Below are 57,671 nucleotides of genomic sequence, written 5' to 3' on the forward strand. Positions count from 1 at the left end.
CGTGGTCCTCCGTTTCCTAAACATAACGGTGGACCAGTTCAGTGGGGGAGGCTCACAGGCTTTGTTTCAGCTGCTTATCTCAATACCGCCAGAAAACAGGAATTCATTGATCGCACGCCCCCATTCATGAGGGTCAAGGTTACAGAAAGAGACTCTCGTATCTCCCTCACGGTCACGTAAGCCATCAACTTTACTGGCTATCACGTTCCGCTGTGCTGCAAGCGCTTCGTCCAGCACAAGCCCATACGCCTCCCACCGCGACGGGATCGCGACGATATCGACTGCTTGATAGGCCTCTGCTGGGTCATCCACGTAGCCCCGAAATTCAATGCGCGGATCACCCTCTGCCAGCTCTTCAAGGTATGATCGCTGACTGCCTTCACCAAAGATCAACAAACGCGCCTCTGGCGAGCAGGTTGATCGGAAACCCTGAATCAGGATGTCAAAGCCTTTCTGCCGCTCCAGACGCCCGATGGCACCGATTTTGGTCGTGGATCTGGGGGGCGTCGTATTGCGAGCCAACTGCTCAAGATCAACGGTAGGAGGAACAACGGCCAGCTTTTCCGGCTCTGTCAGACGACGTTCCTTGATCCATTCCGACTGCGTATGGCTGACCGCGACAACCTTATCAAATAAGGAATAGATCACGCGAAGCATCGCAAAAAACCGACGTTTATGCGGGACGTTTAGGGTGGTGAACGCCCGGGTATAGCTGTGCTCGACATGGACCAGTTCTGTGTCGACATGCAAGGCACGAAGGGCTGAGAACGCTGGCAGGCTTCTCCAGCTTGGCACGACATGGGATACAATGACATCCGCCTTCAGTTTGCCCCAAGAAAACGCGGTACGTTTGACCTTCAAAACTTTTTGCTCAACCGCCTCGGACAGATCGGGTTGCGTCATAAGATGGTCGAGCATCCGCATAACTCCGCCCGCCGTCGTGTCGTCAACCAGATGGAGAATCTTTTTCTTTTTCATGATGATGCCCTTCTTAGATCGACAGAAGCTTGGATTTCATTTGCCCAACTCGATTGATCGGGCCGGGTCCAAACGTTTTCAAAACAATGGCTGCGGCGAAAGTACTGAACGACTTCAAAGGTTCTTCCAGCACGGGGCGGAGGCTTTCGTTGAAGCTGCGCTCAGACAACTCCCAAGCTATGTCGCGGTCGAGGTTGGTGATGGCCCGCCGTGCCAGATAGCGCAGCTGATAAGCACGGGCCGAGTGTTCGTGCCGGGCGAAGAATTCAGGGTCAAGCGGACGTAGTTTCGCGACCATCCTCTCCCACGCCTCCAGTTGACGATCCAAAGCCGCCGACAGCCCGCCCGCGCTGATCCGGTAGTGGGTCATAAGCCCCGGAACGCCTTCGATCTGCCAGTCGGTCGTCAACATCAGCCGCATCCAGCATTCGATGTCTTCGGACTGCCTGAAGGTCTCATCGAAGACCCAATCCCGCTCGGTCTCAAAAGTCGGGCGATAGGCCAGAGCCTCAAGCACAGTCTTACGAATAACGGCCGCCGATCCATTGCCAATCGGGTTACGGTTCAGAACATGGGCTGCGGTCACATTCTTCAGGCGGGGTGTTTGTTTGATCCCTATCATACACCCCGCCTCGTCGATCAAGGCACTGCCGGAGTAACTTATCCCCACGTCCGGCTCTTTCTTGAGATGGTGAATATGAGCCGCAAGCTTCTCGGGCATCCACAGATCGTCGGCATCGCAAAAGCCGATGAACGTTCCGCACGCGGCAGCGATGCCGGTGTTTCTGGCGCCCGCCAGCCCTCGATTGGCCTGCTGAACAAGTCGTACGCGCGGGTCGCTTTGATGCGCGCGAGCAATCGTCGGGGTTGTATCCTGGGATCCGTCGTCGACGATGATAATTTCAAAATCGTCATGGGTCTGCGCCTGCAGCGAGGCGAGTGTTTCGGCCAAAGTAGTTTCGGCATTGTAGGCAGGTACGACGATAGATGCGGTGGGCATGGTGATCTCCTTCAGAATTCTCATGAAAACAACGTGCGTTTGATCACTTGCGGCAGGATCGGGGCCAGTGTTGCCCCTGCCGCGGTGGGCAGACCCCGGCGCAGAGGCAGCAGGAAACTACGCGCATGCAAACCCAGGCCGTTGCGTGTATAGGACAGAGCCTGGCTCTGATGCCCCAATCGCAATGCCCGGCGCGCGAGATATCGCAAATAGACGGCTTCGGACGACCGCGACGGGAAAACGCCATATGACGCAGCCGTTTTTACCGCGTAGGCCCGCCCAGCGCGCATTGCATTAAGGTTCGAGGACAATCCACCGGCATTGGTGCGATACCAGACCTGAAACCGGTCGACGCCTTTGATGGTAAAGCCCTCACCTGCGAGGCGGATCAACAGCTCCAAGTCTTCGTTATGCACCGTTCTTGCGTCCAAGCCGCCGATCGCGTTGAAGACTTCGCGGCGGATCGAAAGATTGGACATGGTGCAGACCGGGTTCTCGGCCAACAGGTCCTGAATGGTCAGTGGTGCGTCAGGAACGGTCGAGCACGTCTGAGAATCTCCGGGCTGATCGGCGAAGAACCGGATCTGCCCAAAGACTGCATCCGTAGAGGCGGGTTGGAAGGCCTCGTTTAGCTGCGCCAGCTTGTACTTGTGCCACAGATCGTCTGCATCACAGAACGCCAGTATGTCACCTTTGGCCAACTCGGCCCCATAGTTGCGGGCCGCACTTGGGCCATCAAGCGGGCTGCCAGCGACCCGGATGCGTGGGTCTTGCGCGATGTGATCCAACACCACAGACAAACATGCCTTCGAGGGGCGGTCGCCGACGCAGATCGCCTCCCAATTCGGAAAGCTTTGCGTGCGAATGCTGGTCAGCGTGTCGGCGATTGTGTCCGCATCGCTGTGAAACGGAATGATGATGGTAAAGCGGGTCATTGGAAGCCGAACCTTTCTGTTGTTTTGTGATCCCGAGGCAGCAGCACCCAAGAAGCCGTCAGCATCAGGACAGTACTGGTCAGCAGGTATCCGATCGCCACCGGCATCAGCCCGAAAGGAGCCATGACCGCGGTGTTGAGGATCAGTGCAAAAGCAAGTGCAGCGCTTACCCGCAGCTCTGTGATCGCGCGGTTCTCGGACCGCAGCCAACCCGCTACAGCGGACCAGATGACACTGGGCAAAGCCGCAAGGCAAAGAACAGTGACCACCGGTGAAATCTGCTGCCACTCTGCGCCCAGCAGCAGTGGCACATAGACCGGCGCAAGAGCAGCTTGCAGCAGAACAAGCGGGCTCAGCACCAGGAGGGACGTGCCGAGCCCGTGACGCAGCGCCTTGGTCTTGTCCTCAGCCGCGCAAAGGTGTGGGAACAGAACAACCGAGAAAGCCTGCGTGAAAGAAGTCGCCAAACCGAGCCCGGCGTTGAAGGCCATGAAGTAGATGCCAAGGCTTTCAGCCCCAAGCATCGCACCGACGACAAGTTTGTCGGCCTGTAGACGCAGAACTTTGACAATCTCGACCCCCAGAACGGCCCAGCCGAAACCAACAAAGGGACGCAGGGCGGCAAACCCGTGTTTCGCGTCCGACGCCCAGGGGCGCAGGCGGCGCATCAAGACCAGCCAGATCGGGGCGGCCAGCAACCGGGGCAGCACCAAGGCCAGCGGCGAGGCCCAGAGCAGCGCCAGAAGAGCCGCCATGACATTCGCACCAACCACTTGACCTCCGGCAATGGCGGCAGTCTGTTGCAGCTTGCCTTCGCGCATCGCAAGCGCAGCCTGCACCAAACCTGCAGGCATAAACAGATATTCTCCGGCCAGAATGGCGAGAAGCAGCGCCAAAGTCTGATGCCCCATCGCGTAGAGGACCGCAGCGATAGTCACCTGCAGCAGAAATAGTCCTCCACACCAGCCCCAGAAAATACGATTTGCGGAGTTGCAACGCTGTTCCAGCTCGACCCGCGGGGCTTGGATGATCCTTTGACCCACACCGTTCTCGGTGAGCGCCTTGAGGATATCCCCCGCCGCAAGGGCAGCAGCAGCCAGACCGATCGCCTCGGGGCTGAGATTGCGGGCCACTACGACGACCACAACAAGACGCGAGGCTTTTGCCGCAACTTCAGACGCCGCGTAAGCCAGCAGGTGCTGCAAGAAACCGGAATGTGCCAATCGCTGAGTCATCTCACCAGATGTCCAAAAACAGTGTTGAGCTCAGTTTTAATTGGCGGCGAAGTCTCTGTCCCAGACGCGGGTGGACAGCCGAACGAACCATCCGGTGAGCGACCTATCCGAATGGGATAGGCGGCAATCCCGATGCCGGTCTGACACATAGGAAAGCACTGCTGTAGCTGTGGATGCAGTTCAGGAGAGTTGAAAATGATACGACATTTCAAAGTTTTGGTTTTAGGAACCGTCAGCGCAATTGCTCTGTCGGGCTGTAGTAGCATGAAGACCCCGCGCAACATCGAATCCGTCGCGAAGGGCGAAAGCTATCAAGCCCAGTACCGGTCCCCATCGCGGCGCCTTGCAAACGCGCCTTTGCTGCAATCGGAGCATATGAACGGGCGCGCATGTCGGTCTCAGGCCGGGGATCAAGGCGCAAGCGCCTTTGCCAAATGGTCACAGCCTGCTCTTAGTCCGCTGTTGGGCGAAAAGCTTTCGCGCAATGACATGGTGCAGATCACAATCGACGGTGACGAACTTCTCAGCGACACCTACGTTGTGTCTCGCGATGGCGACCTGAAGCTGCCCTACCTGCCACCGGTGCGCGCGCAGGGTCGAACAACCGAACAGGTGGAGCGGGATGTGGCCCGTGTTCTGGTGGAGGCGCAGTTCTATGACAGCACGCCGCGCGTAACGGCGCGCATTAGCGACTTCGCCTCGGTTACTGTCGGCGTGCAAGGTGCAGTGTTTGAACCCCACTCGGTTGAGATCGGAGGCATCCCCGGCGACGCGCTGGATCGAGGACGTCAGGGTGTGTTGGGAGCCTCGACCGAGGCGCGCAACCTGTCGGTTGCCATTCGTTCCGCTGGAGGCGTACGCCCGGATGCTGATCTGTCAGCGGTCGAGCTGCACCGTCACGGCACGATCTATCGTATGGATCTGCGCGGTGTGTTCGAAGGCACCGACCCGACCGACATTATGCTGCTGACCGGGGACAAGATCGTGGTCAACAGCCGAGGATGTTTCCAGGATGACTTGATGCGTCCCAGTCCGATCAGCCCGCCCGGTGTAACGCTGTACATGTCAAACCTCACTCAACCAGCCACCGGAAACGCTGAATCGGCCATCGGACGCGACGTGCGCGAAGTTCCCTATGGCACGCGCTATCTTCAGGCGGTTGTCGACACCAACTGTGTCGGCGGAGCCAAGACCACCAATGCCAATCGCAGCGCGGTCCTGTTCACCCGCAACCCGATGACAGGCAACTCGATCGTCATTGAACGCAATATCGAAAAACTGCTGCGGCGCGGGGATCGGGATGACTATGACCCCTATGTTCTGCCGGGTGATGCCATTGCTTGCTACGACAGCAAGGTGACCGGCCTGACCGAGGTTGCCCGTGCGGTTGGTATCGTCGGTGCTGCGGCGCTGCTGGCCCCGTAAATCAATCCCGAGCGGGCGATGATTTCGCCCGCTCCCAAGCGGTGGAGACTGCAGCGAGCTTGTCAGTGATGTCTTTGTGTTCTTTTGCTGCAATCTCTACCGCAACTAACGCCTCTCGAAACTCTTCTGCCCCGAAGGTCGCCGCACTACCGGCCAGTTTGTGGCAGGCCCGTGCGAGCTCATTCGAATCTGACCGATCAAATGCTCGGGTTTCGAGCCATCCAATGAACTCATCCCCTTCGGCAATAAACTTGGCATGAAGGCGGGCAAAGACCTCAGGCCCGACGCTGTCTTTCAACTCTGCCAATGGATCAGGCTGCACACTCTGCGAAACCTGCATCTCGGGTTGCGTGACCATCGAAAGCGCCCTGCGCAGGGCGTCTATCGAAATTGGCTTGCCGATGAAAGCCGTCATTCCAGCGGCGCGAAAGGCCTCAACTGCGTCTGGAAGAACGTTGGCCGACACCGCAATAATCGGCACATCTGCCGATTGCCCCTGACCGTTACGAATATGATGCGCAGCGGTTGGCCCATCCATCACTGGCATACTGATATCCATCAGGATCGCGTCAAAGCGCTGTCCCTTGGCCTTATCGACGCCGACCTGCCCGTTTTTTGCTGTCGTCACACGGTGACCGTCCAGCGCCAGCATGTTGCAGATAACCTCGAGGTTGATCTCGTTGTCTTCGACAACCAACAGGTTCAGGGGGCGAACGGTCTTGGTACTGATTTGAGCAGCGTCAAGCAACTGGTCGGGCGCCGACGACTGCAATGGCAACCGCAACCAGAAAACGCTGCCGGCGCCCAATGTGCTTTCTGCCCCAAGCTCGCCACCCATCGCCTGCGCGAACCGACGGGCGATCCCCAGGCCAAGCCCGGTCCCTCCGGCCGTGCGACCGATTGAGGGGTCGCTGGTGTAGAAGTCATCAAAAATGGTGTCGATTTCATCCTCAGCGATGCCAACCCCGGTATCGATCACACGCACTTCGTAGATATGTGCATTTCCCTGATCCGCAGCTTCACATCTTTCAACCTCAATCGATATTCGGCCGTTTTCGGTGAACTTGATCGCATTGCCTACTAAGTTCAGCAAAATTTGCCGTAGCCTCTGTGCGTCAGTTGCGACATTCGGAAACGCTCCGCCCACCCATTGCCACGAAATCGAGTTGCCGCGCGAGGCCGCATTGCCGCTTTGGCCATCCACCAAGTCCTGCAGCATCGCATTCAGGTCAGTCGGTTCACGCGCAATAGACAGCTTACCGGCCTCAAACCGAGCGATATCCAGCACCGCATCCACATGATTTTGCAGAATCTGTCCCGAGATCTCCATGTTGCGGACAAACTGGGATTGCTGCCTGGTCGTGCGTGTGTTTTTGAGCAGGGTCAGATTGCCCAGCAACCCGTTCAACGGTGTCCTGATCTCATGGCTCATGACGGTCAGGAAATCCGACTTGGCCTTTTCCCCGGCAAGGGCGCGGTCGCGGGCCGAGACAAGCTCTTTCTGATCCGCCACGCTTTGCGAGATATCGCGGACAAAGCCGATAACAATTTCTTCGTCGCCAGCCTGGGCGGATTGCAGGGCGAGTTCGACAGGAAAGACATCACCATTTTTGCGCATCGCCTCAAGCTGAACACGGCCCTTGCCAACGACGTGGCGATCACCTCCGCGCTGCATACGTTCCATTCCGGCGGTATGAGCGTCGCGAAGATGCGCAGGCACGATCAGATCACCGATCAAATGCCCTTTGGCCTCATCCTCGGAATGTCCAAAAATCGCTTGTGCAGCAGCGTTGAACTCCAGCACTTTACCGGCGGCATCCACCACGATGACTGCATCCAATGAGGTCGAGAGGATCGTATTCATACGTTGGTTGGCCTGCCGGATCGCCCGCCCGCGCCTTTCGGCCTTGCGGTTGACCGCCAAAAGATAGGCGCTGACTGCAGCGAGAGTCAGGAACAACCCACCGGACAAAATGGCCAGTTGAAACAGGCTTAGCGCGGTTTCCTCACGGCGCTGATCTGACTGGCTTGCAAAGTAAGAGATCGCAGAGACCGAAAGCTCACGCACCTGCGGAGATATTTCTCGGGCGCCTTGATAGAGATCAGGCAACCCGGTTTTCAGTTTCGCATCTGCCGCATCGATTGTGGGAACCGATGCTTCAAGATAATCAGAAACCTGCGCCAGAGGCTCGGCGAATTTCGGATCAGCACGCAGCGTTTCAAACAGACGCGAAGTGCTCAGAATATCGATGCGGCTGTAAAAAAGGTCGAAACGGCGGCGGACAATGTCCAGGGTTTCTTGCTTTGACTCCGCATCCGATACACCTGCCTCAAGCGCGTTGAGATAGGACAGGAACTCAACCTCAACCTGCGTCAGCGTCCATTGGACGTTGTCGGTTCGGGCAGACTGCCGGTCGCGCAGGTCGGACATCACCTTGACCGACAGCAAGACGACCAAAACAAGGGCGCATAAAACGGCGATACCGATGAGCCAGAAGGCCCACCGGCGTCGCGAGTGGTTTTGGAATTCTCTTGTCAATGTTTCGCCTGCAACAACCACTTCATACTTTATTGTAACCCCACGCTATTTAACGATCTCCAACCTGTCGAGTTGCCAAATACTGCGAGAGTAGATCACCTCGGTCTGGTACTTGGTGTCACTGTCATACGGATAAACAATCCAAAGCGGCCCCTTCTGCCGTCGGGACATCGCCGCGCCGTCCATCTCATAGGCTACTATCGGATCCTGCGCCGAGATTGAGTCCGCAGGGATCTCAACCGCATAATCGTTGATCGCCGTTGCCCGGATCGCAGAGCCCTCTGCCCCGACCCGTTTCATCAAGACCGACAGAGGGACGCCGACAAAACTGGCCTTGCCTTCGGTCCAGATCGTCGAGGTTTCAAAGCTGCGCTGCGGCAGTGCTTGCAACATTTCCATATCAAACTGCGCAGTTCCATCGGGTCCGGCTTGCCCGATGTTGCCGGAAATGGTCAAGACGACCTCCCCTGTCGGGGTCACCAGTTCCTTGGCCTGAGCAGACGTAAGGCAAAAGGTGAAAGCCGCTGCAATGATCGCAAAAAACAGACGCATCTTAATCTCCATCTCTTTGACCCCAAGAAACCAGAAAGAGGTCGGCGGCGACAGATGGGCATGGGGATAAGCACCTATCCGAACGGATAGGTGCCTGGATTTCATGCGGCGACAGGAAGGAGGTTCATGCGCTGACGCAACATGGACTGGAAACCGTCTCGCAGTTCGGCACGCTCCAACGCAAAGACAGTGGTTGCTTCAAGGTATCCAGCGACCGAACCACAATCGAAGCGCTCTCCGTGAAAGGCAAAGCCATTGCATCCCACCCCCCCGATATCCGCAGCTATCGCATCCGTTAGTTGGATTTCGTTGCCCGCGCCGGGTGCCAGGCCATCCAGACGATCAAAGATCGTAGGTTGCAGCAGATACCGCCCGACAATACCAAACTCTGACGGAGCCTGATCGGCGGAAGGCTTTTCAACCAAACCCCGCAAGTGCTGTACCTGCCCTGATTTCTGCGCGATATCGACTACGCCATAGGCACTGATCCGATCGGATGAAACGGCTTGGGTCGCAATCATGTGGCTGCCTTCAAAGTTCTTTACCATTTGCGCCAGGACCGAGCGCTGCGCGTGGATCACATCATCCGGCAGGATCACCGCAAAGGGCTCATTACCGACGACGTCGCGCGCCAGAGATACAGCATGACCCAATCCGCGGGGGCTGTCTTGTTGGATAAAGCTGTATGTCTCATCCTCAAGGTTCGTGCTGCGCAGACGGTTCAGCAGGGTGGTTTTGCCGCCATCCTTCAGTTTGCGCTCAAGCCCCGAGTTCCGCCCGAAATACGTCTCCAGCGCGGATTGGCCGGTTGAGGTGATGAAGATGAATTCATCAATCCCGGCGGCACGGGCCTCGTCCACTGCATATTGGATCAAAGGGCGGTCGATCAGCGGCAACATCTCCTTGGTCACCGATTTGGTGGCGGGCAGAAACCTTGTGCCCAGACCTGCGACCGGGAAAACAGCTTTGCGAATACGTGTCATATTAATGCTCCTAGGGTTGATTAGTAAGCGCCGCGCCCCGACACGACGGCCCGTGCGGTCAATGCGATGAGGAAGAGGTTCAGAAGGGGCGAGCGGGAGCGAACATAGGCTGTATCCAGTGCGATCATGCGGTCGAAGCCGATGCCCGCGCGGCCCGAAACCTGCCACAGGCCAGTGATACCGGGACGAACCTGCAGGCGCTCCAGCGCTTGGTCAGGATATGCGGCAACCTCTTCGGGCAAAGCCGGGCGCGGTCCGACCAGCGACATATCCCCTTTCAGCACGTTGAAGATTTGCGGCAGTTCATCCAGAGAGAACCGACGCAGAACCTTCCCAACGCGAGTGATGCGTGGATCATTTTTGACTTTGAAGCACACGCCCTCACGATCCGAATGGTTGAGCAGATCCGCACGCCGCGCTTCTGCGTCTTGCGTCATCGAGCGGAACTTGTACATCACGAAGGGCACCCCGTTTCGGCCGATACGTGTCTGCCGAAAAAAGGCGGGGCCGCGACTGTCCAATCGCACCAATGCGGCGATTGCGGCCATGGGCAGGGCCAGAAGAGACAGCGCGACCACCGCCAAAGTGAGGTCCAGCAGGCGACATGCTGAGACCTTAGGGACAGAATTCTGCGCGGCACGCCCGAGGAATTCGAAATTGCCCATTAGATATCTGCGGGCCATGCGGCGGGGCTCCATCGCCAACCGCCATGCCCACTCCATTCGGGCGTGCCGAACGATGCGCGGTGCCCGACGTACATTGCCGGCCAGGAAGTCGAACAAAGCCCCCACGCCCAGCACGATGCGAGGGTCAAGCCGGTGGCGGTTCCGCGTTATCCACAGCTCCTGCAGTGGGACGCCCATTGCGACCATCAGAATGTCTGCGCCAGATTGGTTGATATCGTCGATCGCCTCATCAACCCGCGCGGCCTCTTCAAATCCATCGCGCGTGCCAGCCACGGCCAAATCGGGGATCATGTGCTGCAACCGCGCCGCCGCTGCCTGAGCTGTTCCGGGACGTCCCCCCAACAGGTAGACCGACTGCCCAAGACGCGCGGCCCGTTTCAGCAGCTTGGGCACAAAATCAGTGCCGTTCAGATTCTCAGCCAGCTGGACACCTTGCAACTTTGCCGCGACCTCCACCCCAATTCCGTCAGGTAGGACCATATCTGCCCGGGCCAAAGCTGTTCGATATGTATGGTTGCGGGCCCTTATATTTGCGCAATGTGCATTCAGGAAAAACACAGTCCGGCGGGTCCCATCCAGCAGTTTTGAGATCACCTGTCCGGATCGGGCGTTCACAACTGGCAGACCCAAAATCTCAGGCTTTTCCAAAGTTGGTATGGGTGTTGGCTGCGCGCCTTTATGCATATCTTGGACTGACAGGAACTGCATGGAACTCTCCGATCAACGATGACAATCTGTGGCTTCAGACTGCCAATGAGACCCTGCAACCGATAGGCGAGCATCCGGAGAGGGATCGGAGAATAGGTCTATTCAAACGACCCCGCAGCACATAGCGTGGTGAAAACGGCCCACTGACCTATCCGATTGGATATTCACCTGTCCGTCAGGAAGGCTTCATGCCATGGGTTCAATGTTTTACTAACGCATTTGGGTGTGTTTGGGGGCAGACGGAGATTTGAGATGAAAGTTCTTATTGCTGACGACCACGACCTTATTTTGGATACGCTCGTTGCCTTCATAGATGCAGCAGGCGGGATCGAGGTGGAGACCGCGCCGGATTTCCCAGCCGCGAAAACTTTGATTGAGAACGACGGAGCCTTTGATCTGGTTCTTCTGGACCTGAACATGCCCGGCATGAACGGGTTGGCCGGACTTGAAACCTGCATCGCTTTGGACGGTGCCCAGCATGTGGCCCTGTTTACCGGCGATACTTCGCGCGATCTAGCGCAACGCGCGCTGGAACTTGGGGCTGCTGGTTTCGTCCCAAAAACTCTGCCGGCAAAATCCCTGGTGAATGCGATCCGCTTTATGGCAATGGGGGAACAGTACCTTCCTGCGGGGTTCATGAACGCAGAGCAGCCGGAAGACTCACATCCCATGGCCCAAAAGCTGACCGAGCGCGAACGGCAGGTTCTGAAAGGGCTGACTGAGGGCAAATCCAACAAGGAAATCGCCCGTGATCTGGACCTGTCCGAGCCGACGATCAAACTGCATATGAAAACGCTCTATCGTAAAGTCGGTGTCAGCAACCGAACACAGGCCGCCCTGGCGGCGCGCGAAGCTGGATTGTTCTAAACCTCGTTATCCGAAGGGATAGGGTGCGCTCCCAATCCCCTCACCCCCTAGCCCGCTGGGCAACTGAACAGCGATGGGATGCGGTGTATCACCCTTTCAAGAAAGGGTTTTTCTATGCCGCAACAGATTTCGAACACCTCTGAATCCACGCACGACACGCAATTTCTGAATTGGGCACGCATATCCCGATCCAACTTCAGATCGCCCGGGTGGCGTCGCATCGTAAAAGGCGGTCGTCTCAGCGATGCGGGCCGCCTCCCGCGCTATGTGGCGCTGTTCCTTTTGGGGGCAAGTTGCATCTGGGCCCCGATCAGCGGATATCTGGCAACCGCGCCTGTCAAATACACCTCCCACGCCTCACTTATCCTGCCCGGATCCGGCGCATCGGCATCGGTCAATCTGGCCAATATCGGTCAGGCGTCCTCTTACGCGAATTCAGCCTTTGCCAATGGGTCGATCAGCCCAACCGAGACGTACAAACGTCTGTTGTCGGCAGATCGCATCCTCGATGCGGCTGCAAAGGCTGTGGATGCTGATCGGGATGCGTTCGGCAAGCCGCGGGTACAACTGGTTGATCAGACCAGCCTGATTCATATCGAGCTTCAAGCGGCCTCTCCTGCTGATGCACAGCAATATGGTGACGCCTTGGTGGCCGCCTTTTTCGCTGAGATTGACGCCCTGCGCGCCGACGAAATAGCCACGCGCGAGGCCAGCAATACGGGCGCGATTGAGGACTACACCCGTGCAATTCAGACGACGCGACGCGAGATCAAGCAACTGCAGTCGCAAAGCGGTCTGATATCGGTCGCGCAATACCAAGAGCAAGTCGCGGCAAATGACCGTGCAAAGCAGCAATTGCGTGCGCAGGAGAGCGAACTCGCACGTCAATCTGAACGTGTCGCCGCGCTTCAGGTCGCGTTGGATCTGCCGTCTGATGCAGCGGCGGCAACGCTTAAGCTCTATGCCGATGCTCAGTACCTATCCTTGCTTGAGGACGTGTCGGTGGGGGCTGCAAAGCTGGCACAAGCCGATGCGACCTACGGAGCACGCCACCCGATCTATGTGAATGCTCAGAACGACTATGAAGGCGCGCGATCAGTAGCTTTGCAACGAGCGTCGCAAGTGACTGGTCTGGCGGTCGAGCAACTCGGCGGGTTGGATCGTGCGCCGGAAGGGCAAAGAGCCCAATTGCTAAGTGAATTGGTGCGCGAAGACGCCTTGCGTGCCGGGTTGGAGAAGCATGTTGCGACGCTGCGCGAACAAGCCCGTCTGGAAACTCTGCGCTTGTCAGACCTCGCACCCATCGCCGCCGAATTGGAAGACCGGCAAAGAGATTTCGCGGTGGCGGAAGCCGTGTTCGCCTCTGCCATAGCCCGATCCGAGTCGAAAAAGACCGATGTCTATGCCTCCTACCCCTTGATCCAAGTGCTCGAGAATCCTTCGCTGCCGACACACCCATCTTCACCGAACAAGAAAATATCGATTGCCGCCGGAATCGCTGCGAGCCTTATGCTGCTGATGGGTTTGACGCTGGCCTGGATCCGAAACCCATTGATCTCAAAGCTGCTGAAGGACCAGAAAGAGGCCGCTGCGTAATGCAGGTGTCCCCTCAAACCCCAGCCGAAAAAATCGTCTGGTATACACTGATCTGGACATGGCCACTCTACGGGCTTGGCGCGCTTTATGTCGTCGGCCCGGTTCTGGGCTGGACACTGGCTGCGATGGCCGGGTTGTCGCTCTATCTCGGTCCGGTGATCCGCTCGGATATGCAAGCAACGGGCCCTGTGCCTGCCGTGGTGTGGGTCTGGAGCGCAGGCATGTTGGTGATGCTGGTCTCACTTTGGGCAGGCCATGCGGATTGGAACCTAGGCACAACCAAAACGATCAAATCGAGCATCGGATGGGCCAAAGGCTGGGCGTTGATACCGTTGTTCATCCTTGCCGGAGCAGTGTTGCCAATCCGACGCGAGCTTCTGGTCAGAGGGCAATGCGTTCTGGGCCTTTGGACCTTGTGCCTTTTGCCGTTGCTCGCTGTCGCCCCCTATGTGGGCCTACCGCACCTTTTGTTTACGTCCCCGCTGAAAGCCGTAGGCGGTCCGGGGCCCGAATATTTCTCGGTCTACCTTTATACAATTGACCCAGCCAGCGGCACGCCGCGTTGGCAGTTCTTTGCGCCCTGGTCTCCTTTCGCCGCCCTGCTGGGTGTCTGCTTGGTCTTGTTTGCGTTGGAGGAAAAACACCCCAGGTGGAAGATCATCGGATTGGCTGCGGGTGTTCTGATGATCCTGATGTCCAAGTCCCGCATGGGTTTAGTCGGATTGGTGTTCTGCTCAATGTCACCCCGCCTCTTGCCCCTTGTCGCCCGCAGCTTGGGGTGGGTCTTATTGTCTTCAGTCACAACAGCCGTTGCCGTTTGGGGTGTCGCCTTTGTCGAGTTCGGGAACAGAGCCCTCTACAGCTTCAAATCCGCGCGCGCCGACAGTACCCGCGTGCGCGAAACTCTGCAGCGCATTGCCTATGAACGGTGGCAATCGGATGCAATGGTTTTCGGGCATGGCACAGTCAGACCCGGAGCGCATCTTGTTGAATACATGCCGATCGGCAGTCACCACACTTGGTACGGGCTTTTATTCGTCAAAGGGCTGACAGGATTTACAGCTTTCCTTGTGCCTTTGTCAGTCCATTTCTGGGTCGTCACGCTGGACGCAATAAAGTGTGAACGTGGCAAGCTTCCGCTGGGACTACTGCTTACCATTGTCCTCCTAACTTTTGGAGAAAACGTTGAGATTCAGACCTATTTGCTCTGGCCAAGCCTCCTAATGCTCGGATGCCATCTAAGAGAGGTTAAATCGGTAAATCGGGGAAACTGACATGTAGGCTGGTTTGTTGAAACGCAAGCGCGGTGTTTGCCGTTGCTTTTCAAGGGCGGATCCTTCGCCGCTTTTTTCGGGATATTTTGCCTCTGAAAGGTGCGCGCTTCTGAACCCTGGAACCAGTGACCTGACCGTGCAACGCCCTTCACTCCGGCCTTGAGCGGCGCTAGTCTATGCCCTGAACAACGCTGAAAGGAGCCACCCGATGTCCCTCTTCTCAAAACTCTTCGGCGGCGTTGAGAAGTCCAAGCCGGATCCGGTTTCTTACAAAGGGTTCGAGATCTTCCCCGACCTGATGGCCGAGGGCAGCAAATTTCGCCTGATGGCCCGTATCGAAAAGACCATCGACGGAGATCGAAAGACACATACGGTGATCAGGGCGGATGTCTTCGACAGTCGGGAACAGGCCGAAAGCTTTAGTATAGCAAAGGCGAAACAGGTCATTGATGAGCAAGGCGACAGCATTTTCAGCTAGGGAAGTCGTAGCTTGAAGCCTGATCTACGAGCGGAACCGATGAGCATGCTTATGCGTACAATTCTGAACGCACTCCAAAGGTTATCATTGGTCAAACTTCGTTCGGCGAAAAAGTCTTCGTGCAGCAGTTTATCTGCCCTGTTGTTGTGTTAGCTGCCATCGCAAAGCGCATAAAGCAGGCAATCGCGTAAAACACTGGAACGCAGGTTTTTCCCCAGAGCGGGTGATCGGTCATATTTGTCGGGCTTTAGCTTCGAACCCATAGCCGATGCGTTGGGTGTCACTTTCCAGGAAAAATCGCTTTACCGGAAATCCGCGCGGCACTTACTCGGGCAAGCCGGCCAGACGCAGAGACGCGCAGTCTTTCTCCAATCGTTCTGCATCAGAGAAAAGCTGAGTTTTTGCCCAGTCCGATATGGAAAACTGAGGACGGTATTTCATCACATTCCGCGCCTCATCGCGAGCGGCCTCAACGTTATCCGTTTCCATATGTACGATAACGAGGTCGAGATGCCCAAAGCCTTCAACTCTTTGACCATATTCGGTGAATGCCTTCTTGGCTTCCTCGTATTGACCGTCGAGCCGAAGTGCCAAACCCAGAACGCCAGCATACCAGCCCGGATAGTGAGGGTTGAGAGTAATGGCTTGCCGCGCCACGCGGATCGCTTCTTTTGCCTGCCCTTTGAATGCCAATGTAATCGACAGCCTTGCAGCCACATCAGCGTGGTTTGGATTTAGCTGCAGTGCCTTGTTGAACTTCCCGATAGCAGATTCCAGTTTACCATCGATTGCATCCGCGAAACCCGCAATTGCGTGAGCCTCTGGGTTGTAGCTGTCTATCTCCAGAGCACGTCGAGCGCAGTCGCGTGCCTCTGCCAGCGCCGCATTTCGGTCTGCTACAAAACCGTGCCTTGCTTCGACAGTACAAATGAACCCCAAAGTGCAATATGGCGCGGAGTAGCCAGGATCCAGGGAAATTGCCTGTCGAGCAAACCGACGAGCGTCAGCCTGTGCTTCCTTAGTTATTCTGCGCGAGGCTTCCACAGCTTGCAACTGAGCAGTCCAGGCATCCAGATGTTTAGTACCCGAACCTCTGAAACGGGCCATCTCGCCCGCCAGTAATTCGACTTGAAGTTCAGTCGCAATTCTCAGGGCAATTTCATCCTGAACCTCGAATACGTCTTCTATCAGGCGATCAAAACGGTCTGCCCAAATGTGCATTCCGGACTTCGCATCGATGAGCTGCGCGGTAATTCGCACACGGCTACCGCTTTGGCGGACACTTCCCTCGAGAACAAGATCGACGCCCTGTTCCAGTCCAACTTGTTTTACGTCTACCGAGCGCCCCTTATAGACGAACGTAGAGTTGCGCGCGACGACCAGTAAGTTCGGGAGTTTTGACAGAGTGGTAATTATCTCTTCGGTAATGCCATCTGCAAAGAATTCCTGATCGGGGTCAGAAGAAAGATTGTCAAAGGGTAGAACGCCGATCAGCAATGACTTCGAGTGACTGGCTGGAGTCACTCGCGGTGGTGCGGAACCGGGTGGCGACCATTGGAATACTTCGACAGGTGACAGGGCATTCTTGAACTGCCGTTCGCCAGCGCGGTGAAATTGCTCGGCGAGCCTCTCATCAAGGCTGCGATGGACGACATCGGAAATCAACACAGCCTCTTCGTCGGAAGCCTCTTGTAGCCGCGCGGCTATGTTGATCCCATCGCCGAAGATGTCATCTTCGTCAAATACGACATCTCCCAGATGAACGCCCACGCGCAGTTTAAGCGAGGACTGGGCTGACACTTGGCTTTGAAGATCGAGGGCGCACCGCACTGCGTCCGAGACCGCGCTGAACTCGACCAGCCATCCATCGCCCATTCTCTTTACGATATTGCCGCGATGATCACTTACCAATGGATCGAACAACTCTCGACGCAGGACACGGAGTTCGCTGAGAGTCCTGTTCTCATCCGCCTTTATCTGACCCGAGTAGTTTACTACATCGGCCGAGAGTACTGCGGAAAGTCTGCGGTTCCCGTTCATGTCTATTCGTAACGCACAACGCGTTGCTTGGAAAAGACATCTTATTTCTTAGAGACGCTGCACAAACGCCGACCGGCCACTTTTTGGGCAAACCTGTTCCAATCAAAAGTTTTCTAAAAGACCGTGGTTTGCAAGAGTCTGTCGTAGTTGACTGAGCCTACCCAACTGATCTGGTCCATGGGAGTATTGAGGAATCTGGGGCATGGCATGTCCCGTCTTGATGCAATCAGGCAGATTGTCGGCGCTTAACAGCCCCACCAACGCTGAATTAACAAGAACAGTGGAATGGGTGTTGATCAATAGAAAGAACCGGAGCCGCTTAAGAATGAAAGCGAACGGCTGAAACGCGCAGTTTCAAATCAGACCTTGGACAAACTGATCCTGACGGTGACGGCCATCCGTTGCTCGACGACCGAAGAGAGTGGCTCCTGCAAAAACAATGGGAAGGTTTGCATCGACAAGATCGGGCGCGCCTTGCCAGGGGAACGAGGAAAAGAGTTGTCAAAGCCAACCTGCATCGATGGGTTCATCCGCGCCTGCAATCGAGAACGTCGCGAACTCAACACATTTGGCAAGCCGGTCGGGAAGGAGTTTGAATTCGCAGCAGCAGAAGCCACCAAGGTGTTCAAGCGGCGTAGTGGAGGACTCATCAATCATTTTTTAGGTGTTTGAAGGACATTCAAATCTGGAGTTAAACGGATTTTCGTTTCTCTGGCTCGAAGAACCGCAAACAGTTTGAAACCGCAGCAAAAGCCTGCCTCTAATTCCTGCTCCTTGGATCCGGATCGTACAGAAAATACCTTTGTCACGCTCCACGCGTTGTGCCTGCTACAAAGGCCTGTCTTTCGGGAAGTTTTCGTTTTGGCTTATTTTTCATTGCGTTAAACTTGCCAAACAAACGAATTATACCTGCAAGTACATTTCTCGACCAACCAGATTCGTCTCTTTTTTGGTTTTCGTGCTAGAGTAATTTTCTGAACAAGTTCTACTCAACACTAACCTCCTCAGGTGGCCGCATGTCTGCGCATTGTCAAAGTATTCGGGATGAAATTGAGACGCTTGAGCAAAGTATTGAACTTCTCGATATTCAGATTCAAAACACTGTTGACCCAATACAAAAGTCTGCGCTTTTTCGATTTAGAAAGCAGTCGCTGTCACTGCTTCAGCGAAAAAGGGGGGCTCTTAAGGCGTGTGAGGAGAGCGGGCCCCCATTGCCGCAAGTTCCGGCGGATATGTCAGATTTCGGTTCTGAGGTGACTCAAGGTATCCCCGGTTACGAGCTTGTCGCGGGTAAAGATACTCTTGCAAGAATATTTGTTGGTCGCCGCCCACCCGTAGTTGTTATGGCATCAGAACTTTTGGATGACGCGGATTCTGACTATTCGTCTAAAGCCCTCGGATTTGATCTGAATTCCCTTCCAATCCATTCGTTGCCCTTCAATCCAGCCCGGATTGATTATGCCGAACTTGAGATTTCCGGCCCATCTGGGACAACAGTTATTCCAGGTGATATTGGTGATGGCGTATTCTCAAATGATACCAAGAGTTTCTCCGAAGACGACAATATCAACTTCTATATCCGCGGTCGGGAAATCTCAAAGCCAGGACGGTATCGTTTTACTGCACGGCTTTATCGCAACGGTACTCTTGTCGGCGAAAAGTCTCTTGGGCAACCACAGTTTCATCCGACGAAGGATCTGCGAATTCTTGTTGTCGTTGAGATCTTTCCCTTTCCAGCAGAGAAATGGGAAATTCTTTTTCAGGCTCTGGAGGACTTGTCTCGAATTTTTCCTATTCGATCAGGTTTGGCGCCTCTGGATGGGGATCAGGAAGCCGGGCTGCGCTACCGAATTGAGCCGATACCAATTGATTTCGCGTGGCCTGATCGGACTCCCGTTGCGCAGCGCCTAGCTGCATTTAACCAGGAGCAGGCTGCTGCTGGCAGGCCGGATCGGGCCGAGCATGTCCTGACAATACGCACTCAACAACCCGGAGAAATGCCGCTTGGCGGAAGTGCCCAATCTGGACCAAACGGGAGCATTGCGGGTGTTACTCTGAACGTGGACCCTCCAATGGACAATTCGTTCGGCACCTTAGTTTCCCACGAAATTGCGCACAACTTCTTGACTGTGCCTCACGTTGGTGACGAGGGCGTAGCGCTCAATGAACCAGCTGCATTCGATTTAGTCGCTCGCAAATCAGTAGGGAATCCCAGGGCGTTAATGTACCGGATTTACAATTTAACTCCCAACGGAACTGCGTTTCTTGTTCCAGACTCTTGGCGCACCATCCGAGAACGCCTGCTTACTAGGTCCAGCACAGGCAATGACGAGTGATTTGACTTCGGGTATTTGGCGACCGTGAGTTTGATGTGATTTCCTTGTGTGCTGGTGGTTTGCCAAAGGATGAACTGCGTAATTCTGCTGTTCAAAACTGGGGTCTTTCGCTTTGAACCGAAAACCGGCCAAGAGATTTGGAGACTGCTTAACCGAAATCGAGAAAATCTGGGTCACGCCGGAGGTATACCAGACCCAGAGAGTTTGGGCGATAGAGACCTTGGTGATTAATGGGGAGGGCCTAAGCGACAGGCTGGCTGTCTAAACAATTCTATACTTCAAGTTCACATCACGCCTGAAATAGACCCGCGCTGCAAGCAAGCTAGAGGGGACAAGAGCAACGCGGGCCCCCCGAAGGGTTGTAGTAAAATGGATGTAGCGTTGTGGCCTGAACCGGCCCCGTGTCGTAGCGCCGCAGGCAAGAAAAAACCCGCGCTGCTGAGGGATAGGAGCAAGCGCGGGGCAAGTGTTCGGGGTGACAGGTTTACGCCGCTGCTGGCTGATCGGATCAATCTTGCAAACACTTTGCGCGGCACGACAGACCGGATCATCGGCATAGTACTTCCGTTTGCAAAGAACTGGAGCAACTTAGATGCAGGATTTGCTTGATGTTTTTTGGGTGGCCGCGTTTTTTTGTCTGCTCGCATTCGCCTTCATCGCGGCTTTTAGTTCAGCTGTCCCTGAAACGCACAGGTTGCGAGCAATTGGTTGTGTTGGGTGTTGTTGGCTATGCTGCTGCACCGGTTCTTTCGAAAAGACTAACGGAGCGGAACGGCTTGAGATTTATGGTTGAAACAGGTCGCAGTTGTTAACGTTGTTTGGATTCACGGTAACGTTGATAGCGGCAGGTAGAGCTGCTTATTCGCTGTACATGCAGCGACCGAAGACAACGCAGATAGATTAGTGTCGAACGATAAGGCGGACTGGAAAACACTAGGAAGGCGCAAAACGATGTCTAGGAGTATGCAACAGCGATGGATGGATTGCCTTGGTCGCAGTCAGCACCTTTCTTCAAGCTATCCCTACAGCGTTAGCGCTGCTTTAATAAGTTCATAATAAGGAGCAAAACATGATCGAGTTTAGCATTATTGCGTTGTCGGGACTTTGCCTTCTTTGTGCGGCTCGTCAACTTGGTCTCGCAGAAGGCAAATGTGAAGCCGCACGCCGCCTTCGCTATACTTTAGTTGTCTTGATACTCTGGCCACCCGCGGCCACCCTGGCCCAATCACAGGAAGAAATCAGCGTAGCGAAAGCGACACTGTCTAGCCTACAGGGTATTTCTTTCAACAATAACACAGAGTATTGCGGCTACCTTGCATATGACCCAGCCGGGAAACTTGTTGCTACTCCTGCTCAACGTGGCGACAACAAAAGCTGCGTTTGGGATCAAGCAGAAAATGGTTTGGTGCTTGTTTTATCTTACCACACGCACGGGAGGTTCGACCCGGAATATAGTTCGGAAGTTCCAAGCGTTGCAGACATTGAGGCCGATGAAGACGAGGGCATCGACGGCTTTGTGTCAACTCCGGGTGGACGTTTGTGGTACGTCGATACGGAGCGAATGGAAGTGAGACAAATCTGCGATATCGGGTGTTTGCCAAAAGACCCTGGTTTCGTTCCGGGTTTGGAAGGGGAAATCTCATCGGTTTACTCTTATGAAGATCTTCTCGAATACGAGAGTGACTAGTTGGGGCAAAGAGCCCACGAAACCGTTACCTTGCTATGTTACTGAAGACTACAAGTAAGAGGATCCGAGGAAGAGAGCGGTTGACACTCGCGTGAACGGTTCTTTTCCCCTCGGATTTTCCTGTGCTGATAACACTCAGTCTTCTTGCTCTTGCGAAGACTGAAGGCCAATCACCATCGTTGTGGAAACAGAAACTATGTTGGCGTCCCACCCATCCGAAGTGCTGTGTGCAAGGCGGGATGAGCCACTAGCTGCCTTTGCGACATTTTCTTCGATCCTCGCGCAGCAAGTCGCAGACGGCACAGTTCGGACGTTCAGTTCCGCTGGGTGAAAAGGGAAAGCGCCGACAAAGTGAAATTTCGCAGCGGCTGGGTCAATCTCAGCAATGGTAATCTTCACAAAGTCTTGCCGCACGGATAATGGGCCGACAAAACTTGTGCTCATTCATAGATCGCCGCGAGTTATCCTTGGCTCTGTCCGGGCTCTTTCTTCTATCCGTTCTTCACCAGTTGTGGACGTTCATCAGTTGTCATTGCCCAATAGATTGCCAGATCGAAAGATCATATCTGGTCGAGGAGCACGTCCGTGGATCTGTACAACGCTTTTTCTATGCCGTCCGAGGCCTCTAAAGCTTGGAGGTGTACGTCTTGCAGCTTGCAGTTGTCGAGGAAAATCGCGTTGTCCAGCGCTACCGCCAAACCAGCAGCTTGATAATCCACACCGAGCACTACGCTACTGGATTCCTTAAGTGATCCATTTTGAATCATTTTTCCTTCCAATTGGTTTTGAAAACCCAAGTGGTGGTAATGATGGCAGGGCAACCTAAAGACAGAACATGAATTGCTTCTGAAATCAGATGTTGGACTTGAGAGATTTGGTAGCGGAGGAGGGACTTGAACCCCCGACACGCGGATTATGATTCCGCTGCTCTAACCAACTGAGCTACTCCGCCTTGAGTGAGAGGCGATTTAAGCGAGGGGCCCGGGAGGGTCAAGAGGGAAATCAACCAACCTCAAGATTTCTTTCACGCCTGCTCTGATGGCTTGTCCTGCAAGGATGTCTGGGGGGATGTGGTCGCTTCGGTCATCCTGCGGATGAAGGCGGCACAGATTTCGGGCTCTGTGATCGGAATCATGTGGCCGAACCCGTCCAGCTCTTCGTAACTCAACCCGAATTCGGTCATTGTCGGCCCGTGCAGCGGCGGCGACAGTATCGCGTCTTGGCGGCCATACAAGATGCCCCCTGGGACGGTCAGATTCGGATAGCGCGCGACCTGCGCGTTGATACTGGCATCGACGCCGGCAACGTCCTGAGAGGCCGTGACAAAGGCGGAAGGCCGCAGGCCAAGCGCGCCACCTGCCCGGTCCAGAAAGTCATCAGGCGGGGTTTCCGGGTCAAACGCGGCACTTAACGTGTGCGGCGCGGTTTTGGACGCAAGGGGAACGGCAAGCGTGTTGCCGATCAGGCTGCGCATCCATTCGGAGCGGATCTCAAGCGGTTTGAAGATCGCCGGGGTTTCGGGCAGTTTATGCGTCAGCGGCGCCAGCAGCGCCATACCGGCGACCCGAGCCGGATGATTCAGTGCCATCGCCAGTGAAACCGCGCCCCCCAGTGAATGGCCGACCAGAACGGCGCGGTCCACGCCTTTTTTGTCCAGAAACTCGGCAATCATGCCAGCCTGGTGGGGCAATTGCGCCAGCTCGGCCGTATCGCGCGTTGAATACCCGCATCCCGGCCGGTCCAGCGCGATAACGTGGTAATCGTCGGCCAGAAGATCCACCAGCGCATAGGTAAAGTGCTGTAACTGCCCGGCCAAGCCGTGGATCATAACGATGGTCTGCGCCTCGGGGTTTCCCTTTTCCACATAGTGGATGCTGCCGCCGCGAACGGGTGTGATCTTACCTAGCTGCGGCACGGTTTCAAGACCGCGGCGGGTAATCTTCCGTGTCCACAGGTTCATGACAAACAGGAAGGCAACAAAAACGGCGATTACGATCAGAACGGTTGTCATTCAGTTTTCTCCATTGCCAAGGGCGGCGGGTCTGTATTGCTCCAACCCTGATTGTGCCATGCGTTTCTGAAACTCGGCAACGGTGCCTGGCCACAGGGTCGTGTTTCGGCCTCCCGCATCCATGTACCAGGATGTACAACCCCCGGCCTGCCAGACGCCGTCCGCGTGGCGGCTGTGCATTTCCCGCGTGAACGCCGCCTGTTTTGCGGCGTCAGGAGTGATTGCGGACAACCCTTCGCGCTGCATCTCGCTCAGGACCCGGCCGATGTGGCCAACCTGGGCCTCGATCATCAGCACGACCGAGTTGTGCCCCAGCCCGGTATGCGGCCCCAGAAGCAGGAAGAAATTGGGAAAACCCGAAACTGCGGTACCCAGATGCGCGCACATGCCATCCGACCAGGCAGAGCGCAGCGTCAGCCCGTCCGTACCGGTAATGTCCAGACGCTCGACCACGTCGGTTACGTGAAACCCGGTGCCCCAGATCAAAACATCCGCCTTGGTCCGGGTGCCATCCGCCGCGATGACCGTGTCACCTTCGATTCGAGCGACGCCCTTCGGAACAACGCTGACTTTGTCGCGGGCCAGGGTCGGGTACCAATCGTTCGAACTCAGGATACGTTTGCAGCCGATCCGGTAGTCGGGGGTCAGAATCCGCCGTTCGGCCGGATCGGTGATGGCGCGCTCCAATGCCTTTCTCCACATTTTCAAGGCAAAATTCACCGCGCGTTCCTCACCACGAAATACGCGGTGGCGAAATTCGAAGATCATGAATATCAGCTTGCGCCGAATGCGGGGTAAAATGGGAAACCGGGCGTAAAGGCTGCGCACCCAGGGCGCAATCGGACCGTCCGGGCGCGGCATCACGTAAGGCGCACTGCGCTGAAAGATCGTGACATGGCCTGCAATCTTGGCGATCTCGGGTACAAACTGAACGGCGGATGCGCCGGTTCCAACGACCGCCACGCGCTTGCCGGTCAGATCGACATCGTGGTTCCATTCGGCCGAGTGGAAACTGGGCCCCGAAAAACTGTCGGCACCGGGGATATCCGGAATGCTGGGATAATGAAGTGCGCCAATGGCCGAGACCAGAAACCGCGCCGACCAGTGCTGGCCATCCATCGTTTTCACTTGCCAGCGCGTTCCATCCCACCTGGCCGATTTCAGCTCCTGCCGGAAATGGCACAGGTCATACAACCCTTCCTGACGCGCGACATTTTGCAGATAAGCTTGGATTTCCGCGCCACCGGCATAGGCGCGGCTCCAATGCGGGTTGAGATGGGTCGCCATGGAATACAGATGCGACGGCACATCACAGGCGACACCGGGATAGGTATTTTCGCGCCATGTCCCCCCGATATCATCGGCCTTTTCCAGAATCGCGATATCCTTGATACCGCGCTTGCGTGCCTCAAGCGCCATCGTCAGCCCGGCAAACCCGGCCCCGACGATCAGCATCTCTGTTTTGTGGTGCATGAGTGAGTGCCTTCTGAAACAACCCTGCGTTTATCTGTTGCAGATGTATGCACTTGCCTGGCTGTGAAGTAGGTCACACAGATAACAATGACCCGGCGTCTTTTCGTTACGCAGGGACAAAATTATTTGGAATGACCCGTGTCGCTTATTGCAAGCACATATCGCAATCAGAGAGGTGGTTGCGCCGCGAATCCGCCAGTTTGTTTCAAAATTGGAGGATTGCCCCTTGACCACTCGCACTGCCACGCGTTCCGGCGGACGTTCTGCCCGCCGCGCCAAACGCACCGCTCCGAATTTTGACATGCTGCCGGGCCTGACCCGAGGCATCCCGTTGTGCGAGGTCATGGACGAAACCCAGGTTGAGCGCATCGACAATGCGGCGATGGACATTCTGGAAAATGTCGGCGTTCAGTTCCGTGACCCCATCGCGCTGGAAGACTGGAAAAAAGCCGGTGCCAAGGTTGACGGCGAACTAGTCTATCTGGACCGCAATATGGTGCGCGAGCTGATCTCGACCATTCCGGCGCAGTTCACCTATCACGCGCGCGATCCGAAAAAGAACCTGGCGCTGGGGGGCAAGCACGCGATCTTCGTGCCGATGACCGGCGCGCCGTTCTTGCGCGATCTGGACGATGTACGCCGCAACCCGACGCTGGATGATCTGGCGATGTTCCACAAGCTGTCGCACATGATGCCGGCGCTGCACAGCTCGGCCCATCACATTGTCGAGCCCTACGACCACCCGATCAGCCAGCGGCACCTGCGCATCACCTATTCGTCGATGAAATACTCGGACAAGACCTTCATGGGCATGACCACCTCGCCCAGGAATGCCGAGGATGTGATGGATATGTGCGATATCCTGTTCGGCGAAGGGTTCATTGACGATCATCCGGTCACCACCGGCAACTGCAACGGCAACAGCCCTCTGGTGTGGGACGAAACCATGCTGGGTGCGATGCGGGCCTTCTGCCGCCGCAATCAGCCGGTTCTGTGCTCGCCCTTCGTTCTGGGCGGTGCAAACACCCCGGCATCGGTGCCCGCGACCGTGGCGCAACTGACCGCCGAGGCGCTCTCGGCGCTGGCCTACACGCAGGTGATCCGCAAGGGCTGTCCTGCGATCTGGGGGCATTACCTGTCGACCGTTTCGATGAAATCCGGAGCACCCATGGCCGGCACGCCCGAGATCAGCCTGATGAACTTCATGATCGGCCAGATGGCGCGCTTTTACGATGTTCCGTGGCGCACCTCGAACACGCTGGGCGGGGCCAAGACCTTTGATGCACAGGCCGGGTACGAATCCGCAACGACACTCAGCGCGGTCATTCACGCCGGGGCCAATTATATCTGGCATTCGGCAGGATGGAACGAGGCGGGCATGCATTGTTCGGTCGCCAAGTTCATCGTCGACGCCGAACAATGCGCGATGGCTTACCGGATGACGGAAGGCCCAAAGTGGCACGATTTCGATCAGGCCCTGGCAGCGGTTCCCGATGTGGGGCCCGGCGGGCATTATCTGGGTCATCCGCACACGCAGGACAACTTTCAGACCGCGTTCTTCATGCCGGAGCTGTTCGACAACAACTCGATCGAACAATGGGTCGCCGAAGGCGAAGTTGAGATCACCGAACGCGCCCTGAAACATGCGCGGAAACTATTGGCCGAATATGAAGAACCAAAGCTGGACGAGGCCAAGAACGAGGCCCTTCTGGACTATATCGCGCGTCGCGAAAGGGAAATCCCGGCGGCGGACGAGTTGAACCAAACATACTGATCCACACTCCCCGTACTTGCCCACCCGTCATCCGGGTGGGCCCTTTTTTTCCGGTCAGGACACGTAAACCAAGATGAAGATCGCCGAACTGCATATCTACAGCCACGACCTGCCGGTCAAAAACGGGCCCTATACCATGGCCAACGCTCGGGTCTGGGCGCTGGACACCACGCTGGTCAAAATCGTGTCGGACAACGGTCTGATCGGCTGGGGCGAGACCTGCCCGGTTGGCCCGACCTATGCCGAGGCGCACGCCGCCGGGGCGCGCGCCGCTCTGGTCGAAATGGCCCCGGGCCTGATCGGAACAGAGGTCCTGCCTCTGGCCTTGCATCGCCGGATGGATGGGCTGTTGAACGGTCATGGTTATGCCAAGGCCGCCATCGACATTGCGGTGCACGACCTGCTTGGCAAACATTTGGGCGTTCCGGTTTCCGATTTACTGGGCGGAGCGGTTTCGGACAAGGTGCCGTCCTATTTTGCCACGGGCGTCGGTGCACCCGACGACATCGCGAAACTGGCTGCCGAGAAAATGGCCGAAGGCTACCCGCGTCTGCAAATCAAGGTCGGAGGCCGCCCGGTCGAGATCGACATCGAAACCATTCGAAAGGTTTGGGACGTGGTCAAAGGATCGGGTATGCGTCTGGCCGTTGACGGCAACCGGGGCTGGACCACACGAGACGCCCTGCGGGTCAGCCGCGAGTGCCCCGAAATCCCCTTCATCATGGAACAGCCCTGCAACACAATCGAAGATCTCAGGAAGATCCGGCCTCAGGTCACGCATGGCATCTATATGGATGAAAACAGCACCAGCCTGAACACCGTGATCTCGGCTGCGGGCACCGGTCTGGTCGACGGGTTCGGCATGAAGGTCACCCGCATCGGCGGCCTGCATCCGATGCGCGCCTTCCGCGACATCTGCGAGGCGCGCAACCTGCCCCATACCTGCGATGACAGCTGGGGCGGGGATATCATCGCCGCTGCATGCACCCATATCGGTGCAACCGTTCGGCCCGACCTGCTGGAAGGCGTCTGGCTGGCTGCGCCATATATCGAAGGCAACTACGATCCCGAAAACGGCATCCGGATCGAGGCCGGGCACATCGCGCTGCCAACCGGGCCGGGGCTGGGCGTGGTTCCTGATGAAAGCCTGCTCGGCACACCTGTCGCATCATTCTAAGAAATGGATGACGTTATGAATCTGAAAGGAAAATCGGCCCTGGTCACTGGCGCGGCTGGCGGCATCGGGGCGTCAATCGTTCAACGCCTGCGGAACGCCGGGGCGCGGGTCGCCGTCGCCGACCGGGCTGTCGATGCCATCGAGGCCGAGGCATATCTGCCCGGTGATCTGCTTGTTCCCGAATATGCAGACCAGCTGCCCGGCGCAGCCGCGTCCGCATTGGGCGGGCTTGACATCGTGATCAACAATGCGGGCGTCATCACGCGCGGGTCGGTCACGGATTCGACTGATGCGGATTGGTCTCTGTCATTGGGTGTCAATGTCGAAGCCCCGTTCCGCATTTGCCGTGCGGCAATTCCGATCATGGCGGACGCTGGCGGCGGTGCCATCGTCAACACCGCGTCCTGCTGGGGGCTGCGCCCCGGCCCCAATCATGCGGTCTATTGCATGACCAAGGCGGCCATCGCGTCCCTGACCCAGTGCATGGGCATGGATCACGCCCATCAGGGTATCCGCATCAACGCCGTTTGCCCGAACGAGGTGAATACCCCGATGCTGCGATCAGGCTTTGAAAAGCGCGGCTTTGACCCCGATACGGCCGTGGCCGAACTGGGCCAGACCGTGCCGCTGGGCCGGATCGCCGAGCCCGAGGATATCGCCGACGTCATCATGTTCCTTGTCTCGGACGCGTCGCGCTATGTTTGCGGCACGCTGGTTGAGGTGAACGGAGGAAAACCGGTATCATGAAGCGGCTCGATGGAAAGGTGGCACTGGTCACCGGCGGGCGCAGCGGCATCGGCAAGGCCATTGCCCGGCGTTTGCACGACGAAGGCGCACGGGTCTTTACCGCCCAACGTGGTGAGGACACCGAATTTCACGGCATCGCTGCGGATTTCACCCGTCCCGACAGCCCCGCGCAGGTGGTCGGCGAAGTGATCGCGAAAACCGGGCGTCTGGACGTGCTGGTCAACAACGCGGGCATGATGCAGGAAGCCTCGGTCGAGGGAATGAGCATTGAGGGCTGGCATCTCAACCTGACGGTGAACCTGACCGCCCCGTTCCTGATGATCAAAGCCGCGCTGCCGCATCTGCGTCAGACCAAGGGAAGCATCGTCAACACCGGATCCATCGAAGGCCTGGGCAGCAATCCGGGTCACGCCGCCTATTGCGCATCAAAGGCAGGGTTGCACGGCCTGACCCGCGCCGTTGCCGTGGATCACGGGGGCGAAGGTATCCGCTGCAACGCCGTCGCGCCCGGTTGGATCGATACGGAATTGAACGAAGATTTCATCGAATCGATGCCAGACCCGTCCGCATTCCGTCGCGACATTGCCAAGATCCACCCGGTGGCCCGAACGGGGCGGCCTGAAGAAGTTGCCGCGCTCGTCGCGTTTCTGGCGTCCGGGGATGCGGGTTTCATCACCGGGCAGGTCTATACGGTGGACGGTGGGCGCATGGCCAAGTTGAGCTTGCCCTGATGCCCACGCGTCATTCCTTGCCGGACCGCCATTCTTTCCAGATCAGATAGCTGTTCGCCCCAAGCGAGGCGAAAGGCTCGGGCGGCAATCGCGGAAGGTCCGGCTGCGCCAGAAAGTGATCCGCGATCTCTGATCCGCCTTGCAGCGCCAGCTCTGCGATGCCCATGCCTTGCAGTGTGCCACGGGCGATGCCCAGGCCATTCTGACAGCAGGCCGAGAACACGCCATCCTCCAATTCGCCGAACGCTGCGGATCCGTTGCGGCTGAGGCACAGCATCCCGGCCCAGCGATGCTCCATCCGGACATCCGACAGATGCGGAAAGCGTTCCCGGAACTTCCGGTCATGCACCCAGCCGGCATTGCGCAACCGCATCCGGCTGGTTTCGATCGTCGGGTGAAAACTGGATCCGGTGCGGATCAGAATGCGATCCCCGTAGCTGCCCGAAATACGCCGGACCGAGGTGCCCATCGGATCCGCCGGGGTGACCGACCAGCGCGGTTGCCCGCCCAGTGTCTTGATCTGTGCCTCGGTCAGCGAGGTCGTGATCGAGGCGTAGAGGCAGATATGCATCAATTGCCGTTGGTAAAATCCGAAGCTTTCCAGATGGCCATTGTTGGCCAGAACGATCCGCCCGGTGCTGACTTTGGCCTTGGCGGTGTTGACCACCCAGCCCGCGCCCTGCTTTTCAAAGCTGACGACTGGCGCGTTCTCGAATACGTTAACTTGGCCAGCCAGTTGACCCGACAACGCCCGTACATAGGCTGCGGGCTGGATCATCACCGTCCCCGGCGCAAACAGCCCCGAAACATAATGCGGGCTGCCCGTGATCTCTTGCATCTGCTTTTGGTCATACAGCGTGTACGGCTCACCCAGTTTGGTCAGATGCTCAGCGAAGGCGCGGTTATGGGCGTCTCCTGCCCGTGTGGCGGCAGCATTGTATTTTCCGCAAGGGTCGAACATTTCCTGCGGCAGGTCGCAATCGGCGGCGACCTCGGTCGCGAAAGCGATGGCCTTGCGGTTCAGGGCAATGGCGGCGCGATCCGCTTCCAGCCCATCGCCTGCGTAATTGTCCGAGGCCAGATCATGCGGCAGGTCGATCATGAACCCCGAATTCCGCCCCGCCGAACCATCGGCAAATCGGCCCGCTTCCAACAGGGCGATCTTCAGCGAAGGGTCCAGTTGGTGCAACCGCCGCGCCGCCGTCAGCCCGGCAAACCCTCCGCCGACGATGGTGATGTCGGCGGTCAGATCCTGTTCGAGCACCGGCAGAGGGTCCTGGGGCGGCAGGATGGCATTCCACCCTGCCGGACCGGTCTGCCGCGGTAGTCTTTTGGCCTCGTATCGTGTCAATCCACGGCCTCGTCGGCATCGTCTGCAAGATCGATCCAGATAGTTTTCAGCTGGGTGTACTGATCATGCGCATGGATCGAGTTGTCGCGCCCGCCAAAGCCCGATTGCTTGAACCCGCCAAACGGCGTGGTGATGTCGCCTTCGCCAAAGCTGTTTACGGTCACGGTGCCCGCCCGGATGGCCCGCGCGCCGCGAATGGCCCGTTTGGCGTTGGCGGTGAAGATCGAGGCACACAAGCCATAGTCGGTGTCATTGGCGATCTTGATGGCCTCGTCAAAGCCCGACACTTCGATCACCGACAGGACCGGGCCGAAGATCTCCTCACGCGCCAAAGTCGAGTCGTTGCCGGGCACTTCGACGACGGTGGCCTCGACAAAGCCTTTATCGGCCTTGCCGCCGATCACCACGTTCTCGGCCTGATCGAGATATCCGCAGACCTTGTCGTAATGCCCTTCGCTGACCAGCGCGCCCATGCGGGTTTCAGGATCCAGCGGGTCGCCGATGTTCCACTGTTTGGCGTGATGCGCGATACGGTCCAGCAGTTCGGCTTTCACGTCTTTGTGCACGATCAGGCGCGACGAGGCCGAGCAGTTCTCGCCCATGTTCCAGAACGCACCGTTCACCACATGCGCCGCCACCCGGTCGAGGTTTTCGGCGTCGTCCATGACGATGGCAGGGTTCTTGCCGCCCATCTCAAGCACCACGTCCTTGGCGTTGCTTTCCGCCGAATAGGTCAGGAACCGCTTGCCCGTCACCGTCGAGCCGGTGAAGGACACCATGTCGATATCCATGTGCCGCCCGATGGGTTCGCCCACGTCGGCACCGCCACCCGGTACGATGTTCAGCACGCCGCGGGGAAGGCCAGCCTCCATCGCCAGTTCGGCCATACGCAGCGCGGTCAGTGTGGTTTCAGCCGCGGGTTTCACAACCACTGAACATCCCGCCGCCAAGGCAGGCCCGATCTTCCACGCCAGCATCAGCAGGGGAAAGTTCCACGGCAGCACCAGCCCCACGACGCCGATCGGTTCACGCAGGACCATGGCGATATGGTCGTCGCTGGCAGGCGAGACCTGATCGTAGATCTTGTCGATCGCCTCGGCATGCCATTTCAGGCAGTGGATGGTTTCCGGCACGTCCACGGTTTCGCAGTCATAGATGGTCTTGCCACTGTCGAGGCTTTCCATCACAGCCAGTTCGCGGGCATTGCGGGTAATCAGCTTGGCCAGCCGAATCAGCACGTCCTTGCGCTCGGACGGGTGCAGTTTCGACCAGCGGCCATCGTCGAAGGCCTCACGCGCCTTTTCGACCGCAAAATCCACATCCGCTGCGCCGCAGGATGCGATATCGGCAAGCTTGTCGCCGGTGGCCGGATTCACGCTTGCAAACGTCTCACCTAAGATCGCCGGGCGGAATGCTCCGTCGATGAACGCCCCGGTCGGCAGGGTGAGGCCTGCGGCGATGGATGTGTATTCGTCCTGTGTCAGCAGATCCATGTCTCTTACCCTTCAGCCACGATGTCGGCGATTGTCTTTTTCAGCACGCGCGTGACCTGTTCCAGCGCGCGTTTGTCGTCCTTGTTCAGGCCCTTCAACGGAGGCCGCATGGCGCCGGCATCAATCCCGTTCATGGTGACGCCGTGCTTGATGGTCTGGATGAATTTGCCCCCCTGTTCCAGCACCCGCATCAGCGGCATCATCGCGGACATGATCCGGCGGCCTTTGGTGAAATTCCCTTCGACCACGCAGGCCTGATACAGAGCCACGTGTTCGGCAGGCAGGAAGTTGGACCCGCCGCACACCCAGAACGGCGCACCCCAGGCAAAGAATTCGAGCGCCTGATCGTCCATTCCGCAACCAAGCTGGATATGCGGATAGTCGCGGGCCAGCAAGTGCACCCGGTTGATATCGCCCGAGCTTTCCTTGATGCCGCAGAAGTTGCGGCTGCGGCCCACACGGTCAAGGAACTCTTCGCCCATCATCGTACCGGTGCGGTGCGGGTAGTTGTACAGCATAACAGGCAGATCAGCGGCCTTGTCGATGGCCAGCGCATTCAGCGCGTTTTCCCGATCAGTCGGCACCGAATACGGCGGGCTGGCCAGCAGGATCGCATCGGCGCCGATTTCGCGCGCGCCGGCGGCAAGGGCAATCGAAACCGGCGTCAGCATCGCGCCTGTGCCAACCACCAATGGCAACCGGCCCTTCAACTGCTCATGCGTGAACCGGGCCAGTTCGACACGTTCGTGGACGGTCTGGGCATAGTTCTCGCCGGTCGAACCACCCGAGATCAGGCCATGCACGCCATTCTCGATCAGGTATTCGATCACGTCGGACAAGGCGTCCCAATTCACGCTGCCATCGTCGTGATAAGGCGTGACCACAGGGGTATAGATCCCCTCAAACTTGAAAATCGGGTTCATTCCGTCCTCATGCAGGTTTCGAAAGGGGCGGGATTCCCATTGGGACATCCAGCGCGTCAGGCATCACGAACATCTCGATCTGATCGCGTGACAGGTTCCAGTGATCTTCCGCCAGCCTGGCCGCCGTCGCCTCATCGCGCGCCTCGATGGCTGCGATGATCGCATCATGCTGTTGGCTGGCCAGCGACAGGTTTTCCGACATTTCACCGGTCTGTGGCCGATAGAACGTCATGCCGATCCGAGCGTGATCGATCAGCAACCGGTTGAACGACGGCAGCAGGTAGACATTGCCGGACATTTCGCCGGTCACGTCATGAAAGCGGTTGTTGGCCAAGGCTCGGTCCTCGCCGGACCCGGACCGAAGGGCCGCCTTGAACGCCTGCTGGGCCTCTTTCAAATCATTGATCTGGGCGTTCGACGCATTCAAAGCCGCCAAACGCAGGATCGCTCCGTATACCATCGGCGCGGCAAGGAAGAAGTCGCGCAGGGTGGTATAGGACATCTCGGAAACCCGGGCGCTGCGGTTTGTCCGCAGATCCAGATAGCCTTCGCCAGCCAACTGTCGAAACACCTCGCGCAGCGGCGTGCGCGACAAGCCGAATTCCTCTGACAAATGCGCCTCGTCCAGATCCGCGCCCGGGCGCAGGCGCAGCGTTAGGATGGACACTCTCAGGTGCTCTCTCAGCGCGCTTTTACGAGACTTGGCTTCGTCTTTCATGCTTTGGCCTCATCCTTCTGTTCGGCGAACGCGGTCGAATCGCGTGCGGTCACGGTTTTGTATTCCATAAAAATACAACTTGTATACAATAAAAATTCGTGCAGCATAGGTGCCTGCGAAATCGACTCATGTTCCGGACTTTGTCCCAGCTTGCAAACGGTACTGCTCATGCCTCAGACGCGGCACATCACTTTCATCCTTGTCGAGGAGTTCTCGCACCTTGCGTTTTCATGCGCGGTCGAACCCTTGCGGATCGCCAATCTTGTGAGCGGCGAAGAACTGTACCGCTGGTCCTTTGTGTCCGAACATGGCGAGCAGGCCGTGTGCTCGAACGGATCCATCACGCTGGTGCATTCCGGCCTTCAGGGTCTGGCAAAATGTGATCAGCTGTTTGTTCTGTCGGGCATTCACATGCGTGACCACGTCACCCGCCCCCTACTTGCAACCCTACGCCGCGAACGCGCGCGCGGCACAAAAATCGGCGCCCTGTGCTCGGGGGCATGGGTGCTGGCCGAGGCTGGCTTTCTCGACGGAATGCAGGCAGCGATCCACTGGGAATATCACGACGCGTTCATGGAAGCCTTTCCCGAGGTCAACCTGGTACGCAGCGTGTTCGTGGCCGATGAAAAGCACATTACCGCATCCGGCGGGACCGCAACAGCGGATCTGATGCTGCATCTGATCGAACGCGATCACGGTGAAGAACTCGCCATCGATGTGGCGGATCAGATGGTCTACAACGCGGTACGCAATGCCACGGCCAAACAACGGGTTTCCCTGCAATCGCGCAACGGAATGCGCAATGCGCACCTCGCCAAGGCGATCACCATCATGCAGGACAGTATCGAAACCCCGGTTTCCCCCTCGTTCATTGCAGAAGAGCTTGGCATTTCAACTCGACAGCTTGAGCGGCTGTTTGGAAAATACCTCAACACGTCGCCCAAGAAATACTTCATGGAAATGCGGCTGGAGCGCGCCCAGAAACTGTTGCTTCAGACCGAAGCATCCGTCACCGAGGTTGCCGTGGCCTGCGGCTTTGAAAACCCGGGCCATTTTTCGCGCGTCTACCGGTCAAGCTTTGGCGTAACCCCGCACGCGCAACGCAATAAGATCGACTGACAGTATCGGGTAGTGGACTTGCCGAAATCGATACGGCAGGGGATGCCGCGCTTTGTCGGCCCATGAAGGGCCTGAACGGGCATCCCCCTAACCCTGCCGAGATACCCCCTCATTAAAACCGGACTAGTCAACAGATCGGCAGGATGATGTACCAATAGATTTGGATATTGGCATAAGTTTTGCGAGAACTTGTCATACATGCGATTCTTGTGCCCTTATTCGTTAATCTTTGCCTCAATTGGAGACTTTTGATTCAGCGAAGTCCGGCAACCTGAAAGGCCATATCCACTTGTGAAAAAATAATTTTTGGGTTTCGCTCATTGCTGCATTCAAGGACCGCATTGAGGAGCAGTTTTTCCGCCTTGAATCCAGCGTGTTCGTTTTCTGCGCAGCCCCAGGCATGGGCAAGGCAATCTTGGCTCAACTGCTTCGGTTGCGCGCTTCAAAACGCCAAACGGGCGTACAAGCACCATCTCTAGCGGAATTGCGTCAAATCGAGACTGGGCGCGGCGCGCGTGATTTCATGGGCGCTGGTCGCCGCGCCTAATCCGACGCGAACGTTCAGCTTCTCTGTCCCGCTGAACCGCTGGAAATACGCAAATTCCATCGTGGTTAGCGCATCCATATCCTGACATTGAACAACGTAGTCAGCCTGGAATTCCGAATGTTCGCCCGTTGCGAATGACGTGCCCCCATCGCCCGCGTTATCCTGCTGCCCCGAAATATCATGCGTCAGGATCACGTTTGCAGATGCGGTAAAGCACACGGCGTCGGGCGGGACGACAAACAGATCCAGTGGTTTGGACAGTTCGGAAATCGCGATGGCGACACGCGTACGCTCGTCATCACTTGCCACCGGGGTCTCGAACCCAATGATGTCAATGCTTGGAACCCTGAGCGACAGCGTAAATTCCGTGCCCGTAAACACGATTTCCAATTGACCGGACCCATGTTGATGGGTGGGCGTGATCTGCGTCGCCTGAGCGGCAAGAGCTGCCGGAAAAAGAGACAACGCCAGAACAGAGCACTTCATTAACCAAAAACCGCCTTTAACAGAATCACAAGAGTGATTTTACCGCGAATCACCTGCTACGCAACGTTAACCCTCGGATCGGAGCTCGCCAGATTTGGGGAGGAGCGTGGGATTCAACCATCATTGTCTATATCCGACAATAAAACTCAGGTTGACATTGCCGACTAAATCACTCAGTTATTTCTTCGCGAAACCCGCGGTACATCCCCGCGCGATCCGACAGTTCTGACAGGAAAGCACCGAACTCCTATGACCAAGTTATTCACCACTGCCAGCGCCCTGACATTTTGCATGGCGACCGCCGCAATCTCGGGTGATGCCCCCACCAAGGCAGATGTACTGAACACCTATGCCGATATTGCGGAAGCCAAATTTGAGGACAGCCTGATTTCAGCCAGGAAATTGCAGGATGCGGTCAACGCATTGATCGCCGATCCCTCGGACGCAACGTTGAACGCGGCGCGCGCGGCCTGGGTTGCTGCGCGTGTCCCCTATCAGCAGACGGAAGTCTATCGCTTCGGCAATGCCATCGTTGATGACTGGGAAGGCAAGGTGAACGCCTGGCCCTTGGACGAAGGTCTGATCGACTATGTCGACGCGGCCTATGGCGGTGCGACGGACGAAAACGAATTTGCCGTGCTGAACGTCATCGCCAACCCCAGCTTCCAACTGTCGGGCGAGACCATTGATGCCAGCGAAATCACCCCCGAACTGCTGAGCGACACCTTGCACGAAGCCGACGGTATCGAGGCGAATGTGGCAACCGGCTATCACGCCATCGAGTTCCTTCTGTGGGGTCAGGACATGAACGGCCATGGCGCCGGTGCCGGCAACCGCCCAGCGACCGATTATGCGCAGGGCGAGGACTGTACCGGCGGCCATTGCGACCGTCGCGCGCAATACCTGAGCGCTGCGACCGAACTGCTGGTCAGCGATCTGGCCTGGATGGCGGATCAGTGGAAAGACGGCGGAGCGGCGCGCGCAGCCCTGATGGAAAACGAAGCAGCAGGCATCAGCACGATCCTGACCGGCATGGGCTCTCTCTCGTATGGCGAGCAAGCCGGAGAACGGATGCGCCTTGGCCTGATGCTGAACGATCCCGAAGAAGAACATGACTGCTTTTCTGACAACACCCACAACAGCCATTACTATGACGGGTTGGGCATCCAGAACGTCTATCTGGGCAGCTATACCCGCATAGATGGCACCCCGGTTTCGGGCGCATCTCTGGCCGATCTGGTCATCGCCACGGATCCAGCACTGGATACCGAGATGAAAGCGAAACTGGCCGCCACCATGCAGGCCCTGGGCAAGATCAAGACAACGGCCGAGGCGGGATTTGCCTATGACCAGATGCTTGAGCGCGGCAACGAAGGCGGTGAGGCCCTGATCATGGGCGGCGTCAACGGCCTGATCGATCAGACCAAAACGATCGAGCGCATCGTAACCGCACTGGAGCTGGACGGGGTTGCGTTTGAAGGGTCAGACAGCCTGGATAACCCGGACGCCGTCTTCCACTAATCTTCAAGCGGGCCGGAGAGGGTTTCTTTCCGGCCCCTGCAAACCTTACTGATCGTCTGTAAAGGCGGCGAAACGAGCCAAGACCAATGATTGTCTGCCACTGCACCAACATATCCGATCACGACATCCGTGCCGCCATCGACTGGATGCGCACGGCGGATCCGCGGACCATCATCACCCCCGGCAAAATCTACCATGCCCTTGGCAAGTCGGCGGATTGTGGCGGGTGCATGCCACTGTTCCTAGACACAATGCGGGCCAGCGGTAATCTGGAAGTCCCCATGCAACTCCGCACTTTGCGTGCCGGAGCAACACAGGAGAAGGCTGATGAAGGGCGATCCGAAGGTCATCGAATATCTGAACAAGTCTCTGCGGCATGAGCTGACGGCCGTCAGTCAATACTGGCTGCATTACCGCCTGCAAGAAGACTGGGGTCTTGGCCATATGGCCAAGAAAAGCCGCGAGGAAAGCATCGAAGAGATGGGCCACGCGGACAAGCTGATCGAACGGATCATCTTTTTGGAAGGTCACCCCAACCTTCAGAAACTGGACCCGTTGCGGATCGGTCAGACGCCGAAGGAAACGCTGGAATGCGACCTGGCGGCCGAGATCGACGCCAGGGCACTTTACAAGGAAGCGCGCGAATATTGTCGGGAGGCCGGCGACTTTGTCTCCATGTCGCTGTTCGAAGAGTTGATGTCCGATGAAGAGAGTCACATCGACTTCCTCGAAACGCAGCTCGACCTGTATGAAAGGATCGGCGAAGCCAATTATGCGCAACTCAACGCATCGAAAATGGACGAAGGCGAATAGCCTTCTTGCCTTGTCGGTGGTCGCCCTGGCGGCCACCCCCTCCCTGTCAGCCGAGCTGCGGGACCTGCATCTGAAATTCACCCCCCGCACCGACGAGGAACGCGCCCGTATTGCGGCCGTGACCGCGCCCCCGCAGGATTTCGGCGTGTCGCAGCCGTTCGAAGAACTCTCTGCCGGAGCGGCGACTGTCCGGGTCCGCAACGACGCGGATGCGTTTTCGCAACCCTCGGGCAATCTGAGCTTCGAGCAGGAGCTGGATTTCAAGGTCGGCAACGGGTTGTTCAAGAAAATCTGGGTATCGTCACCATCATCCACATTGGCCTCTGACGGGTTGGGGCCGCTGTACAACGCGCGATCCTGCCAGCGTTGCCATATCAAGGATGGGCGGGGGCACACACCCAACGGCCCTGATGACAACGCGATCTCGATGTTCCTTCGGGTCTCGATCCCCGGTGCGCCGGAAGACGGGTCTGCCGGAATCGAAGACTACATCGCCACCCGGCCCGAACCCAACTATGGCGGGCAGATGCAGGATTTCGCGCTTGCGGGACATCCGGCGGAATATCGGCTAGATATCTCTTACGAAGAAGTCCCCGTTGAACTTTCTGACGGCGAGGCCGCGTCGCTGCGCCGCCCGGCTTACAGGGCCGTTGACCTGGGCTATGGCCCGCTGCACCCGGATGCAATGCTGAGCCCGCGGGTCGCACCGCAGATGATCGGGCTTGGCCTGCTGGAGGCGATCCCGGTCGAAGACCTGCTGGCCCGGGCTGATCCCGACGACGTGGATGGGGATGGCATCTCGGGCCGTCCGAACATCGTCTGGTCTGTTGAATACGGCGCCCCGATGATGGGCCGGTTCGGGCACAAGGCAGGCATGCCAACGGTCATGGAGCAATCCGCCGCGGCCTTTGCCGGGGATATCGGTATTTCAAGCCCGCTTTACCCGGCACCTCAGGGGGACTGCACGGATTTGCAGGTGAACTGCGTCGAGGCCCCGCATGGCGACACCGATACCCGCGCGTTCGAGATCGATCAGCAGGGCATGGACCTGGTGGATTTCTACAGCCGCAATCTGGGCGTGCCCGGCCGCCGTGATGTCGACGACCCCGAGGTGTTGCGCGGCAAAGAGGTGTTTCACACGATCGGCTGCGCATCCTGTCATACTCCGGCCCATGTCACCCACCGGCTGGAAGATCGGCCCGAGCACAGCTTTCAGCTGATCTGGCCCTATACCGACCTGCTGCTGCATGACATGGGCGAAGGTCTGGCGGATCACCGCCCCGAGGCCCGCGCGACGGGGCGCGAATGGCGGACGCCACCTTTGTGGGGCATAGGTCTGACCGAACGCGTCTCGGGCCACACGCAGTTTCTGCATGACGGGCGGGCGCGCAATCTGCTCGAGGCGATCCTGTGGCACGGCGGCGAAGCCCAGACCGCGCGCGATGCGGTTGTGTCGATGCCGAAAACTGACCGCCACGCCCTGATCCGTTTTCTGGAGAGCCTCTGACCTATGCGTATTCTTACCTTTGTTGCCGCGTTGATGATGCCGCTTGCCGCACAGGCGCAGGACCGCGCACCCATCCTGATGGACGTTGCCGAGACACATATCTTGCCCAGGTTCGACAAGCTGCCGGAAACGACCGGGGCTCTGGTCAGTGCTTCGCGGGTGGATTGCGATCCGACCTCACCTGCGTTGCGCGCGGCTTATGATGCGGCCTTCGACAGCTGGATTTCCGCCAGTCACCTGCGGTTCGGTCCGACCGAGGTTGATGATCGCGCGTTTGCCATGGCGTTCTGGCCCGACACGAAAGGGTTCACCACCAAAGCCCTGTCCCAGCATATCGCAACCGAGGATGACGCCGTGCAAGACCCGGAAGCCTATGCCGAGACATCCATAGCCGGGCGCGGGTTCTTTGCGCTCGAACGGATGTTGTTCGATCCCGCCTTTGCAGAGCAGGGCAATGCAGATTACCGCTGCGCGCTGATTCAGGCGATCGCGGCGGATATTGATGCCAACGCGCGGGCGATGGCCGATGACTGGCAAAGCTATGCCCCCGGCCTGACCCGGCCCGGTGAAAACGGCCGCTACCGAACGCAGGACGAAGCGATGCAGGAACTGTTCAAGGCTTTGTCCACGGGTCTTGAATTCACGGCCGACACTCGGCTTGGTCGCCCGTTGGGCACGTTCGACCGCCCGCGCCCGAACCGCGCCGAAGCGTGGCGGTCGAAGCGATCCTTGCGCCATGTCGAACTTTCACTGGTGGCCCTTCGTGATCTTGCATCGCGGTTGGCCTTTGATCATCCCGATATCGCCGCGGATCTAGATGCTGCCTTTGCGCGCGCCATCGAGAATGCCCAGGCCATTGACGACCCGGCGCTGGCGGGCGTTTCGGATCCGCAGGCCCGGTTCCGTATCGAGGCCCTGCAACAGTCCATCCACGATATTCGCGCCATTGCGTCGACTGAACTTGGCCCGACCCTGGGCATCAGCGCAGGCTTCAATTCTCTGGACGGGGACTGACCCATGACATCGCGCCGCCGTTTTCTTGCAGGGCTGGCTGCAACCTCACTGCCTCCGATCCATGGATGGGCCTCGGTGGGCAGGCCGGAGTTTCTGGCCGCAGCGCTGTTTCCGGATGGTTCGTATCGACTGGCCGGGCTGGATGCACAGGGAACGCTGCTGTTTTCCGTGCCCCTGCCCGCGCGCGGTCATGCGGCGGCGGCACATCCGGTCAAACCACAGGCCGTGGCCTTTGCGCGCCGTCCGGGCACCTTTGCCGTGGTGATTGATTGCGTGACGGGATCACCGATCGCGCGGCTGACGGCGCCGGAAGGCCGGCATTTTTATGGTCACGGTACTTTTTCAGCCGATGGCGCGATTTTCTTTGCCACCGAAAACGATTTCGAAGCCGGAGAAGGTATCATAGGCGTCTGGGACGCCGAAACCTTTGCGCGCTTGGGTGAATTCCCGTCCGGCGGCGTCGGGCCGCATGACATGCGGTTGATGCCGGGTGGGAAAACGCTTGTGATTGCCAATGGCGGGATCGAAACCCATCCCGAAACCGGGCGCACGAAGCTGAACCTGCCGACGATGAAGCCCAACCTGACCTACCTTTCCCTGTCGGGCCTGGTTCAGGAGCAGGTGTCGCTGACGCCCGCGCTTCACAAGAACTCGATCCGCCATCTGGCGGTCCGTCGCGACGGGCTGGTGGGCTTTGCGATGCAGTGGCAGGGCAGCAAGGCCGAACATCCGCCCTTGCTGGGCCTGCACCGTCAGGGGGAAACCCCGCACCTTCTGTCAGCGCCTGAGCAGGATCAAAGAACGCTGCAAGGCTATGCGGGCAGCATCGCGTTTTCGGCGGATGGTGCAACCGTTGCCATCACCTGTCCACGCAGCAATGCGCTGCATCGGTTCGACGTGGCCAGTGGCACATTCAGCGATGCGTTCGAGCTTAAGGATGTCTGCGGGCTTGGATCGGGCCCGAACGGCTTGGTTTTCACCACCGGAACCGGTGTGTTCGGCGCGTTGGCCACTGCGCACCCCGAGATCCGGACCCGCGCGAAGTGCCAGTGGGACAATCATCTGGTCCCGATCACCCCACCGGCATGAAACTCGGATTTTTCCGTCACATAGTTTAGGCTTGGAAGAATCAAACAGCTGCCGTATTGGCGGGCGCGAAACTGGCACCCCTACGTTAAGGACCGACTTGATTGAAACAGACGCCCGACGCACCGCATTCCATCTACGGAGTTGAAAAATGGGGCAAAGGCCTCATCGAGGTGACGGAGCAGGGCGAGATCGGTCTGCGCAATCCCATGGTGCCCGAGGCCGAAGCAATCAGCCTGCCCGGCATTCTCAGTGATCTGGACGACCGTGGCATCAAGGCTCCGATGGTGTTGCGCGTGTCGTCTTATCTGGAACATGAGATCGCGCATCTGAACGAGAGCTTTCGCGAAGCAATTGAACGCGTCGGCTACAAAGGCAGCTATCGCGGCGTATTCCCGATAAAGGTGAACCAGCAGGCACAAGTCGTGGACCGGATTGTCGAGTTTGGCAAGAAGTACAACTACGGGCTCGAGGCCGGATCCAAGCCCGAATTGGTGGTCGCACTGGCGCACCGTCTTGCCAGCGAAGCGCTGATCGTCTGCAATGGCGTCAAGGATGCCGAGTTTATCCAGCTTGCCATCCTCAGCCGCAAGATCGGGTTCAACACCGTCATCGTTCTGGAAAGCCCGAAAGAGGCGGACACGGTGATCGAGGTCTATAAAGAGCTGGGCATCGAACCTCTGATCGGCGTACGGGTCAAACTGACCAACCAGATCAGCGGCAAGTGGGAGGAAAGTTCGGGCGACCGCTCGGCCTTTGGCATGAACACGGATCAGCTGGTCGCGACCGTGGACAAGCTGAAAGAGGCTGGCCTGCTGCATTGCCTCAAGCTGCAGCACTCGCATCTGGGCTCTCAGGTGCAGGACGTCAACGACGTGCGCCGCGCCGTGGGAGAGGCCTGTCGCTATTACACCGAACTCACCCGAGAAGGCGTACCGCTGACCCACTTAGACCTCGGCGGTGGTATGGGTGTGGATTATACCGGCGAGAAGAAGGCCGCCGAAAACTCGATCAACTACACGGTCGAGGAATACTGCGCCAACGTAGTCGAAACCGTGGCCTACGCGATGGATGAGGCTGAAATCGACCACCCAACGCTGGTCACCGAAAGCGGGCGTGCGGTCGTGGCGACGTCGTCGATGCTGGTGTTCAACGTTTTGGAAAGCACACTTTACGACGCGCCGAACGGCCCCGAGGTGGAAGCGGACGATCACCACATGGTCGCCGATCTGGCTGCTGTGCATGGCTACCTCAGCAAAGATCGCCTGCAGGAATGCTGGAACGACGCCACCTTTTACCGCAACGAGTTGCGCGCCCTCTTTCGCCGTGGCTATGTCGACCTGCGCCAGATGGCCCGTGCGGAACGCATCTATCTGTCGCTCATGGCCCGCCTCAAAGCGCTAGCCGCCAGCGATGATCTGGAAACGGATGTAGACGATCAGCTTGAAAAGGTCGCCGATATCTATCACTGCAACTTCTCGCTGTTCCAATCCTTGCCGGACGTCTGGGCCATCGACCAACTTCACCCTATCGTGCCGCTGCAGGGCCTGAACGAAACGCCAGACCGCCGCGCGGTGCTAAGCGATATCACCTGCGACAGCGACGGTAAGATTGATCGGTTCATTCTGGCGGACGGCGTCTCGCCCAGCCTGCCAGTGCATTCCCTGCCCGACGGGGATGAGTACTTCATGGGCGTTTTCTTTGTCGGCGCCTATCAGGAAACGCTAGGCGATCTTCATAACCTATTTGGAGACACCAATGTCGTCACCATCGACCTGCGCGCTGATGGCGGCTTTGACCTGCTGCACGAGCAGGAAGGCGACACGATTAGCCAGGTCCTGTCCTATGTCGAGTTCGACCCGCAGGACTGCGTCGCCGCCTTCCGCAAAATGGTGGACGAGGCGATCTCGACCGGTACTCTGAAAGCCAAGGACCGCAAAACCCTGATGAGCGCCTACCGCGACTCGATCAACGGCTACACCTATTACGAATAACCCCCTGTGAGAGGAGACTACCCCCATGGGTTCTTTGACTGGAAAAACACTGGTTGTCGGCGCAGGCGGCGTATCGCACGCCGCCGTGCACAAGATGGCGATGAATTCGGATATCTTTACCGAAATCACCCTGGCCAGCCGCACCAAATCGAAATGCGACGCCATCGCCAAGGCGGTGAAAGAACGCGTGGGCGTTGATATCGCGACCGCCGAGCTGGACGCCTACAAGGTCGAGGACACGGTCAAGCTGATCAAGGAGACCGGCGCGGAAATCCTCGTGAACCTCGCCCTGCCCTATCAGGATCTGGTGTTGATGGATGCGTGCCTTGAAGCCGGCATTCACTATCTCGACACCGCGAACTATGAGCCTGAGGACGAGGCTAAGTTCGAGTACCACTGGCAATGGGCCTATCAGGAGCGGTTCAAAGAGGCCGGCCTGACAGCCGTCCTCGGCTCGGGCTTCGATCCGGGTGTGACCAGCGTCTTCGCGAAATGGCTCAAGAAACACAAGCTGGACACGATCCGTCAGATCGACGTACTGGACGCCAATGGCGGCAGCAACGATCAGGAATTCGCCACCAACTTCAACCCGGAAATCAACCTGCGCGAAGTGCTGGCCGAAGTCCGCCACTGGGAAGGCGGCGAGTGGAAACACTCCCCCGCCATGACCCACAAGGTCGAATTCGACTTCCCCGCCATCGGCCCCAAGAATATGTACCTGATGTATCATGAGGAACTTGAGTCGCTGTCGACCCACTTTCCCGAGATCGAGCGCGCCCGCTTCTGGATGACATTCGGCGATGCCTACATCACCCACGCCAAGGTGCTTGAAAATGTCGGCATGACCCGCATCGACCCGGTGATGCATGACGGCAAAGAGATCATCCCGATCCAATTCCTGAAAACCCTGCTGCCCGATCCCGGCGATCTGGGCGCCGAAACCAAGGGCAAGGCCTGCATCGGCGACATCGCCACGGGTCAGGCCAAGGACGGCTCGGGCGAGAAGACCTACTACATCTACAACATCTGCGACCACGAGGAATGCTATGCCGAGGTCGGCAGCCAGGCCGTCAGCTACACCACCGGAGTCCCCGCCATGATCGGCGCGGCACAGGTGCTGAAAGGCAACTGGCGCGAACCGGGCGTGTGGAACATGGAACAGCTCGACCCGGATGATTTCATGGACATGCTGAACACCCACGGCCTGCCGTGGCAGGTCCACGAACTCGACGGGCCCGTCGAGTTCTGATCCCTCGGGGCGGTCCGCGCGACCGCCCTGCTTCATCTGGCTGAAAATATCCCGGGGGGTCCGGGGGGCAGGCCCCCCGGCCTTTTCACAATCGGAGACGCCCGACATGTCCGACATGATGACCACACAGGCCGGAGACGCCGGAGCCTTCCGCCACTTCGACCTGACACGCGTGCCGTCACCCTGCTTCGTCGTCGACGAAAAGGCGGTGGAGCGAAATCTGGCGGTTCTGGCCGATATCGGTGAGCGCTCTGGCGCGCATGTCCTGTCGGCGCTCAAGGCCTTCTCGATGTTCGCTCTGGCCCCTCTGGTGCGACAGTATCTCGGCGGCACTTGCGCAAGCGGCATCTACGAGGCCCGGCTGGGCCGCGAGGAATATGGCGGCGAGGTCGCGACCTACTGCGCGGGCTACAAGGACGCCGACATCGACGAAATCCTTGCGCTCTCGGATCACATCATCTTCAACAGCCCCGCGCAGAAAGACCGCTTCTTGGCCAAGGCACAGGCCGCGGGGCGGCAGGTCGGGCTGCGCATCAACCCCGAGCATTCAGAAGGCGAGGTCGCGAAATACGACCCCTGCGCACCGTGTTCACGCCTCGGCACCCCGGTCAGCCAGCTGGACGCCAAGGCGCTGGAAGGCGTAGATGGCCTCCACATGCACACGCTCTGCGAACAGGGGTTCGAACCGCTGGCGCGCACCTGGGCTGCGGTCGATCCGCAACTCGCCCCCTTCCTGAACGACCTGAAATGGCTCAATTTCGGCGGCGGTCACCACATCACCCGCAGCGACTATGACCGCGACGGGCTGGTAAAGTTCATCAAACACATCCGCGCCAAATACGGCGGCGAGGTCTATCTGGAACCCGGCGAGGCGGTGGCGCTGGATGCGGGCATCCTGGTGGGCGAAATCCTCGACCTGCCGCACAACGGCATGGATCTGGCGATCACCGATATCTCGGCCACCTGCCACATGCCCGACGTGATCGAGGCCCCCTATCGCCCCGCCCTGATGGACGAGGCCGAAACCGGCCACACCTATCGCCTGGGCGGCCCCTCGTGCCTGGCGGGCGACGTGATCGGCGACTACACCTGGGCCGAACCGCTGCGGATCGGGCAGCGCTTTGCCTTCCTCGATCAGGCGCATTACTCGATGGTCAAGACCAACACGTTCAACGGCGTGCCCCTGCCCACCATCGCCCTGTGGAACAGCGAAACCGACGACCTGAAAATCATCAGGCAATTCGGCTACGACGACTTCAAAGAGAGGCTTTCATGAGCATTTTCCTCGACAGCGAACTGACCGAGACCGAACGCAGCGAAGACGCGCGATTCCACGTGATCCCGGTGCCGCTGGAACGCACCGTATCCTACGGGTCCGGCACCGCCAAAGGCCCCGAAGCGATCATCGCGGCCAGCAATGAACTCGAACGCATCACGGGCCACGCCGAACCCTGCGTCGAAGGCATCTTTACCGAGCCCCCGCTGGATTGCGACGGCCCGCTGCCGGACGTTATGGAGCGCCTCGCCCAGCGCACCGAGGCCGCCGTCCGAGCCGGCAAGGTGCCGGTCACGCTGGGCGGCGAACACTCGCTCAGCTATGGCGCGGTCATGGGTGTGACTCGCTCGCTAGGCCAGCCCCTCGGCATCGTGCAGATCGACGCCCATGCCGATCTGCGCAACGCCTATCAGGGCGAAAAACACTCGCACGCCTCGGTGATGCATCTGCTGGCCGAGGAAGGTATCCCACTGGCCCAGTTCGGCGTGCGCGCCTTTTCCACCGAGGAAGCAAAAAGCCGTCTGAGGAACCGCGTCTTCCACGTGGATGCCGAAGAGTTGGTTACCGGCAACATCCATGCCGTCGACCTGCCCGAGGATTTCCCCGAACTGGTCTATGTCAGCTTTGACGTTGATGGGCTGGACCCGGCGCAAATGCCCGCGACCGGCACGCCAGTTCCGGGCGGGCTGGGATACTATCAGGCGCTTCGCCTCGTCGAACACGCCCTGAAGGGCCGCCGCTGCGTCGGCTTCGACGTGGTCGAACTGGCCCCCGACGGCAATGCCGCCTGGGATTTCACTGCGGCGCAGATCGTCTATCGCCTGATGGCGAGCTGCTAAACAGGCAGGCGGGCCGGGCTGGCCCGCCTGATCCGGTTCCTAGCCGGTTTTGCCGTCATCGGCGGTTTCGTTCAGCTCCACATGGCCTTCGCCCCTGTTCAGGACGCGGCGCAACATGGGTTCGAAGAACTCCAGCGGCTTGGTCGGATAATTCGGGTCGAACGCCTTCTGATCGTATTCATGGCAGAAATAGCGACAATCTTCCCAATGAGGACTGTCGCGATATTTGTCGCGCGCGTTGCGGTCGCCGCCCAGATGGTGGTTGTAGTAATATCCCTGAAACACGCAATGATGCTTGAGAATCCAATACGTCTTTTCGCTGACGTAAGGCTTCATCATCGCCGCTGACAGCTCTCCGTGATTGTAGGGTGACAGGATATCGCCGGTATCGTGGATCAGCGCCGCCACCACCAGTTCCTCATCCGCACCGTCCTCGTAAGCACGTGTCGCGGCTTGCAGGCTGTGCTGGTAGCGGTTCACCGGATAGGGCGTCCATTCTTCGTCCAACGAGCGGATGGCATCGAGGATGCGGTCTGGCAGGGCCGCATTATACGCCTCTTCGTACTCCATCACGGCGTCCCAGTCGGCCTTGGTGGCTGTCTCGAAACTGGTCCAGGTGGGTTTGTGGCTTTTGTCCAGCATGGCTGATCCTTTGGCATATGTCCTGAACGGAAGCGTAGTTCGAAACCAACCCCCAAAAAAATGAATTGATTTTATCACAATGATCAAAAAATACTTTCGACATGCAATTCAAAGCTCTGGAAACTTTTCTCTGCGTGGCTGAAACCGGTGGCTTTCATGCCGCCGCCCGCAAGTTGAATGTGACGCAGACCGCTGTCAGCGCGCGTATTCGCCTGATCGAGGAGGAAACCGGCAGGGCGCTGTTCACGCGCGGTGCCGGCGGAACGGCGCTGACCGAGTTCGGCCGGCAGTTCAAACCCTATGCGGAACAGATGTTGTCCCTTTGGGGCTTTGCATCGCGCGACCTGCCGGTACAGGCACAGAACCGCCCGGCGCTGCGGTTGGGCGGCCAACTCAGCATCTGGGATCCGTTGCTGGTGGACCTGGCGGTTCGGTTCGAACAGCGCTTTGGCAAATTGCTGTTGACGCTGAACTATGACCACGACCTGAACATGGTCGAAGCGGTGGCAACGCATGTGCTGGACGCGGCGATCACACATGAAAAGCCGGCGGACCGGCGTGTCACGTGGTACGCGCTTGAACCCGAGCTTTTGTCCCTGGTCCGGACGCCAAAGACTGACGGCACGAACGATGACATGATCTTCGTCAACCTTGAACTGGGCGAGGTCTATCAGGACCATGTCAGATCGGTTGCGCGACGGGCGTCGGGTCAGACAGTGTTTCTTGGCAATTGCATGATGGCGCTGCGATATATTCTGCACCGAGGCGGAAACGGCTATTTCCCCGATTACGTCATTTCCGAACATCTGGCCTCGGGTGCTCTGGAGCGGGTCGAGGACAGTATCAGCTTGCCGCTGCCCATGTATCTGGTCACCCGCGGTGATCGCGAGGAATTTGACGACATTCAAAGCTGTTTGGTGGATCTTCGCGGCTAGAACTCAGGCCGGCGTCGGCATGATCTGGGACGCGCGTTGCCGTTTTCGCATCAGCGGCCGACCAGCAACAAGCAGGAACAGGCTCGAGATCAGCATCCCTATGATTGCGGGAAGGTACAGCAGAAACCAAAGCTCCGGGTCATCGATCACCACCGGGGAAACAAACCCGCGCACACCTTCAAGCAGCACAAGAATGGTGAAGGCGCCCAATATCTGCGGCCACAATCCAAACCGGGAAAAGCTGCCCAGCATCAGGGTTGAATACCCGGCCAGCGCCACGGCGATGCAAATCGCGATCCACGAGAACCGCTGGTGCAGCTCTTCGATCAGCTTGCCTTGGCTGAACCCTTCCGTGGCTGAAACCTCATCCCGGTTGCGGATCAGGTCCGCCGTTGGAATGGCTTCGAGGCTGCGCCGGGCCATCGGGTTTGTATTCGTCAGTTCCGAGATGTCGTAGGACGCGTCCTGGAACAGGGTCGATGACAACACCTTGCCTTCCTTGTTCAGGCGCAATGCAACCCCATCAACCATCACAAGGTGGATGCCCGCATCATTATTGACCAGATAGGCCGTTACGCTTGAATAGCTGACCGCGTTTTCAGGATCGCGGCGGTCAGACACGAACACTTCGTGGAGTGTGCCGTCCAGATCAATGCTGCCTATGTAAACCGTGACACCTTCGGCGGGGTGCAGAAACTCGCCTTCGTTCAGCAGTTGAGCCGTCACATCTCCGGCCACTTCAGCCTGCCGGATTTCCAGCTGTTCCACCGAGGCTGGGCGCAGGAACACGCTGATGATCGCCATCATCACCCCGGTAATCACACCGAACAGCAGCACCGCCCGGGCAAGCCGCCAAGGGCTGGATCCGGTGGCCAGCATAACCGTCAGCTCACTTTCGCGGCTCAGGCGATTTGTGGCATAGACGGCGGCGGCAAACACGGCCATAGGCATGACCGTGCGGATCAGGGTCGGCAAAGTCAGCGCGGTGAATTCCAGAAAGACCATTGCCGACTGCCCACCGCTGATCACCCTGTCAAACAGGCTGACAGACCGGGTGATCCAGAACACACCGACAAGCACCAGGGTGAAAAAGCCAAACAGAATCAGCAATTGCCGCAGGAAATATCCATCAAAACGCGACATGGGGCCTCGTGCGTGTGTTCGTTTGCAGCGGACACTAGGGCATTAAGCCGGCAGAGGAAACAGGCATTGGACGTCAGGATGCGCCTGTATGCAACCTTGGCGCATACCGGCTTCATCGCACATCCCCGTTTTGGCATCAGAAGGGCCGGGAGATTACGCTTTGTGAAAACAGCGGCTCATGGCACATTTTACGAATTGATTAGAATGGAGTTTGGATAATGGCACTGTTTTTTTCACGCCGCACCTATAACGCCCCAAAGAAAAAGTTCACGTTAAAGCCGGCGGCAAAGACCAGATATGTTCACATCACCCAGCAAAGCCCCGGTGGAAAAATTCGTAAGGGAAGTATTGTCAAAAAAGCCAAATGGCTGGATCTCGTGCGACAGGAGGGCGGGGATTCGGCCGTCCTGATCTATGTTCACGGGTTCAACACCAGCCAGAAGGGCATGCTGGACCGGCTGGGGAAAATAGAAACCAATCTCAGGGGCAACGGGTATCAGGGCGCGGTCGTTGCCTTTGACTGGCCCAGCGACGGGTCGGTGCACACCTATGACTCGGACCGCTCCGATGCCAAGGCGGTGGCGCCGCATCTGGTGGGGGATGGGATCTTGCCGCTGTTGGGAATGTCGCCACGCCCCAAGGTGCATCTGATCGCTCATTCCATGGGGGCGTTGGTGGTACTGCGCGCATTCTCGGACTTCGGGGATTCGGCCGGGCCCGGCAACAAGATATGGTCGGCGGATCAGGTCATGTTTGCGTCAGCGGACATTGATTCAGAATGGCTGGAAAAGGGCGCATGGGGCGATCTGGTCCTGAAAAAGCGGTGCAAGCGGTTCACCAATTATTACAGCCGGAAAGACAAGGTGCTGGCCCTAGCCGGCGGGATTGTTCACGGCGGTCGGCGCCGCGCCGGTCGTGTCGGGATGCCGAAGCTGACCTCGAAAGGTCATTGGGATATTTTCTGTGACCACCAATATCAACGAGACGTCCCCAAAGGACAGCGCAAGATGATGAAGTCGCATCGCTGGTGGTTCGACAGCGGCGGGTTTTATGAGGACCTCGCCCTGACGATCGACGGCCATCCGGCAAAAACGATGCCGACCCGGCACAAGACAAATATCGGGGATCTGGCGCTGCTGGCCTGACTGACCGGCCGCTGCACGCCTTTCTCTGGCGCAAAGCCCGATTTTGCGGGTTCTGCTCAAGCACCGGCTTTGGGCAGAATCTCTGCACGTTCTGATATCGTCAGTATGCGTTGCTGACCAGAAACGGAAAGGGCGCGCTCGACCTCAAGCGCGACCCAGTCACAAGGGAGAAACTGAAAACCTGCGTTCTGTACAGAACCTGAACGCCAACTCTTTGACATTCTCAGACAACCAGACTTTCCAACATCCGTCAGTGACGCTGTTCACACTCTGGGCCGGAATTTTTTGATGGCGTATAGGGTTTGGTTGCACTGCGGCTCACTAAGCCTGCATGCGTCCGGATTGCCGGTTCGCCCCGGCCATAGTCGAAAGCCGCGCGCGCTGGAAACGCGCCAGGCACGATTGCCGATTGGTGTTTTGATGCGGATGGCAGGGGCAGCAGGGTTCGAACCCGCGACCTACGGTTTTGGAGACCGTCGCTCTACCAACTGAGCTATACCCCTGTGGTGAGCCCCAGATATGACAGCCGCGCGGCGGACTCAAGAGGCTTTTTCGAATTCCACACCACTATCTGAGCCGACAAACAAGTTGCGCAAAATGTGCAGTGCGCTAAGACAAGGTCCGGTCAGCAAAAGGAACCCCGTGTGAACCTCCGCAAGAAGATCGCAGACAGCGAAGCCGTGCTGAACTGGGTGGCCCGCCGGATCGCCACTTACATCCGAATGGTCAACCGCAACACACGCTGGCAGCGCATCGGATACGAAGAACTGGATCAACTGGTCGAACAAGGTGAACCTGTCATCGTTGTGCTTTGGCACCAACGGTTGGCGCAGTCGCCCTATTTCTTCCCGCTGGACAAGGGGCGCATCTGTTCGATCACCTCCTCTGCCCGGGCGGGCAGCATGGTGGGGCGCGTACAAAAGCTGTTTGGCATGGACACGATCGCCATGGCCAGCAAGACACGCCACGTCGCCTTGTCACGTCAGGTTCTGGGCAAGATGAAGCAGGGTATCTCTATTGGGATCGCGGCAGACGGACCGCGCGGGCCGGAACGGGTTCTGTCGACGGTTCCTTTGGTTTGGGCGCGCACCTCGGGCAAGCGTGTATTCGGCATCACATATTCAACAAAACATGGTCGCGAAGCGGGAACCTGGGATCACCTTCTGATGCCCCGCCCCTGGCGAAATGAAGGCGTGTTTCTGTGCCGGGAATGGACTGAAACGGTGCCCCGCAAGGCCAGCGAAGAGGAAATCGAAACCCTGCGCCTGAGCCTGGAGCAGCACATGAACGACATCACAGCAGAAGCTGACCGGATGGTCGGGCGCGAGCCCTGGTCACCTGACGCCTAACCGCCCCTGAGACGTTGCATCAGATAGACTTCGCTGCCTTCGGGAATCGGCTCGGTAAGCCCGGTGGCAATGACACGCCCGTCGATCGCGATGGAGACCCCCGCGTCAATGGGGGCCTGCAACTGCGGGTGGGCCCGGACCAGAGCCCGCAAAAGCTCTCCGGTGGTTTTGGCCTCGACCTCAACCACTTGCTGGCCCCCGGTCAGTGACCGGAGGCCGGACCAGAGGTGGACCTCAACCATTTTCCTTCAGGGCCGCCAGAATGCGCGGCGGAGACATCGGCAGTTGCTTCATCCGAACACCCGCCGCATTGGACACCGCATTGGCGATGGCGGCCAGGGGCGGCACGATGCCCGTCTCGCCCACGCCGCGCACCCCGAACGGGTGGCCCGGGTTGGGCACTTCGACGATCACCGTGTCAATCATCGGCAGGTCACTGGCAACGGGAATCCGGTAGTCAAGAAAGATCGAGTTCTGCAACCGGCCATCTTCGCCATAGATGTATTCCTCGTTCAGTGCCCAGCCGATGCCCTGTGCGGCACCACCTTGGAACTGCCCTTCCACATAGGTCGGGTGGATCGCCTTTCCGGCGTCCTGAATGACCGTGTAGCGGGTGATCGATGTCTTGCCGGTTTCCGGATCGACCTCGGCATCGACGATATGGGTGCCAAAGGATACGCCCGCGCCTTCGGGGGTGGCTTCGAAATGGCCCGAAATCGGGCCTCCGGTCGATCCCATATCCGCCGTGATGTCGGCCAGAGGCATCGGGTCGAAATCCCCTGCATTGGGCCCCGAGGGCACCGCGCAGCCGTCTTCCCATTTCACCGCATCGACCGGGATGCCCCACTTGGCCGCCGCACGTTCGCACAGTTTCTCGACCGCGTGTCTTGCGGCCTTGATCGTCGCGAGGCCCGACGCGTAGGTCACACGCGAACCATGGCTCACGTCGTTGTAACCCAGCGTCGCCGTGTCGGCGATGGTCACGCGGATGTTTTCATACGGAATGCCCAGAACCTCGGCCGCCATCAGAGCCATGGATGCGCGCGACCCGCCGATGTCGGGTGTGCCGACCATCAGCTGCGCCGAACCATCCTCGGACAGTGCCAGTGAAACGCTGGTCTCGCCCCCGTGGTTGAACCAGAAACCGCAGGAAACCCCGCGCCCCTGCCCCGGCTTCAGCGGGGCCGAGTAATGGGGATGCGCTTTGGCAGCCTCAAGGGTTTCGACCAGACCGATGCGTTCGTAGGTTGGGCCATAGCTGGCCTTCGTGCCTTCATGCGCGGCATTTTTCAGACGCACATCAATAGGATCGAGGCCCAGCTTGTTGCAGAGCTCATCAATGACGGATTCAACGGCGAAGGCGCCCATGGGTGCACCCGGCGCGCGGTAGGCGGCCTGTTTCGGACGGTTCGACATCACGTCGTAACCGATCTGCTTGACGTTGGTCAGGTTGTAGGGCGCAAAGGCACACATGGCCGTCATATCGCCCGGGGCGCCGGGGAAGGCCCCGCCTTGCAGGCGGAAGACACCCTGCGCCGCCGTGATCGTGCCGTCTTTCTTCATGCCGATCTTCACGTCCATTGACGCCGAAGAGGTCGGCCCGGTGGCTCGAAAAACCTCGGACCTAGTCATCACGATCTTGACCGGACGGTTGGCCTTGCGGCTAAGCGCCAGCGCGACAGGTTCGATGAAGACCGTGGTCTTGCCTCCAAAACCGCCGCCGATTTCAGATGCCGTGACGCGCAGCTGAGAGGTTTCGATTCCCAGCAGCGCCGCACAGGTTTTCTGCGCGATCCAGTGACCCTGAGTTGTGCACCACAGCTCACCCTTGCCGTCATTGCCCAGCATGCCCAGACAGGCGTGCGGTTCGATATAGCCCTGATGGGTCGCCTCGGTGACAAAGCTGTCTTCGATAACCAGATCGGCCTCGGCAAAGCCCGCTTCGACGTCACCGTGACCGCTTTCGTGATAGCGTACGACATTCGGGTGCATCCCTTCCGGCACCGAATAATCCGCAGCACCTTCCCGGATCACCGGCGCATCCGGGGCCATCGCTTTGTCCACGTCGGTGACGTGCGGCAGCACCTCGTATTCGACCTCGATCAGTTTCAGCGCGTCACGTGCCGCCAAGGCAGATGTGGCCGCCACCGCAGCAACCGCGTGCCCGTCATAGAGCGCCTTTTCCCCCGCCATGACGTTTTCCAGCACATTCCAGAATTCACCTTCGAGCCCGGGCTTGAATGGGACATCGGCGAAATCGGCACGGGTCACGACGGCTTTGACGTCCTTCGATGCCTCGGCTTTCGAGGTATCAATCCTGACGATCCGGGCATGGGCATGGGGTGAGCGCAGAATCGCGCCGTGCAACATGCCGGGGGCCGAGATATCCGCACCGAACTTGGCCCGGCCCGTCACCTTGTCCAGACCGTCAGGGCGATCGGGGCGGGTGCCAACGAAGGTGAAATCAGTTTTGCGATCGTCCAGAGCCATTATGACGCCTCCCGCATCTCAGCCGCCGTGTCCATCACGGCGCGAATGATCTTGTCATAGCCGGTGCAGCGGCACAGGTTGCCCGCCAGCCAATAGCGCGTTTCTTCCTCGGTCGGATTTGGGTTCTTCTCCAACAGCGACTTCGCCGCCACCAGAATGCCCGGGGTGCAGATGCCGCATTGAAGCGCGGCATATTCGATCATCTTCTTCTGCAACGGGTGCAGGATGTCACCATCCGCAATCCCTTCGACGGTCTCGATCTGCTTGCCTTCGGCTTCGACACCCAGCATCAGGCACGAGCACACAAGGCGGCCATCGACGGTGACCGAACACGCGCCGCAATCACCAGTGCCGCAGCCCTCTTTGGCGCCGGTCAGGTTCAGCTTGTCGCGCAGACAGTCCAGCAGGGTTTCGCGCGGGTCGCACAGGTATTCGACTGCGTCCCCGTTCACGGTGGTGGATACGTGCAACTTGCTCATGCGTTTTCTCCCTTCGCGCGGGCATAGGCGATCTTTGCAGCACGCTTGGCCAGAACGCCAGCGACTTCGGTACGGAACGCGATCGTACCTCGTTTGTCATCGATCGGATTGCAGGCGGCCGACGCGGCCGCGGCCAGTGCGTCAAGGGAGGCATCGTCCAAAGTGCTGCCGATGATCGCGTTGGCACAGTCTTCAACCAACAGAACGGTCGGTGCCACGGCACCCAGCGACACGCGCGCCTCGGTGATGACGTCACCATCCAGACGGAGGTTCACGCCAACGCCCACCACCGCAATGTCCATTTCGGTACGGGGGATGAACCGCAGATAGGCGTCGCCCCCATTCGCACCACGGGCAGGGATGTTGATGGCCGAGATCAACTCGCCCTTCGCCAGCGAGGTCCTGCCGGGCCCGGTCGGGATGTCCTCGACCGCAACGTCACGCGTGCCATCGGGGCCGGTTACGGTGACGGTCACGCCAGCGGCCACCATGGCGGGCACGGAATCAGCCGCAGGTGAGCCATTGCACAGATTGCCCGTCAGCGTCGCGCGGCCCTGAACCTGGGTTGAACCGATCAGGTCCATCGCCTCGACCACACCGGGCCAGTCGCGGCCCAGATCGGGGTGCTCGCTCATCTCGGCGCCGGTGACGGCCACGCCGATCGTCCAACTGCCGTCGGCATTGCGGGTGATGTCACGCACGCCGTCGATCTTCTTGATGTCGATCAGCGTATCGGGCGTCACCAGTTCCGAGCGCAGTTGTACCAATACATCCGTACCGCCCGCCAGAAAACGTGTGATGCCCGTCGCGTTCGCGGCCAGAGCCGAAGCTTCGGCAAAGCTGGCGGGGCTGTGATAATCCATGAAGCTACCTCGTACCTGTTGGTCAGGAATATCTGGGTTCGCGGCGACGTTAATTCACCCCTCGTCCGGCGTCCATGGGCCGAGCGACCAAAATTCAACTTCCAAATGTCGCTTTTGGACAGGGTTCAGAGATCGATCTCGATCACCCCATCAGGTTCCGCCGCGCGGCTTTGGCACAGGATCATGGCGCCTTCGCGCTGTTTGCGGGACAAAACGAAATCCCGATGCTCGACCTCGCCCGAAATGACACCGCATTTACAGACGCCGCAGATGCCGTCAGCGCATTTCACATCCACATGAATACCGGCTTCGTTCAGAACTTGCGCCGCGTCCTTGTCTGCGGGCACGGGCAGTGTCCGGCCCGAACGCGCAAGCTTGAGCTCGAACGCGTGGTTTTCATATTCAGGCGTTTCAGGAACCGAGAAGTATTCCAGATGACGTGCCTCTTCGGGAAAGCCCTGCTGCTCGGCCGCCTGAATCACGCCGTCCATGTAACGATCCGACCCGCAGGTATAGACATGCCATCCATCTTGGTAACCGGACAGAATCACATTCAGGTCAGCGCGGGTGCCTTCATCCGAGAAATGGTAATGTATTCGATCCGCCCAGGGCATGGCGGCCAGATCATCCAGATACCCCGCCCCGCCCCGTGTGCTGGCCGAATAGTGCAATTCGAACTCGCGGCCCAGCGCATGCAGGCGATGGGCAAATGCGATCATCGGGGTAATGCCGATGCCGCCGCCCATGAGGAATGTTCTGGTTGCCGTTTCATCCAATTCAAAGTGATTGATCGGTTTGGACACGAAAACCTTTCGGCCCTCGGTGAAGATGCGATGCAACAGCGCTGACCCGCCACGCCCGTCATCCTCGCGCAGCACGCCGATCTGATAGGTCTTACGATCCGACGGGTCGCCGGACATGGAATATTGCCGCAGAAATTCCGGCGCGACCAGGACGTCCAGATGTGCGCCCGCTGTCCATCCCGGCAGGGGCGCACCGTCCAGCGATGCAAATTCGTATTTCGTGACATCCGCCGTCATCTTTTCAACCTTGGTCACGGCGACCCGCATCACAGGCGCATCACCGGCGATCTGATAGCGATGGATGATCGACATGTCCCCGCTTGCCTTGCGGGCCTTGTACTCGTCGGCCGTCACCATGGCCTCATAGGCTGCAATCCCGGCTTCTCGGTCCATTGCAAAGGGATAGGGCCAGGGGTGCGGAGCCAGATAAGCGGGATAGACGGCCAGGGTCTGATCCTCGTATTTCAGGTCCAGATCCTTTTGCAGGTCGCGCCGGTTCAACGGGTGCGTCGCGGGGCGATAGGCGCCGTCCGGCTGCAACTCGATATCCCACCACCATTTCTTGATGTCGTTCAGCCCGCCATTGCCGACCGCATCGTCCAGCCTGGCCAGCGCGGGCGCGGCGGCGGGGATGTTCATCGCAGCCCAGCGGAA

The 57,671-nt window shown here is 58.4% G+C and carries 52 protein-coding genes and 2 tRNA genes (1 of these 54 running past the window's edge); 26 read left to right on the plus strand and 28 right to left on the minus strand.

Annotated features, from left to right (window positions below; genetic code table 11):
- Positions 1-66: 66 nt before the first annotated feature.
- From GOW60_RS08000 to GOW60_RS08015, 4 genes are read right to left on the minus strand one after another with little or no spacing between them, the layout of a single operon-like run.
- Positions 67-978 (minus strand): glycosyltransferase family 4 protein, encoded by a 912-nt coding sequence (locus tag GOW60_RS08000; RefSeq protein ID WP_171228895.1) that lies wholly within the window; start codon positions 976-978, stop codon positions 67-69.
- A gap of 13 nt (positions 979-991) precedes the next feature.
- Positions 992-1,978, minus strand: coding sequence for a glycosyltransferase family 2 protein (locus GOW60_RS08005; RefSeq protein WP_171228896.1), 987 nt, complete (start codon positions 1,976-1,978; stop codon positions 992-994).
- Between the two features lie 20 nt (positions 1,979-1,998).
- On the minus strand, positions 1,999-2,913 hold the full coding sequence (locus tag GOW60_RS08010) for a glycosyltransferase family A protein (protein ID WP_171228897.1): 915 nt from the start codon (positions 2,911-2,913) through the stop codon (positions 1,999-2,001).
- Positions 2,910-4,148 (minus strand): oligosaccharide flippase family protein, encoded by a 1,239-nt coding sequence (locus tag GOW60_RS08015; RefSeq protein WP_171228898.1) that lies wholly within the window; start codon positions 4,146-4,148, stop codon positions 2,910-2,912. The genes GOW60_RS08010 and GOW60_RS08015 overlap by 4 nt, the downstream gene beginning before the upstream one ends.
- A 195-nt stretch (positions 4,149-4,343) precedes the next feature.
- On the opposite strand from GOW60_RS08015, the gene GOW60_RS08020 reads away from it, so the two are divergent.
- Positions 4,344-5,573 carry a polysaccharide biosynthesis/export family protein gene (locus GOW60_RS08020; protein ID WP_171228899.1) on the plus strand — a complete coding sequence of 410 codons (1,230 nt, stop codon included), beginning with the start codon at positions 4,344-4,346 and terminating at the stop codon, positions 5,571-5,573.
- Position 5,574: 1 nt separating this feature from the next.
- Here the strand turns inward: GOW60_RS08020 and GOW60_RS08025 are convergent, their stop codons facing one another.
- The 4 genes from GOW60_RS08025 to GOW60_RS08040 form a co-directional block, all read right to left on the minus strand.
- Entirely contained in the window at positions 5,575-8,112 is a 2,538-nt protein-coding gene (locus tag GOW60_RS08025; protein ID WP_171228900.1) for an ATP-binding protein, read from the minus strand.
- A 45-nt stretch (positions 8,113-8,157) separates the two neighbouring features.
- Entirely contained in the window at positions 8,158-8,664 is a 507-nt protein-coding gene (locus tag GOW60_RS08030) for a molybdopterin-dependent oxidoreductase (protein ID WP_254443861.1), read from the minus strand.
- A 101-nt stretch (positions 8,665-8,765) separates the two neighbouring features.
- Positions 8,766-9,647, minus strand: a complete 882-nt coding sequence (locus tag GOW60_RS08035; protein WP_171228902.1) for a UTP--glucose-1-phosphate uridylyltransferase — start codon at positions 9,645-9,647, stop codon at positions 8,766-8,768.
- Between the two features lie 20 nt (positions 9,648-9,667).
- A complete protein-coding gene (locus tag GOW60_RS08040) occupies positions 9,668-10,813 on the minus strand; it encodes a sugar transferase (protein WP_371813336.1) in 1,146 nt (381 codons plus the stop codon).
- Positions 10,814-11,293: 480 nt separating this feature from the next.
- Here GOW60_RS08040 and GOW60_RS08045 point away from each other — a divergent pair, with 480 nt between their 5' ends.
- From GOW60_RS08045 to GOW60_RS08060, 4 genes are all read left to right on the plus strand, one after another.
- Positions 11,294-11,908: a response regulator transcription factor gene (locus GOW60_RS08045; RefSeq protein ID WP_170752082.1), complete on the plus strand. Its 615-nt coding sequence runs from the start codon at positions 11,294-11,296 to the stop codon at positions 11,906-11,908.
- A gap of 114 nt (positions 11,909-12,022) precedes the next feature.
- Positions 12,023-13,504, plus strand: a complete 1,482-nt coding sequence (locus GOW60_RS08050; RefSeq protein WP_171228903.1) for a hypothetical protein — start codon at positions 12,023-12,025, stop codon at positions 13,502-13,504.
- Entirely contained in the window at positions 13,504-14,778 is a 1,275-nt protein-coding gene (locus GOW60_RS08055) for an O-antigen ligase domain-containing protein (RefSeq protein WP_171228904.1), read from the plus strand. The genes GOW60_RS08050 and GOW60_RS08055 overlap by 1 nt, the downstream gene beginning before the upstream one ends.
- A gap of 208 nt (positions 14,779-14,986) precedes the next feature.
- On the plus strand, positions 14,987-15,256 hold the full coding sequence (locus tag GOW60_RS08060; protein WP_152458872.1) for an HlyU family transcriptional regulator: 270 nt from the start codon (positions 14,987-14,989) through the stop codon (positions 15,254-15,256).
- A 324-nt stretch (positions 15,257-15,580) separates the two neighbouring features.
- On the opposite strand, the gene GOW60_RS08065 is transcribed toward GOW60_RS08060, so the two are convergent.
- A complete protein-coding gene (locus GOW60_RS08065) occupies positions 15,581-17,296 on the minus strand; it encodes an adenylate/guanylate cyclase domain-containing protein (RefSeq protein ID WP_254443862.1) in 1,716 nt (571 codons plus the stop codon).
- A 366-nt stretch (positions 17,297-17,662) separates the two neighbouring features.
- Between GOW60_RS08065 and GOW60_RS08070 the strand changes: the two genes are divergently transcribed.
- From GOW60_RS08070 to GOW60_RS08080, 3 genes are all read left to right on the plus strand, one after another.
- Complete coding sequence (locus tag GOW60_RS08070; RefSeq protein WP_171228905.1) at positions 17,663-17,968, plus strand: hypothetical protein; 306 nt, start codon at positions 17,663-17,665, stop codon at positions 17,966-17,968.
- A 344-nt stretch (positions 17,969-18,312) separates the two neighbouring features.
- Complete coding sequence (locus GOW60_RS08075; protein ID WP_171228906.1) at positions 18,313-19,632, plus strand: hypothetical protein; 1,320 nt, start codon at positions 18,313-18,315, stop codon at positions 19,630-19,632.
- A 1,069-nt stretch (positions 19,633-20,701) separates the two neighbouring features.
- A complete protein-coding gene (locus tag GOW60_RS08080; RefSeq protein ID WP_171228907.1) occupies positions 20,702-21,319 on the plus strand; it encodes a DUF4329 domain-containing protein in 618 nt (205 codons plus the stop codon).
- A 560-nt stretch (positions 21,320-21,879) separates the two neighbouring features.
- Here GOW60_RS08080 and GOW60_RS08085 read toward each other — a convergent pair.
- From GOW60_RS08085 to GOW60_RS08100, 4 genes are all read right to left on the minus strand, one after another.
- Entirely contained in the window at positions 21,880-22,098 is a 219-nt protein-coding gene (locus GOW60_RS08085) for a hypothetical protein (RefSeq protein ID WP_171228908.1), read from the minus strand.
- A gap of 96 nt (positions 22,099-22,194) precedes the next feature.
- Positions 22,195-22,271, minus strand: a tRNA-Met gene (locus GOW60_RS08090).
- A gap of 72 nt (positions 22,272-22,343) precedes the next feature.
- Entirely contained in the window at positions 22,344-23,330 is a 987-nt protein-coding gene (locus GOW60_RS08095) for an alpha/beta fold hydrolase (RefSeq protein WP_171228909.1), read from the minus strand.
- Positions 23,331-24,803 (minus strand): NAD(P)/FAD-dependent oxidoreductase, encoded by a 1,473-nt coding sequence (locus GOW60_RS08100; RefSeq protein WP_171228910.1) that lies wholly within the window; start codon positions 24,801-24,803, stop codon positions 23,331-23,333.
- A 226-nt stretch (positions 24,804-25,029) separates the two neighbouring features.
- On the opposite strand from GOW60_RS08100, the gene GOW60_RS08105 reads away from it, so the two are divergent.
- From GOW60_RS08105 to GOW60_RS08120, 4 genes are all read left to right on the plus strand, one after another.
- Entirely contained in the window at positions 25,030-26,577 is a 1,548-nt protein-coding gene (locus tag GOW60_RS08105; RefSeq protein ID WP_171228911.1) for a trimethylamine methyltransferase family protein, read from the plus strand.
- A 73-nt stretch (positions 26,578-26,650) separates the two neighbouring features.
- A complete protein-coding gene (locus GOW60_RS08110; RefSeq protein WP_171228912.1) occupies positions 26,651-27,754 on the plus strand; it encodes a mandelate racemase/muconate lactonizing enzyme family protein in 1,104 nt (367 codons plus the stop codon).
- A 15-nt stretch (positions 27,755-27,769) separates the two neighbouring features.
- Positions 27,770-28,501 (plus strand): SDR family NAD(P)-dependent oxidoreductase, encoded by a 732-nt coding sequence (locus GOW60_RS08115; protein WP_171229205.1) that lies wholly within the window; start codon positions 27,770-27,772, stop codon positions 28,499-28,501.
- Positions 28,498-29,232 carry an SDR family NAD(P)-dependent oxidoreductase gene (locus GOW60_RS08120; RefSeq protein ID WP_171228913.1) on the plus strand — a complete coding sequence of 245 codons (735 nt, stop codon included), beginning with the start codon at positions 28,498-28,500 and terminating at the stop codon, positions 29,230-29,232. Before GOW60_RS08115 ends, GOW60_RS08120 begins: the two co-directional genes overlap by 4 nt.
- 10 nt (positions 29,233-29,242) lie before the next feature.
- Here GOW60_RS08120 and GOW60_RS08125 read toward each other — a convergent pair whose 3' ends face one another.
- The 5 genes from GOW60_RS08125 to GOW60_RS08145 are packed head-to-tail and all read right to left on the minus strand — an operon-like array spanning position 29,243 to position 33,887.
- Positions 29,243-30,583, minus strand: a complete 1,341-nt coding sequence (locus GOW60_RS08125) for an FAD-binding oxidoreductase (protein ID WP_171228914.1) — start codon at positions 30,581-30,583, stop codon at positions 29,243-29,245.
- Positions 30,580-32,076: an aldehyde dehydrogenase gene (locus GOW60_RS08130; RefSeq protein WP_171228915.1), complete on the minus strand. Its 1,497-nt coding sequence runs from the start codon at positions 32,074-32,076 to the stop codon at positions 30,580-30,582. The genes GOW60_RS08125 and GOW60_RS08130 overlap by 4 nt, the downstream gene beginning before the upstream one ends.
- Before the next feature lie 5 nt (positions 32,077-32,081).
- Entirely contained in the window at positions 32,082-32,999 is a 918-nt protein-coding gene (locus GOW60_RS08135; RefSeq protein WP_171228916.1) for a dihydrodipicolinate synthase family protein, read from the minus strand.
- A 7-nt stretch (positions 33,000-33,006) separates the two neighbouring features.
- Entirely contained in the window at positions 33,007-33,717 is a 711-nt protein-coding gene (locus GOW60_RS08140; protein ID WP_171118563.1) for a GntR family transcriptional regulator, read from the minus strand.
- Positions 33,714-33,887, minus strand: coding sequence for a hypothetical protein (locus GOW60_RS08145; RefSeq protein ID WP_171168785.1), 174 nt, complete (start codon positions 33,885-33,887; stop codon positions 33,714-33,716). The genes GOW60_RS08140 and GOW60_RS08145 overlap by 4 nt, the downstream gene beginning before the upstream one ends.
- Here GOW60_RS08145 and GOW60_RS08150 point away from each other — a divergent pair.
- Complete coding sequence (locus tag GOW60_RS08150; protein WP_171206193.1) at positions 33,886-34,836, plus strand: GlxA family transcriptional regulator; 951 nt, start codon at positions 33,886-33,888, stop codon at positions 34,834-34,836. The two genes, GOW60_RS08145 and GOW60_RS08150, sit on opposite strands and share 2 nt — an antisense overlap.
- Positions 34,837-35,089: 253 nt before the next feature.
- On the opposite strand, the gene GOW60_RS08155 is transcribed toward GOW60_RS08150, so the two are convergent.
- Both GOW60_RS08155 and GOW60_RS08160 read right to left on the minus strand, forming a co-directional pair.
- Positions 35,090-35,260: a hypothetical protein gene (locus GOW60_RS08155; protein ID WP_171228917.1), complete on the minus strand. Its 171-nt coding sequence runs from the start codon at positions 35,258-35,260 to the stop codon at positions 35,090-35,092.
- Positions 35,261-35,311: 51 nt separating this feature from the next.
- Entirely contained in the window at positions 35,312-35,869 is a 558-nt protein-coding gene (locus GOW60_RS08160) for a DUF2796 domain-containing protein (RefSeq protein ID WP_171228918.1), read from the minus strand.
- A gap of 249 nt (positions 35,870-36,118) precedes the next feature.
- Between GOW60_RS08160 and GOW60_RS08165 the strand changes: the two genes are divergently transcribed.
- The 10 genes from GOW60_RS08165 to speB all read left to right on the plus strand — a co-directional run bounded on the left by GOW60_RS08165 (position 36,119) and on the right by speB (position 47,168).
- Positions 36,119-37,390, plus strand: a complete 1,272-nt coding sequence (locus GOW60_RS08165) for an imelysin family protein (protein WP_171228919.1) — start codon at positions 36,119-36,121, stop codon at positions 37,388-37,390.
- An 86-nt stretch (positions 37,391-37,476) separates the two neighbouring features.
- Positions 37,477-37,770, plus strand: a complete 294-nt coding sequence (locus GOW60_RS08170; protein WP_171228920.1) for a bacterioferritin-associated ferredoxin — start codon at positions 37,477-37,479, stop codon at positions 37,768-37,770.
- On the plus strand, positions 37,718-38,203 hold the full coding sequence (gene bfr, locus GOW60_RS08175) for a bacterioferritin (RefSeq protein WP_171228921.1): 486 nt from the start codon (positions 37,718-37,720) through the stop codon (positions 38,201-38,203). Before GOW60_RS08170 ends, bfr begins: the two co-directional genes overlap by 53 nt.
- A 16-nt stretch (positions 38,204-38,219) precedes the next feature.
- A complete protein-coding gene (locus tag GOW60_RS08180) occupies positions 38,220-39,710 on the plus strand; it encodes a di-heme oxidoredictase family protein (RefSeq protein WP_371813345.1) in 1,491 nt (496 codons plus the stop codon).
- Positions 39,711-39,713: 3 nt separating this feature from the next.
- Positions 39,714-40,724, plus strand: coding sequence for an imelysin family protein (locus GOW60_RS08185; protein ID WP_171228923.1), 1,011 nt, complete (start codon positions 39,714-39,716; stop codon positions 40,722-40,724).
- Positions 40,725-40,727: 3 nt separating this feature from the next.
- Complete coding sequence (locus tag GOW60_RS08190; protein WP_171228924.1) at positions 40,728-41,813, plus strand: DUF1513 domain-containing protein; 1,086 nt, start codon at positions 40,728-40,730, stop codon at positions 41,811-41,813.
- A gap of 101 nt (positions 41,814-41,914) precedes the next feature.
- Positions 41,915-43,804, plus strand: a complete 1,890-nt coding sequence (gene speA, locus GOW60_RS08195) for a biosynthetic arginine decarboxylase (protein ID WP_171228925.1) — start codon at positions 41,915-41,917, stop codon at positions 43,802-43,804.
- 25 nt (positions 43,805-43,829) lie between these two features.
- A complete protein-coding gene (locus GOW60_RS08200) occupies positions 43,830-45,053 on the plus strand; it encodes a saccharopine dehydrogenase family protein (protein WP_171228926.1) in 1,224 nt (407 codons plus the stop codon).
- A 106-nt stretch (positions 45,054-45,159) separates the two neighbouring features.
- Positions 45,160-46,329, plus strand: coding sequence for a carboxynorspermidine decarboxylase (nspC, locus tag GOW60_RS08205; protein WP_171228927.1), 1,170 nt, complete (start codon positions 45,160-45,162; stop codon positions 46,327-46,329).
- Entirely contained in the window at positions 46,326-47,168 is an 843-nt protein-coding gene (gene speB, locus GOW60_RS08210) for an agmatinase (protein WP_171228928.1), read from the plus strand. The genes nspC and speB overlap by 4 nt, the downstream gene beginning before the upstream one ends.
- A 39-nt stretch (positions 47,169-47,207) precedes the next feature.
- Here speB and GOW60_RS08215 read toward each other — a convergent pair whose 3' ends face one another.
- The gene (locus GOW60_RS08215; RefSeq protein ID WP_171228929.1) at positions 47,208-47,810 is read right to left on the minus strand and encodes an HD domain-containing protein; all 603 of its coding nucleotides are present in this window, start codon (positions 47,808-47,810) and stop codon (positions 47,208-47,210) included.
- 101 nt (positions 47,811-47,911) lie between these two features.
- Here GOW60_RS08215 and GOW60_RS08220 point away from each other — a divergent pair, with 101 nt between their 5' ends.
- Positions 47,912-48,745 carry a LysR family transcriptional regulator gene (locus GOW60_RS08220; RefSeq protein ID WP_171228930.1) on the plus strand — a complete coding sequence of 278 codons (834 nt, stop codon included), beginning with the start codon at positions 47,912-47,914 and terminating at the stop codon, positions 48,743-48,745.
- A gap of 3 nt (positions 48,746-48,748) precedes the next feature.
- On the opposite strand, the gene lptF is transcribed toward GOW60_RS08220, so the two are convergent.
- Positions 48,749-49,888 (minus strand): LPS export ABC transporter permease LptF, encoded by a 1,140-nt coding sequence (gene lptF / locus GOW60_RS08225; protein WP_171228931.1) that lies wholly within the window; start codon positions 49,886-49,888, stop codon positions 48,749-48,751.
- 218 nt (positions 49,889-50,106) lie between these two features.
- Between lptF and GOW60_RS08230 the strand changes: the two genes are divergently transcribed.
- Complete coding sequence (locus tag GOW60_RS08230; RefSeq protein WP_171228932.1) at positions 50,107-51,033, plus strand: alpha/beta fold hydrolase; 927 nt, start codon at positions 50,107-50,109, stop codon at positions 51,031-51,033.
- Positions 51,034-51,460: 427 nt separating this feature from the next.
- Here GOW60_RS08230 and GOW60_RS08235 read toward each other — a convergent pair.
- Positions 51,461-51,536, minus strand: a tRNA-Trp gene (locus GOW60_RS08235).
- A gap of 141 nt (positions 51,537-51,677) precedes the next feature.
- On the opposite strand from GOW60_RS08235, the gene GOW60_RS08240 reads away from it, so the two are divergent.
- Positions 51,678-52,382, plus strand: a complete 705-nt coding sequence (locus tag GOW60_RS08240) for a DUF374 domain-containing protein (protein ID WP_171228933.1) — start codon at positions 51,678-51,680, stop codon at positions 52,380-52,382.
- Here GOW60_RS08240 and GOW60_RS08245 read toward each other — a convergent pair.
- From GOW60_RS08245 to GOW60_RS08265, 5 genes are all read right to left on the minus strand, one after another.
- Positions 52,379-52,624: a MoaD/ThiS family protein gene (locus GOW60_RS08245; RefSeq protein WP_152458904.1), complete on the minus strand. Its 246-nt coding sequence runs from the start codon at positions 52,622-52,624 to the stop codon at positions 52,379-52,381. The two genes, GOW60_RS08240 and GOW60_RS08245, sit on opposite strands and share 4 nt — an antisense overlap.
- Complete coding sequence (locus GOW60_RS08250; RefSeq protein ID WP_152458905.1) at positions 52,617-54,872, minus strand: xanthine dehydrogenase family protein molybdopterin-binding subunit; 2,256 nt, start codon at positions 54,870-54,872, stop codon at positions 52,617-52,619. Before GOW60_RS08250 ends, GOW60_RS08245 begins: the two co-directional genes overlap by 8 nt.
- The gene (locus GOW60_RS08255; protein WP_152458906.1) at positions 54,872-55,351 is read right to left on the minus strand and encodes a (2Fe-2S)-binding protein; all 480 of its coding nucleotides are present in this window, start codon (positions 55,349-55,351) and stop codon (positions 54,872-54,874) included. The genes GOW60_RS08250 and GOW60_RS08255 overlap by 1 nt, the downstream gene beginning before the upstream one ends.
- Positions 55,348-56,214: a xanthine dehydrogenase family protein subunit M gene (locus GOW60_RS08260; protein WP_171228934.1), complete on the minus strand. Its 867-nt coding sequence runs from the start codon at positions 56,212-56,214 to the stop codon at positions 55,348-55,350. The genes GOW60_RS08255 and GOW60_RS08260 overlap by 4 nt, the downstream gene beginning before the upstream one ends.
- A 125-nt stretch (positions 56,215-56,339) precedes the next feature.
- Positions 56,340-57,671, minus strand: partial view of a reductive dehalogenase gene (locus GOW60_RS08265; RefSeq protein ID WP_171228935.1) — the 3' portion only. It continues 1,881 nt past the right edge of the window; only the last 1,332 of its 3,213 coding nucleotides appear in the window; its start codon lies off the right edge, out of view; the stop codon is at positions 56,340-56,342.

Source organism: Ruegeria sp. HKCCA4008 (assembly GCF_013033125.1).
In the GTDB taxonomy this organism is placed as follows: domain Bacteria; phylum Pseudomonadota; class Alphaproteobacteria; order Rhodobacterales; family Rhodobacteraceae; genus Ruegeria.

What these genes read in the sequence shown, in the direction of transcription:
- GOW60_RS08260 (WP_171228934.1), bottom strand. Translation starts at nt 56,214, where the DNA reads ATGGATTATCACAGCCCCGCCAGCTTTGCCGAAGCTTCGGCTCTGGCC.
- GOW60_RS08190 (WP_171228924.1), top strand. Translation starts at nt 40,728, where the DNA reads ATGACATCGCGCCGCCGTTTTCTTGCAGGGCTGGCTGCAACCTCACTG.
- GOW60_RS08255 (WP_152458906.1), bottom strand. Translation starts at nt 55,351, where the DNA reads ATGAGCAAGTTGCACGTATCCACCACCGTGAACGGGGACGCAGTCGAA.
- GOW60_RS08065 (WP_254443862.1), bottom strand. Translation starts at nt 17,296, where the DNA reads ATGAACGGGAACCGCAGACTTTCCGCAGTACTCTCGGCCGATGTAGTA.
- GOW60_RS08005 (WP_171228896.1), bottom strand. Translation starts at nt 1,978, where the DNA reads ATGCCCACCGCATCTATCGTCGTACCTGCCTACAATGCCGAAACTACT.
- GOW60_RS08010 (WP_171228897.1), bottom strand. Translation starts at nt 2,913, where the DNA reads ATGACCCGCTTTACCATCATCATTCCGTTTCACAGCGATGCGGACACA.
- GOW60_RS08130 (WP_171228915.1), bottom strand. Translation starts at nt 32,076, where the DNA reads ATGGATCTGCTGACACAGGACGAATACACATCCATCGCCGCAGGCCTC.
- GOW60_RS08145 (WP_171168785.1), bottom strand. Translation starts at nt 33,887, where the DNA reads ATGAGCAGTACCGTTTGCAAGCTGGGACAAAGTCCGGAACATGAGTCG.
- GOW60_RS08015 (WP_171228898.1), bottom strand. Translation starts at nt 4,148, where the DNA reads ATGACTCAGCGATTGGCACATTCCGGTTTCTTGCAGCACCTGCTGGCT.
- GOW60_RS08055 (WP_171228904.1), top strand. Translation starts at nt 13,504, where the DNA reads ATGCAGGTGTCCCCTCAAACCCCAGCCGAAAAAATCGTCTGGTATACA.
- speB (WP_171228928.1), top strand. Translation starts at nt 46,326, where the DNA reads ATGAGCATTTTCCTCGACAGCGAACTGACCGAGACCGAACGCAGCGAA.
- GOW60_RS08110 (WP_171228912.1), top strand. Translation starts at nt 26,651, where the DNA reads ATGAAGATCGCCGAACTGCATATCTACAGCCACGACCTGCCGGTCAAA.
- GOW60_RS08215 (WP_171228929.1), bottom strand. Translation starts at nt 47,810, where the DNA reads ATGCTGGACAAAAGCCACAAACCCACCTGGACCAGTTTCGAGACAGCC.
- GOW60_RS08060 (WP_152458872.1), top strand. Translation starts at nt 14,987, where the DNA reads ATGTCCCTCTTCTCAAAACTCTTCGGCGGCGTTGAGAAGTCCAAGCCG.
- GOW60_RS08080 (WP_171228907.1), top strand. Translation starts at nt 20,702, where the DNA reads ATGATCGAGTTTAGCATTATTGCGTTGTCGGGACTTTGCCTTCTTTGT.
- GOW60_RS08100 (WP_171228910.1), bottom strand. Translation starts at nt 24,803, where the DNA reads ATGCACCACAAAACAGAGATGCTGATCGTCGGGGCCGGGTTTGCCGGG.
- GOW60_RS08185 (WP_171228923.1), top strand. Translation starts at nt 39,714, where the DNA reads ATGCGTATTCTTACCTTTGTTGCCGCGTTGATGATGCCGCTTGCCGCA.
- GOW60_RS08045 (WP_170752082.1), top strand. Translation starts at nt 11,294, where the DNA reads ATGAAAGTTCTTATTGCTGACGACCACGACCTTATTTTGGATACGCTC.
- GOW60_RS08120 (WP_171228913.1), top strand. Translation starts at nt 28,498, where the DNA reads ATGAAGCGGCTCGATGGAAAGGTGGCACTGGTCACCGGCGGGCGCAGC.
- GOW60_RS08245 (WP_152458904.1), bottom strand. Translation starts at nt 52,624, where the DNA reads ATGGTTGAGGTCCACCTCTGGTCCGGCCTCCGGTCACTGACCGGGGGC.
- bfr (WP_171228921.1), top strand. Translation starts at nt 37,718, where the DNA reads ATGAAGGGCGATCCGAAGGTCATCGAATATCTGAACAAGTCTCTGCGG.
- GOW60_RS08160 (WP_171228918.1), bottom strand. Translation starts at nt 35,869, where the DNA reads ATGAAGTGCTCTGTTCTGGCGTTGTCTCTTTTTCCGGCAGCTCTTGCC.
- GOW60_RS08115 (WP_171229205.1), top strand. Translation starts at nt 27,770, where the DNA reads ATGAATCTGAAAGGAAAATCGGCCCTGGTCACTGGCGCGGCTGGCGGC.
- GOW60_RS08250 (WP_152458905.1), bottom strand. Translation starts at nt 54,872, where the DNA reads ATGGCTCTGGACGATCGCAAAACTGATTTCACCTTCGTTGGCACCCGC.
- GOW60_RS08000 (WP_171228895.1), bottom strand. Translation starts at nt 978, where the DNA reads ATGAAAAAGAAAAAGATTCTCCATCTGGTTGACGACACGACGGCGGGC.
- GOW60_RS08220 (WP_171228930.1), top strand. Translation starts at nt 47,912, where the DNA reads ATGCAATTCAAAGCTCTGGAAACTTTTCTCTGCGTGGCTGAAACCGGT.
- GOW60_RS08135 (WP_171228916.1), bottom strand. Translation starts at nt 32,999, where the DNA reads ATGAACCCGATTTTCAAGTTTGAGGGGATCTATACCCCTGTGGTCACG.
- GOW60_RS08050 (WP_171228903.1), top strand. Translation starts at nt 12,023, where the DNA reads ATGCCGCAACAGATTTCGAACACCTCTGAATCCACGCACGACACGCAA.
- GOW60_RS08020 (WP_171228899.1), top strand. Translation starts at nt 4,344, where the DNA reads ATGATACGACATTTCAAAGTTTTGGTTTTAGGAACCGTCAGCGCAATT.
- GOW60_RS08035 (WP_171228902.1), bottom strand. Translation starts at nt 9,647, where the DNA reads ATGACACGTATTCGCAAAGCTGTTTTCCCGGTCGCAGGTCTGGGCACA.
- GOW60_RS08170 (WP_171228920.1), top strand. Translation starts at nt 37,477, where the DNA reads ATGATTGTCTGCCACTGCACCAACATATCCGATCACGACATCCGTGCC.
- GOW60_RS08040 (WP_371813336.1), bottom strand. Translation starts at nt 10,813, where the DNA reads ATGGTCCTACCTGACGGAATTGGGGTGGAGGTCGCGGCAAAGTTGCAA.
- GOW60_RS08200 (WP_171228926.1), top strand. Translation starts at nt 43,830, where the DNA reads ATGGGTTCTTTGACTGGAAAAACACTGGTTGTCGGCGCAGGCGGCGTA.
- GOW60_RS08165 (WP_171228919.1), top strand. Translation starts at nt 36,119, where the DNA reads ATGACCAAGTTATTCACCACTGCCAGCGCCCTGACATTTTGCATGGCG.
- GOW60_RS08230 (WP_171228932.1), top strand. Translation starts at nt 50,107, where the DNA reads ATGGCACTGTTTTTTTCACGCCGCACCTATAACGCCCCAAAGAAAAAG.
- nspC (WP_171228927.1), top strand. Translation starts at nt 45,160, where the DNA reads ATGTCCGACATGATGACCACACAGGCCGGAGACGCCGGAGCCTTCCGC.
- GOW60_RS08150 (WP_171206193.1), top strand. Translation starts at nt 33,886, where the DNA reads ATGCCTCAGACGCGGCACATCACTTTCATCCTTGTCGAGGAGTTCTCG.
- GOW60_RS08030 (WP_254443861.1), bottom strand. Translation starts at nt 8,664, where the DNA reads ATGCGTCTGTTTTTTGCGATCATTGCAGCGGCTTTCACCTTTTGCCTT.
- lptF (WP_171228931.1), bottom strand. Translation starts at nt 49,888, where the DNA reads ATGTCGCGTTTTGATGGATATTTCCTGCGGCAATTGCTGATTCTGTTT.
- GOW60_RS08140 (WP_171118563.1), bottom strand. Translation starts at nt 33,717, where the DNA reads ATGAAAGACGAAGCCAAGTCTCGTAAAAGCGCGCTGAGAGAGCACCTG.
- GOW60_RS08075 (WP_171228906.1), top strand. Translation starts at nt 18,313, where the DNA reads ATGTCTGCGCATTGTCAAAGTATTCGGGATGAAATTGAGACGCTTGAG.
- GOW60_RS08095 (WP_171228909.1), bottom strand. Translation starts at nt 23,330, where the DNA reads ATGACAACCGTTCTGATCGTAATCGCCGTTTTTGTTGCCTTCCTGTTT.